Annotated in this window: 46 protein-coding genes and 1 riboswitch (1 of these 47 only partly in view); of the genes, 30 read left to right on the top strand and 16 right to left on the bottom strand. The window is 68.1% G+C overall.

Annotation, left to right across the window (positions count from 1 at the left end):
- The 6 genes from FS885_RS05630 to trxA all read right to left on the bottom strand — a co-directional run.
- Positions 1-248, bottom strand: the 5' portion of a protein-coding gene (locus FS885_RS05630) for a hypothetical protein (protein ID WP_144744106.1). The gene continues 1 nt to the left of window position 1, outside the view; only the first 248 of its 249 coding nucleotides appear in the window; its start codon is at positions 246-248; only part of the stop codon is in view: it crosses the left edge, with 2 bases visible at positions 1-2.
- A gap of 69 nt (positions 249-317) precedes the next feature.
- Positions 318-1,100, bottom strand: coding sequence for a DeoR/GlpR family DNA-binding transcription regulator (locus tag FS885_RS05625; RefSeq protein ID WP_186365793.1), 783 nt, complete (start codon positions 1,098-1,100; stop codon positions 318-320).
- Between the two features lie 11 nt (positions 1,101-1,111).
- Positions 1,112-2,083 (bottom strand): glycyl-radical enzyme activating protein, encoded by a 972-nt coding sequence (locus FS885_RS05620; RefSeq protein WP_186365792.1) that lies wholly within the window; start codon positions 2,081-2,083, stop codon positions 1,112-1,114.
- 73 nt (positions 2,084-2,156) lie between these two features.
- Positions 2,157-4,580, bottom strand: a complete 2,424-nt coding sequence (locus FS885_RS05615) for a glycyl radical protein (RefSeq protein WP_144744103.1) — start codon at positions 4,578-4,580, stop codon at positions 2,157-2,159.
- A 215-nt stretch (positions 4,581-4,795) separates the two neighbouring features.
- Positions 4,796-5,479, bottom strand: coding sequence for a fructose-6-phosphate aldolase (locus FS885_RS05610; protein WP_144744102.1), 684 nt, complete (start codon positions 5,477-5,479; stop codon positions 4,796-4,798).
- A 439-nt stretch (positions 5,480-5,918) separates the two neighbouring features.
- Complete coding sequence (trxA, locus tag FS885_RS05605) at positions 5,919-6,239, bottom strand: thioredoxin (RefSeq protein WP_144744101.1); 321 nt, start codon at positions 6,237-6,239, stop codon at positions 5,919-5,921.
- A gap of 211 nt (positions 6,240-6,450) precedes the next feature.
- On the opposite strand from trxA, the gene FS885_RS05600 reads away from it, so the two are divergent.
- Complete coding sequence (locus FS885_RS05600) at positions 6,451-7,038, top strand: hypothetical protein (RefSeq protein ID WP_144744100.1); 588 nt, start codon at positions 6,451-6,453, stop codon at positions 7,036-7,038.
- A 161-nt stretch (positions 7,039-7,199) separates the two neighbouring features.
- Here the strand turns inward: FS885_RS05600 and FS885_RS05595 are convergent, their stop codons facing one another.
- Positions 7,200-7,385 carry a DUF362 domain-containing protein gene (locus tag FS885_RS05595; RefSeq protein ID WP_144744099.1) on the bottom strand — a complete coding sequence of 62 codons (186 nt, stop codon included), beginning with the start codon at positions 7,383-7,385 and terminating at the stop codon, positions 7,200-7,202.
- 375 nt (positions 7,386-7,760) lie between these two features.
- Here FS885_RS05595 and dnaK point away from each other — a divergent pair, with 375 nt between their 5' ends.
- From dnaK to FS885_RS05565, 6 genes are all read left to right on the top strand, one after another.
- Entirely contained in the window at positions 7,761-9,665 is a 1,905-nt protein-coding gene (gene dnaK, locus FS885_RS05590) for a molecular chaperone DnaK (protein ID WP_144744098.1), read from the top strand.
- A 2-nt stretch (positions 9,666-9,667) separates the two neighbouring features.
- Entirely contained in the window at positions 9,668-10,504 is an 837-nt protein-coding gene (locus FS885_RS05585) for a nucleotide exchange factor GrpE (protein ID WP_144744097.1), read from the top strand.
- 135 nt (positions 10,505-10,639) lie between these two features.
- A complete protein-coding gene (locus FS885_RS05580) occupies positions 10,640-11,596 on the top strand; it encodes a DnaJ C-terminal domain-containing protein (protein WP_144744096.1) in 957 nt (318 codons plus the stop codon).
- A 46-nt stretch (positions 11,597-11,642) separates the two neighbouring features.
- Complete coding sequence (locus tag FS885_RS05575) at positions 11,643-12,053, top strand: heat shock protein transcriptional repressor HspR (RefSeq protein WP_144744095.1); 411 nt, start codon at positions 11,643-11,645, stop codon at positions 12,051-12,053.
- Positions 12,054-12,122: 69 nt separating this feature from the next.
- Positions 12,123-12,701: a xanthine phosphoribosyltransferase gene (locus FS885_RS05570; RefSeq protein WP_144744094.1), complete on the top strand. Its 579-nt coding sequence runs from the start codon at positions 12,123-12,125 to the stop codon at positions 12,699-12,701.
- A complete protein-coding gene (locus FS885_RS05565; RefSeq protein WP_144744093.1) occupies positions 12,701-14,029 on the top strand; it encodes a nucleobase:cation symporter-2 family protein in 1,329 nt (442 codons plus the stop codon). Before FS885_RS05570 ends, FS885_RS05565 begins: the two co-directional genes overlap by 1 nt.
- Here FS885_RS05565 and FS885_RS05560 read toward each other — a convergent pair.
- Genes FS885_RS05560 through FS885_RS05550 form a run of 3 tightly spaced genes read right to left on the bottom strand, consistent with a single transcriptional unit; the run spans position 14,026 to position 17,240 of the window.
- Complete coding sequence (locus FS885_RS05560; RefSeq protein WP_144744092.1) at positions 14,026-14,832, bottom strand: energy-coupling factor transporter transmembrane component T family protein; 807 nt, start codon at positions 14,830-14,832, stop codon at positions 14,026-14,028. The two genes, FS885_RS05565 and FS885_RS05560, sit on opposite strands and share 4 nt — an antisense overlap.
- Positions 14,816-16,618, bottom strand: a complete 1,803-nt coding sequence (locus tag FS885_RS05555) for an ABC transporter ATP-binding protein (protein ID WP_144744091.1) — start codon at positions 16,616-16,618, stop codon at positions 14,816-14,818. Before FS885_RS05555 ends, FS885_RS05560 begins: the two co-directional genes overlap by 17 nt.
- Positions 16,619-16,625: 7 nt before the next feature.
- Positions 16,626-17,240, bottom strand: coding sequence for an ECF transporter S component (locus tag FS885_RS05550; RefSeq protein ID WP_144744090.1), 615 nt, complete (start codon positions 17,238-17,240; stop codon positions 16,626-16,628).
- A gap of 5 nt (positions 17,241-17,245) precedes the next feature.
- A riboswitch (FMN riboswitch) is annotated at positions 17,246-17,395 on the bottom strand.
- A gap of 70 nt (positions 17,396-17,465) precedes the next feature.
- Between FS885_RS05550 and FS885_RS05545 the strand changes: the two genes are divergently transcribed.
- The 4 genes from FS885_RS05545 (at position 17,466) to proC (ending at position 21,796) form a co-directional block, all read left to right on the top strand.
- Positions 17,466-18,533 carry an NADH:flavin oxidoreductase gene (locus FS885_RS05545; RefSeq protein ID WP_144744089.1) on the top strand — a complete coding sequence of 356 codons (1,068 nt, stop codon included), beginning with the start codon at positions 17,466-17,468 and terminating at the stop codon, positions 18,531-18,533.
- 153 nt (positions 18,534-18,686) lie between these two features.
- On the top strand, positions 18,687-19,646 hold the full coding sequence (murB, locus tag FS885_RS05540) for a UDP-N-acetylmuramate dehydrogenase (RefSeq protein WP_144744088.1): 960 nt from the start codon (positions 18,687-18,689) through the stop codon (positions 19,644-19,646).
- A 62-nt stretch (positions 19,647-19,708) separates the two neighbouring features.
- On the top strand, positions 19,709-20,959 hold the full coding sequence (glyA, locus tag FS885_RS05535; protein ID WP_144744087.1) for a serine hydroxymethyltransferase: 1,251 nt from the start codon (positions 19,709-19,711) through the stop codon (positions 20,957-20,959).
- Between the two features lie 48 nt (positions 20,960-21,007).
- The gene (gene proC / locus FS885_RS05530; RefSeq protein WP_144744086.1) at positions 21,008-21,796 is read left to right on the top strand and encodes a pyrroline-5-carboxylate reductase; all 789 of its coding nucleotides are present in this window, start codon (positions 21,008-21,010) and stop codon (positions 21,794-21,796) included.
- A gap of 23 nt (positions 21,797-21,819) precedes the next feature.
- Here the strand turns inward: proC and FS885_RS05525 are convergent, their stop codons facing one another.
- Positions 21,820-22,617, bottom strand: coding sequence for an ABC transporter ATP-binding protein (locus FS885_RS05525; protein WP_144744085.1), 798 nt, complete (start codon positions 22,615-22,617; stop codon positions 21,820-21,822).
- Between the two features lie 136 nt (positions 22,618-22,753).
- Between FS885_RS05525 and ilvA the strand changes: the two genes are divergently transcribed.
- The 6 genes from ilvA to ilvC all read left to right on the top strand — a co-directional run bounded on the left by ilvA (position 22,754) and on the right by ilvC (position 31,240).
- Positions 22,754-23,974, top strand: a complete 1,221-nt coding sequence (ilvA, locus tag FS885_RS05520) for a threonine ammonia-lyase (protein ID WP_144744084.1) — start codon at positions 22,754-22,756, stop codon at positions 23,972-23,974.
- Between the two features lie 297 nt (positions 23,975-24,271).
- Positions 24,272-25,462 carry an Mbeg1-like protein gene (locus tag FS885_RS05515; RefSeq protein WP_144744083.1) on the top strand — a complete coding sequence of 397 codons (1,191 nt, stop codon included), beginning with the start codon at positions 24,272-24,274 and terminating at the stop codon, positions 25,460-25,462.
- A 435-nt stretch (positions 25,463-25,897) separates the two neighbouring features.
- The gene (gene ilvD, locus FS885_RS05510; protein ID WP_144744082.1) at positions 25,898-27,562 is read left to right on the top strand and encodes a dihydroxy-acid dehydratase; all 1,665 of its coding nucleotides are present in this window, start codon (positions 25,898-25,900) and stop codon (positions 27,560-27,562) included.
- Positions 27,559-29,634, top strand: coding sequence for a biosynthetic-type acetolactate synthase large subunit (gene ilvB, locus FS885_RS05505; protein WP_246060806.1), 2,076 nt, complete (start codon positions 27,559-27,561; stop codon positions 29,632-29,634). The genes ilvD and ilvB overlap by 4 nt, the downstream gene beginning before the upstream one ends.
- A gap of 2 nt (positions 29,635-29,636) precedes the next feature.
- A complete protein-coding gene (gene ilvN, locus FS885_RS05500) occupies positions 29,637-30,122 on the top strand; it encodes an acetolactate synthase small subunit (RefSeq protein ID WP_144744081.1) in 486 nt (161 codons plus the stop codon).
- A gap of 122 nt (positions 30,123-30,244) precedes the next feature.
- On the top strand, positions 30,245-31,240 hold the full coding sequence (gene ilvC / locus FS885_RS05495) for a ketol-acid reductoisomerase (RefSeq protein WP_144744080.1): 996 nt from the start codon (positions 30,245-30,247) through the stop codon (positions 31,238-31,240).
- A 210-nt stretch (positions 31,241-31,450) separates the two neighbouring features.
- Here ilvC and FS885_RS05490 read toward each other — a convergent pair whose 3' ends face one another.
- On the bottom strand, positions 31,451-31,924 hold the full coding sequence (locus tag FS885_RS05490) for a YbaK/EbsC family protein (RefSeq protein ID WP_144744078.1): 474 nt from the start codon (positions 31,922-31,924) through the stop codon (positions 31,451-31,453).
- A 421-nt stretch (positions 31,925-32,345) separates the two neighbouring features.
- On the opposite strand from FS885_RS05490, the gene FS885_RS05485 reads away from it, so the two are divergent.
- Positions 32,346-33,194 carry an HAD-IIB family hydrolase gene (locus FS885_RS05485; RefSeq protein WP_144744076.1) on the top strand — a complete coding sequence of 283 codons (849 nt, stop codon included), beginning with the start codon at positions 32,346-32,348 and terminating at the stop codon, positions 33,192-33,194.
- A 113-nt stretch (positions 33,195-33,307) separates the two neighbouring features.
- On the opposite strand, the gene FS885_RS05480 is transcribed toward FS885_RS05485, so the two are convergent.
- Positions 33,308-34,225: a LysR family transcriptional regulator gene (locus tag FS885_RS05480; RefSeq protein ID WP_144744074.1), complete on the bottom strand. Its 918-nt coding sequence runs from the start codon at positions 34,223-34,225 to the stop codon at positions 33,308-33,310.
- Positions 34,226-34,396: 171 nt separating this feature from the next.
- Between FS885_RS05480 and FS885_RS05475 the strand changes: the two genes are divergently transcribed.
- Entirely contained in the window at positions 34,397-35,833 is a 1,437-nt protein-coding gene (locus FS885_RS05475) for a pyridoxal phosphate-dependent decarboxylase family protein (protein WP_144744073.1), read from the top strand.
- Positions 35,834-35,842: 9 nt separating this feature from the next.
- Here the strand turns inward: FS885_RS05475 and FS885_RS05470 are convergent, their stop codons facing one another.
- The gene (locus FS885_RS05470; protein WP_144744072.1) at positions 35,843-37,735 is read right to left on the bottom strand and encodes a BglG family transcription antiterminator; all 1,893 of its coding nucleotides are present in this window, start codon (positions 37,733-37,735) and stop codon (positions 35,843-35,845) included.
- 225 nt (positions 37,736-37,960) lie between these two features.
- On the opposite strand from FS885_RS05470, the gene FS885_RS05465 reads away from it, so the two are divergent.
- The 6 genes from FS885_RS05465 to FS885_RS05440 all read left to right on the top strand — a co-directional run bounded on the left by FS885_RS05465 (position 37,961) and on the right by FS885_RS05440 (position 47,009).
- Entirely contained in the window at positions 37,961-38,293 is a 333-nt protein-coding gene (locus tag FS885_RS05465) for a PTS lactose/cellobiose transporter subunit IIA (RefSeq protein ID WP_144744071.1), read from the top strand.
- Positions 38,283-39,677: a glycoside hydrolase family 1 protein gene (locus FS885_RS05460; RefSeq protein ID WP_144744070.1), complete on the top strand. Its 1,395-nt coding sequence runs from the start codon at positions 38,283-38,285 to the stop codon at positions 39,675-39,677. Before FS885_RS05465 ends, FS885_RS05460 begins: the two co-directional genes overlap by 11 nt.
- 3 nt (positions 39,678-39,680) lie before the next feature.
- On the top strand, positions 39,681-40,997 hold the full coding sequence (locus FS885_RS05455) for a PTS sugar transporter subunit IIC (protein WP_144744069.1): 1,317 nt from the start codon (positions 39,681-39,683) through the stop codon (positions 40,995-40,997).
- Between the two features lie 74 nt (positions 40,998-41,071).
- Positions 41,072-41,374 carry a PTS sugar transporter subunit IIB gene (locus tag FS885_RS05450; protein WP_144744068.1) on the top strand — a complete coding sequence of 101 codons (303 nt, stop codon included), beginning with the start codon at positions 41,072-41,074 and terminating at the stop codon, positions 41,372-41,374.
- A 293-nt stretch (positions 41,375-41,667) separates the two neighbouring features.
- On the top strand, positions 41,668-42,372 hold the full coding sequence (locus FS885_RS05445; RefSeq protein WP_144744066.1) for a TetR/AcrR family transcriptional regulator: 705 nt from the start codon (positions 41,668-41,670) through the stop codon (positions 42,370-42,372).
- On the top strand, positions 42,369-47,009 hold the full coding sequence (locus tag FS885_RS05440; protein ID WP_144744064.1) for a 2-hydroxyacyl-CoA dehydratase: 4,641 nt from the start codon (positions 42,369-42,371) through the stop codon (positions 47,007-47,009). The genes FS885_RS05445 and FS885_RS05440 overlap by 4 nt, the downstream gene beginning before the upstream one ends.
- A 608-nt stretch (positions 47,010-47,617) precedes the next feature.
- Here FS885_RS05440 and FS885_RS05435 read toward each other — a convergent pair.
- Both FS885_RS05435 and FS885_RS05430 read right to left on the bottom strand, forming a co-directional pair.
- On the bottom strand, positions 47,618-48,796 hold the full coding sequence (locus FS885_RS05435; RefSeq protein WP_144744063.1) for an N-acetylglucosamine-6-phosphate deacetylase: 1,179 nt from the start codon (positions 48,794-48,796) through the stop codon (positions 47,618-47,620).
- A gap of 251 nt (positions 48,797-49,047) precedes the next feature.
- On the bottom strand, positions 49,048-49,833 hold the full coding sequence (locus FS885_RS05430; RefSeq protein ID WP_144744062.1) for a type III pantothenate kinase: 786 nt from the start codon (positions 49,831-49,833) through the stop codon (positions 49,048-49,050).
- A gap of 183 nt (positions 49,834-50,016) precedes the next feature.
- Between FS885_RS05430 and FS885_RS05425 the strand changes: the two genes are divergently transcribed.
- The 5 genes from FS885_RS05425 to glmM all read left to right on the top strand — a co-directional run bounded on the left by FS885_RS05425 (position 50,017) and on the right by glmM (position 56,930).
- Entirely contained in the window at positions 50,017-51,726 is a 1,710-nt protein-coding gene (locus FS885_RS05425; protein WP_144744061.1) for an OPT/YSL family transporter, read from the top strand.
- A gap of 118 nt (positions 51,727-51,844) precedes the next feature.
- Positions 51,845-54,091: a DUF6020 family protein gene (locus FS885_RS05420; RefSeq protein WP_186365791.1), complete on the top strand. Its 2,247-nt coding sequence runs from the start codon at positions 51,845-51,847 to the stop codon at positions 54,089-54,091.
- A gap of 267 nt (positions 54,092-54,358) precedes the next feature.
- Positions 54,359-54,643: a NifU family protein gene (locus tag FS885_RS05415; RefSeq protein WP_102372740.1), complete on the top strand. Its 285-nt coding sequence runs from the start codon at positions 54,359-54,361 to the stop codon at positions 54,641-54,643.
- 9 nt (positions 54,644-54,652) lie between these two features.
- Positions 54,653-55,474 carry a prolipoprotein diacylglyceryl transferase gene (gene lgt / locus FS885_RS05410; RefSeq protein ID WP_144744060.1) on the top strand — a complete coding sequence of 274 codons (822 nt, stop codon included), beginning with the start codon at positions 54,653-54,655 and terminating at the stop codon, positions 55,472-55,474.
- 115 nt (positions 55,475-55,589) lie between these two features.
- Positions 55,590-56,930, top strand: a complete 1,341-nt coding sequence (gene glmM / locus FS885_RS05405) for a phosphoglucosamine mutase (protein ID WP_144744059.1) — start codon at positions 55,590-55,592, stop codon at positions 56,928-56,930.
- The last annotated feature ends 457 nt before the right edge of the window (positions 56,931-57,387 follow it).

Here is a 57,387-nt window from a genome sequence, read left to right as displayed (position 1 = left end):
CACACCAGCTTGACGGTACCGACGGCGTTGTGGTCGGCCTCGATGGCGTCCTCGTAGCCCTGAAGCGCGTCGCGCGCCTCGTCGAGCGCGGCGAGCGCGGTCTCGAGCTTCCCGCCGATGCAGGGCATGTCGTAGGCCTCGGTGGCATGGAGCAGGCTATGGCTCCAGTCGCGCGCGAGCGCAATGGTGTCGTCGACCTGCTTCACGCTCATGGCCAGCTGGCCCATGTTCATTCCGACATCGTGCATGAGAGCCCCTTTCGCTTGAACGGCCGAATCGCGACGGGTGCCGGTGCCGGGCCCCGCCGCCGTGCGATGTCACTGCCGCGCGCCGCCCACCTGCGCGACCATGAGATCCGCCGAGGCCGCGCGCACCCGCTCGAGCTCCTCGGGATCCAGGAGGTCGTCGGTGACCACGTGGTCGTACTCGTCGAGGCGGGCGTTCTCCACGAGCGCGGTCTTGCCGAACTTCGCCGAGTCGACGAGCAGGAACGTCTCGGATGCCGCCGCCATGATGGCACGCTTGGTGGTCGCGTCCTCCACGGCGGGCTGCATGGCGCCGTCCTCGACCGTGCAGGCGTGCGCGCCCAGGAAGGCCTTGTCGACGTGGAGCGAGTGGTAGAACTCGCTGGCGAGGTCGCCCACCACGCCGGCGGAGACGCTCCGGTAGCGCCCCGGGGCGAAGAAGAGCTCGATGTCGTCGCGCTCGGTGACGAGGTTCGCTACGGGCAGCGAGCTCGTGAACACGGTGACGTTCTTGGCGGTGAGCGCGCGCAGGACCTGCAGCGGCGTGGTGCCGCAGTCGATGATGATGGACTCGCCGTCTCGGACCGTGGAGGCGGCCAGCTCGCCGATGGCCTGCTTCTGGGCGACCTGCTGGCTCGTCTTGGCGGCGAAGCTCGGCTCGCGCGTCGAGGCGGCGCGGTTCAGGTAGGCGCTGCCGTAGTTCATGGTGACAAGACCCTGGCGCTCGAAGAGCTGCAGGTCGCGACGGATCGTCATGGTCGAGACGCCAAAGTGCTCGGCGAGGCTCTTGATATCCGCGACGCCCTGTTCCTCGAGGATCGAGAATATGCTCATGCGCCGTTCGGTCACGCTCATCGAAGACTCCATCAGCCGTTCACGGTCATCATGAGGCCGAGCCCCCTCCCGTAGTCGAGCATCCACCGGATGTCGTCGTCGGTGGGTTCGCAGACGTCGGGAAGCGGGTACTCGAGCCCCAGATCGCGATATTTGCCAAGGCCGAGCCTATGATACTTCAAGATGCCGACCTGCCGTACCGCGCTACCCAACGACGAGATGAAATCCAGACGCCGCTCGACGTCCGCCCGGTCGTCGTTCCAGCCGGGCACGATGACGAGGCGCACGATGAGCTCGTGCCCCTCCGCGGCGAGCCGGCGCGCGTTCTCGAGGATGCGCACGTTGTCCTGGCCCGTGCAGCGGCGGTGGATCGCGGGGTCCCAGGCCTTGATGTCGAGGAGCACGAGGTCGGCGAGGTCGAGGACCGGCCGCACCCGCTCATAGTCCCAAAGGCCCGCCGTGTCGAGCGCCACGTGCACCCCCTCGGCGCGCAGGCGCGCGGCGACGGCGCGCACGAACTCCGGCTGCATCAGGCACTCGCCGCCCGAGAAGGTCACGCCGCCCCCGCTCGTCTCGTAGAACGCCTTGTCGCGCAGGAGCTTCGCGGCGACCTCGCTCGCGCGCATCTCGCGGCCCTTGATCTCGTAGGCGTCGTAGCTGCAGACGTCCGCGAGCTCGATGAGGTTCTCGCAGCGCGCGCGGTCGATGGCGATGCCTGCCTCGCCGAGCGCGACGGAGCCCGCGGGCCGCGCGTGGAGCGTGCACGCGCCGCAGCGGCGGCAGAGGTTCGCGTGGTGCATCACCTTCACGCCCGGGTACATGCTCTCGGGGTTCGAGCACCACAGGCAGCGCAGGTTGCAGCCGACCATGAACACCGTCGAGCGGATGCCCGGGCCGTCCTTGGTCGAGTAGCTCTGGATGTTCATGACAAGGCCCGTGGGGTCGTCGTCTCGTCCCGGGGCCGCGGCGGGGGCCGGTCGCATCTTCGTCGTCGCGTCTGCCATGGCGGTTCCTTTCAAGGGGAAGCGGCCCGCCGGGGGGAGGATGGCGGGCCGCTGCATGAGGGGAGGATGCGAACTAGAACGAGAGCTCGGTGCGCTCGATGATGGCGTCTTGCGTCTCGGGCATGAGCGTGTTGAACAGCGCGCAGTACCCGGCCACGCGCACCATGAGGTCCATGTGGTCCTCGGGGTGCTTCTGGGCGTCGCGCATGGTCTCGGTGTCGAGGACGTTGAACTGGTTGTGGAAGATGTTCTTGTAGCGCATCGTCTCGATGAAGTTGGTGAACTTCTCCAGGTTCTCCTCGCCGGCGAGCGAGCCGGGGGCGAAGCGCATGTTGAGCAGCTGGCCGCCGGCCATGCGCTTGTTGGGGAGCTTGGAGACCGAGTTGATCACCGCGGTGGGGCCGTTGTGGTCGGCGCCGAGGCACGGCGAGCAGCCCTCGTTGAGCGGCTTGCCGGCAAGGCGCCCGTCGGGCGTGGCACCCACGTCGAAGCCGTTGGGCACGTAGCTCGTGATGTTGCTCGTCGACATCGAGTAGCGGCAGCCGATGGGGCCCTCGCCGGCGCGGTCGGTCGAGTAGTTGGGGATGAGGGCGAGGTAGCTCTCGTACACGTCGGCCACGATGGGGTCGACGTAGTCGTCGTCGTTGCCGAACTTGGGGACGTTACGGCACATCTTGCGGATGCGCGCGCCCTCCGGGCCCTCGAAGTTCCCGTGCATGGCGCGGCGCAGCTCGTCGAGCGTGAGCTCCCTGTCCTCGAAGACGAGCTTCTTCACCGCGGCGAGCGAGTCGCCCACCACGCTCATGCCGATGTTCGACTGGCTCACGTAGTCGTACTCGGAGCCGCCGTTCTTGAGCGTTTTGCCGCGCTCGAGCGCGTAGTTGATGGTGCAGCTCGCGAAGGCGTCAGCGTCGTGGTACTTGAGCGAGCGGTCGCAGACCTTGTCGCAGTCGACGGCGAGCTTCATATAGAAGTCGAGCGCGCGGCACCACTCGTCCCAGAGCGCCTCGTAGCTCTCGTACTCGACCTCGCAGCCCTCCTCGCCGTTCACGCTGAAGAGCTGGATGCCGGTCTCGGGGTCCTGGCCGTTGTTGAGGATGATCTCCAGGATCTTGCCGAAGTTGATGTAGGTCATGCCCGTGGCGCGGTGGCCCCAGCGGCCGGGGATCGCGGTCTCGACGCAGCCCATCGAGGCGTAGTCGCGCGCGACCTCCTCATCGACGCCCTCGAGCGTGAGCATGGCCGGGATGACCACCTCGTCGCAGAACATCGACGGCATGCCGTAGCCCTTGCGGATGAGGCGCGCGGCGTCCTTGATGAGGGCGTGCGGGGTGTCCTGGGAGAAGCGCACCGAGAGGTTGGGCTCGGGCAGGCGGCTCTGGTTCATGGCCTCAAGGCAGAGGTAGCTCAGGTCGTTGGTGCCGTCGGTGCCGTCCGGCTTCATGCCGCCCACCATAAGGTTCGAGTAGAGCGGGTAGCCGCAGCTGTACTGGGTGTGGCCCCAGGGACGGACCTTGTTCAGGCTGTTGGTCATGATGAAGAAGTGCGTGATGATCTCGAGCGCCTTCTCGCGGGTGAGTTTCCCGGCCTCGATATCGGCCTGGTAGTAGGGCCAGATGTACTGGTCGAAGCGGCCGAAGCTGAAGGAGTGGCCGTTGGACTCGATCATCATGAGCGTGTGGGTGAGGTAGACGCACTCCACCGCCTCGTAGAAGTTGCGCGCGCCGCCCTCCATGAAGGTCGAGAACGTCTTACCGATGAACTCGAGCTCCCGCTTGCGCTTGGCGTCGCCCTCGCGCCCGGCCTCCTCCAAGGCGAGCTTGGAGAAGCGCTTGATGTAGGTGAGGGCGGCGTTGTTGGCGATGATGGCCGCCTCGTAGAAGTCGCGCTGGTCCTGCGTGAGATCGGGGTTCTGGAGCTTCTCCTGGGCGATCTTCACGAACCCGCCGTAGCCGTGCTCGAGCACGAAGTCGTGGTTGGGGATGATGTGGCCGTCGCCGGACATCGAGATGCCGCCGCGGTGCAGGACGCCCTGCTTCTCGGCCTTGAAGTTGATCTCGGGGAGGTTCCGCAGGACCTCGTCCTCGTGCGTGATGCCCTGCCAGTAGGGCGCAAGCGCGCGTAGGCGCTCCTTGGTGTCCTCGGTGATGTAGAACATGTCGCCGCGACGGTGCTCGAACTCGTCGAGCTCGTCGATGACCCAGTTGAACGAGTACTCCGGGAAGATGGGCGCGGCGAAGTTCCTGCTCGCCTGGTTGCCCACGATGAGCGAGTCGGGCTCGATGTAGATGGTCATGCTCGAGAGGATCGCGTCGAGCGCCTTGGCGCGGCGGATGACGATGGGCTCGCCCTCGGTCTCCTGGTAGCTCTTGGTGATGATCTCGGCGCGCTCGGGGCAGATGGTGGGCGTGCGGTGCTCCATGCGGTGCTGGAGCCGGTCGATGCGCTCGAAATCGCAGTCGTCGGTCTGGGGTTGGAAGCTGAGGAACGATTCCATGACGGTATCCCTTCCGGGTTGTGGGCTCTCGCTATGCTGATGGTACCATGAAGTAACAACTTAGATTGAAACAATATGTGAAATGTTGAGAATTCGAGTAACGGGTATGGCAATGCGCCCAGGATGTGGGGCACCTGCAATGGAAAACGGGGCCGCCCCATCTCCCTCGAGATGGAACGGCCCCGTGCGGGATGCCGACGCGGTGGCGACTGCGGCTAGGCGTCCAGCTCGCAGATGGTGCGCTCGCCGCGGATTGCCGCCCAGTCGCGGGCGAAGCCGTCGAGCGCCTCTTTGATGGAGCCCGCCGCGAAGGCGCCGTGTAGCAGGCTCGGCTGCACGGTGGCGGCGTGCGCCCCGGCGACGAGGGCGTCGTTCACCTGCTCGACGCTGTGGAAGCTCGCGGCGAGGATCTTGGTGGGCGCGTCGTTCTCGTCGATCACCTGGCGGAACGCGGCGATGCTCGCGCGGAAGTCGACGTCGATGTTGGCCATGCGGTTGCAGTACGGGGCGATGAAGTCGGCGCCGGCGGCGATGGCCATGAAGCCCTGGAGCTTGCTGTAGATGGCGGTCGCGGTGATGCCGGCGCCCTCGGCCTTGAGCACGCGGATGGCCTTCAGGCCGTCCTCGTTCACCGGCACCTTGATGTAGACGTCAGATCCTATCTTCTCGCGGATGCAACGGCCCTCAGCGACCATGCCGGCGGCGTCGGCGGCCGTGACCTGCACGTGCAGCGAGCGCTCGGTGCCGATGAGCTCGCGGATGGCGCGGAGCGTCTCGAAGAAGGGGACGTCCCCCTCGGCCTTGAGGATACTCGGGTTGCTGGTCACGCCCGTGATGGGGAAGATCTCCAGACAGTTCTCGAGTTCGGTGATGTTGGCGTTGTCGAGCATGAATTCCATGGCGTGTCTCCTATCCCTGCCATCGTTTGGAACCTATCTTATCAAGGGGTCCGGGCGCCCCGAGCGTCAGGCGACGCCCCCGAGGTCGATGCCCGCCGCCGCGGCGACGTACGCGCCCGCCTCCGGCTCAGTCGCTTTGACCGCAACGTCCATGTGCCTTCCTTCCAGATATGGCAATGGGAAAGCACACATAAGATAACATATTAACAAGTGAAAAGATGATGCGATTAAGGAAAGATGCGAGACGAGGAGCGAACCGAGCACCAGGTACACTCTGTTCTGTGAGATCCTGTGCCCGAAACGGTACGGAATGCGGCCGGGTGCCGCAGCTTCGCGTCTTTCGGTGCGAACGGGCCCATCGCCGATGAAAAACGAGCCGCCCACGGTGAGCGGCTCGCTAACGAAACATTGGGGTATCCGGCCCCTATCGGGCCGAGCGCTACAGGTAGTGCTCGATCTCGGCGCGGAGCTGCGGCTTGGGCATGGCGCCCACGGTGCGCCCGGCTTCGGCGCCGCCCTTGAGGACGATGAGGGTGGGAATCGACATGACGCGGTACCTCATGGCGATGTCCTGGTTCTCGTCCACGTTGCATTTCGCGACGACGAGACGGTCGGCGAGCTCGTCGGCGAGCTCGTCCACGATGGGCGACACCGTGCGGCACGGGCCGCACCACGGCGCCCAGAAATCGATGAGGACGGGCAGGGGCGATTGGAGCAGCGCGTCGAAGTTCTCGGCGCCGACGTTGATGATCTGTGCCATGGTTCCTCCTGACGGATGCGCACCTCTCCCGATGAGGTGCGGGAAATGCGATACGTTGGCGTTATACCCACTTGCCCGCCGGGGTTGCATACATGCCGTGGGCATTCGCATACGGATTGATGAAGGCGTCCGCACCGGCCGAGGCCCGCCGGCGCGCGCAGCCTCGGCGCCGTACAATGGGTCTCGGATGCCCATACGAGATCGGAGTGCCATGGCGATATCGATTGCGGAACGTACCGGCGCCCTCGCCGAAGCGCTGGAGCTCGAGCTCGCGGCGCTCACGCGGGACGGCGTGATGATCTGCGGCAACGCGCTCTCGCCGGTCGTGCTGGTGAAGGGGTCTCTGAACGAGGCGGAGCGCGCCGGTGGCGAGCTGCTCGCCGGTGAGGACGGGAGCGCCCTGCGCGCCGCGCTCGAGCGGCTGGGCTACGCGCCCGAGGACTTCTGCGCCCTCGCCGCGGTGGCGGGGGAGGGCGAGCCGGGCGTCGAGGCGACGGTTGCGGTCGGGGATGCGCTTCCTGCCGCCCGCTTCAGGGAGGCGCTCGAGGCGCTCGATCCCGAGGCGGTCATCCTGCTCGATGATGTGGCGGCTCAGGCCATGCGCGATGCCTATGCGCGGGAGCTCGCGGACATCGAGCAGTTCGACGTCGCGATGCTCGAGCCGGGGCTCGTCGCCCATGTGCTCGGCCGGCGGGTCCTCGCGCTCGGTGGCTTCGAGGCGGCGCTTTCCGACGCACGCGAGAAGCAGCGTATGTGGGCCTACCTCAAGCAGCTCCCACCGGCCGGCGCGCCGTACTGACGCCGGCGACCGGGCCGGCTCCATCGGGCAGCGGGCCATCGTGCGATAGCCTTGCAGCGCCCCGGCTCCACTAATATTAGATGCGCCATGTTGGCAACAAGAAAAAGGCTCCCCGGAGGGAGCCTTATCCGTGCCGTGATGGCGCTCAGCTGGGTGAGGTGCTAGTCCTCGGCGATCTCGGTGATCGCGCCGGCCGGGCAGCTGTCCTGGCAGACGCCGCAGGCGATGCAGGAATCCTCATCGACCACGGTGGCGACGTCCTGGAGCTCCAGAACGCCCTGGGGGCAGTCGTCAACGCAGACGCCGCAGGCGATGCACTCGTCGGCATCAATAACGGGATGGGCCATAGTGTTCCTCCTCTGATCACGCTCGATGCATTCGGCGAACAGCACATCGAGACTTTGATGGGGTAAACATACCACGCGTCGAAATCATTGCAACCCCTCGCAGGGACCTTTTCCTGCCGTTCGCCGAGTTAGCCGGGGTGAATCACATATCACCGCAGGTAGGTGGTACCGCGGGTCGAGACGGTCGGGGCTGCTGCAACCAAGCGGTGCCGTCCGAGCGATGTGCATGTGCTCGGAATAAAAAATCTTATATGGATTGACTTAGATTTTGTATATCTTGCGGCTCAAGGGGATATCATAGAGAGCGAACAAGCAAGAGGGCCGTCCCGGACGGGCGCCGCGCGTCCGGGAAGCCCACAAGGAAGGGATTATTCCATGAGCAAGATTCTAGGTATCGACCTGGGTACCACCAACTCCGCCATGGCTGTGTTCGAGGGCGGCAACCCCACCATCATCGTCAACGCCGAGGGCGACCGCACGACCCCGTCCGTGGTCGGCTTCCGCGCCGACGGCGACCGCATCGTGGGCAAGGCCGCCAAGAACCAGGCCGTGACCAACCCCAAGAACACCGTGTTCTCCATCAAGCGCTTCATGGGCCGTCGCTTCTCCGAGGTCAGCTCCGAGATCAAGACCGTCCCGTATGAGGTGCACGAGGGCCAGGGCGGCCGTGCCGTCGCCCGCATCGACGGCGAGGACTTCACGCCCGAGCAGGTCAGCGCCATGATCCTGCAGAAGATGAAGACCGACGCCGAGAAGTACCTCGGCGAGACCGTCACCGACGCCGTCATCACCGTGCCCGCCTACTTCAACGACGCCCAGCGCCAGGCCACCAAGGACGCCGGCAAGATCGCCGGCCTCAACGTCAAGCGCATCGTGAACGAGCCCACCGCGGCCGCGCTCGCCTACGGCTTCGACAAGGGCGGCACCGACCAGCGCATCCTCGTCTTCGACCTGGGCGGCGGCACCTTCGACGTCTCGATCCTCGATCTGGCCGACGGCGTGTTCGAGGTCCTCTCCACCGCCGGCGACAACCACCTGGGCGGTGACGACTGGGACCAGCGCGTCATCGACTGGCTCGCCGACAAGTTCCAGGCCGACAACGGCATCGACCTGCGTCAGGACCCCATGGCCCAGCAGCGCCTGAAGGAGGCCGCCGAGAACGCCAAGAAGGAGCTCTCCGCCGCCGCGCAGGCCACCATCAACCTGCCCTTCATCACCGCCGACGCCACCGGCCCGAAGCACCTCGACTACACCCTCACCCGCACGGAGTTCGAGCGCATCACGCATGACCTGCTCGAGCGCTGCAAGGCGCCGGTCACCAACGCCCTGCGCGACGCCGGCCTCAAGCTCTCCGACCTCACCGAGGTCATCCTCGTGGGCGGCTCGACCCGTATGCCGGCCGTCCAGGAGCTCGTGAAGAACATGACCGGCAAGCAGCCCAACATGTCCGTGAACCCGGACGAGGTCGTGGCCTGCGGCGCCTCCATCCAGGGCGCCATCCTGGGCGGCGACTCCACGGTGGGCGGCGACATCCTGCTGCTCGACGTCACCCCGCTGTCGCTCGGCGTCGAGACCATGGGCGGCATCATGACCAAGATGATCGACCGCAACACCACGATCCCGACCTCCAAGACCGAGATCTACTCCACGGCGGCCGACAACCAGACCTCCGTCGAGATCAACGTCCTCCAGGGCGAGCGCGAGCTGGCGCGCGACAACAAGTCGCTCGGCAAGTTCCAGCTCACCGGCATCCCGGCCGCCCGCCGCGGCGTGCCGCAGATCGAGGTCACCTTCGATATCGACGCCAACGGCATCGTGACCGTGTCCGCCAAGGACAAGGGCACCGGCAAGGAGCAGCAGATCACCATCTCCGGCTCCACCGCGCTCTCCGACGAGGAAGTCGACCGCATGGTCAAGGACGCCGAGGCCCACGCCGAGGAGGACAAGCGCCAGAAGGAGGAGGTCGAGGTCCGCAACCAGACCGACAGCCTGGCCTACTCCACCGAGCAGACCCTCGCCGAGCTGGGCGACAAGGTTCCCGCCGACGTGAAGGGCGAGGCCGAGTCCGCCATCGCCGATGCCAAGAAGGCCCTCGAGGGCACCGACGTCGACGCCATCAAGAGTGCCGGCGACAAGCTCCAGGAGGTCGCCTACAAGCTGGCCCAGATGGTGTACGCCGACGCCCAGCAGGCCGCGGGCGACAACGGTGCCGCTGGCTCCGCCGCTGACGACGTGGTCGACGCCGAGTACGAGGTCGTCGACGACGACCAGGACAAGTAACCATGTCCGCTGAGAACACTCGAACGGAGGCGGCCGCTACCGCCGCCTCCGCTGACTCCAAGGAGAAGGACGTGAAGATCCCCGTAGAGGCAGCCGAGGAGACGACTCCCGACGAGGCGGCCGAGTTCGCGGAGGAGACGCCCGAGCGCGCCGCCCACGAGCAGGAGCTCAGCGAGGAGGAACTGGTCGAGGCGGCCATCCGCGCCGGCGAGGAAGCGGCCGAGAACGACTTCAAGCTCAAGTACGAGCAGGCCGCCGAGGAGCTCGCCGAGGTGCGCCGCCAGCTCGCCGAGGCCGAGGACGCGCAGGGCGCGGCCGACGCCAAGGTCAAGGAGGCCCAGGACCGCGCGACCCGCCTGCAGGCGGATTGGGAGAACTTCCGCCGCCGCACGGCGAGCGAGCGCCTGGCCGAGAAGGAGCGCGCGACCGAGAAGCTCGTCACCGCGCTGCTCCCGGTGCTCGACGACATGGAGCGCGCCATCGACCATGCCCGCACGCAGGAGATGGATGAGGCGTTCTCGCAGTTCGTCGATGGCGTCGAGGCGGTGCACGCCAAGATGCTCGACGTGTTCGCGCACGAGGGCGTCGAGCCGATCGACCCCAAGGGCGAGGCGTTCGACCCGCTCGAGCACCAGGCGGTCGGTCGCGTCGAGGATGCGGGATCGTATGACGAGACCGTGCACGACGTGTACCAGAAGGGCTACCGCATGGCGGACCGCGTGCTGCGAGCCGCCATGGTCACGGTGACCTACGGCGGGGAGAAGCGCCCCGAGCCCGAGCCGGAGGCGCAGCCCGAGGAGGCGTCCGGCGAGACGGCCCCCGAGGACGGTCAGGAGTAAGACGGGAGGGCTCCGGGGCGCAGGCTTCGGGGCCCTTTTCGATGAAGGATATGAGACGGCGGGGACGGGGCCAGCTGTCCCGGCGCAGGGGCAGGCGACCCCGCTCCCGCGGCCCCGGAGGGAAGGAGGCAGGCGATGCCACAGGCAACGAAGACGTTCTACGACGTGCTCGGTGTGAAACGCGACGCCTCCCAGAAAGAGATCAAGACCGCGTTTCGCAAGCTCGCGCAGAAGTACCACCCCGACGCGGGCGGCGACGAGCAGAAGTTCAAGGAGATCAGCGAGGCGTACGAGACCCTCTCCGACGAGAAGAAGCGCAAGGAGTACGACCAGCTGCTCATGTTCGGCGGCATGCCGGGCGCGGGGGGAGCGGGCGGCTACGCCTATACCGGAGGCGCCGGTGCCGGCGGCTGGAGCGACATCTTCAGTAGCATCTTCAACGGCGACGGGGGCTTCGGCGGCGACTGGGCGTCGGGCTTCGGCGGCATGGGCGGCGCCCGTGCGGCGACGCGCCCGCGCAAGGGCAGCGACGTCTCGCTCACCATCGACGTCTCGGCCGAGGACGCGTTCCGCGGCACCACGCGCAAGGTGAGCTACCGCATCCCCTCGACCGGCGAGCAGCAGACGATCTCGGTCACGGTGCCCGCCGGCGCCGTCGACGGCGGCAAGATGCGCTACAAGCGCCTGGGCGAGTACGGTACCGCGGGCGGCGAGCGCGGCGACCTCGTGGTGATCACGCACGTGGCGGAGCACCCGCTGTTCAAGCGCAAGGGCGCCGACGTGACCATGACGCTGCCCATCTCGATCTTCGAGGCGGCGCTCGGCTGCACGGTCGACGTACCCACGCCGGGCGGCAAGACCGTGCGGCTCAAGGTGCCCGCCGGCACGCAGACGGGCAAGACCTTCCGCTTCAAGGAGATGGGCGCGCCGGACGTGAAGCACCGCGGGCGCACGGGTGCGCTGCTGGTCACCGTCGAGGTGCGCACGCCCGCGCGGCTCAGCGACGAGGAGCGCGCCGCGCTCGAGAAGCTCAAGGCCGCCGACCAGCGCGACTACCGCAGCGGGGTCGACCGCTACCGCGCGACGTTCTAGCATGATGGGGGCGGCGCGCAGCCGCCGATGAGGTTTGGGGACCGATATGGCAGACGATTCGAGGAACAAGCCGCTGTACATGATCAGCGTCGCCGCCGAGCTCACGGGCATGCACCCGCAGACCCTGCGCGTGTACGAGTCCAAGGGCCTGGTGAACCCCAAGCGCTCCGGCGGCAACACGCGCCTCTACTCGCGTGCCGACATCGAGCGCCTGGAACTCATCAACCAGCTCACCGACGAGGGCATCAACCTCGCCGGCGTGGTGCGCATCCTCGACATGAAGGAGCGCGCGGAGGAGCGCGAGCGCGAGCTCGAGAAGCTCCGCGGCCGCGTGCGCGAGCTCGAGGACCAGGTCCACGAGTACCAGATGCAGAAGAAGATCACCGCGCTCGTCCCGCGCGGCGGTTCCGCCGACCCCGAGCAGGTGCTTAAGGGCCTGCTTTCGAACGGCCTGTAGGGGCGCCGTCCGCGTATAATCTCATCATCGTCGGCGCCCGCGGGGCGGGCATGAGCGGGATGGGATGCCATGAAAGAGCTTGAGGACTACATCTGCCGGTACGGAACGGTGAAGGAGGGCGGTGTCCTCAAGGTCGACGCGTTCCTCAACCACCAGTGCGATGTCGAGCTGTTCGACCGCATGGGCGCCGAGTGGGCGCGCCTGTTCTCGGGCAAGCGCATCGACAAGATCCTGACCATCGAGGCGTCGGGCATCGGCATCGCGTGCGTCGCGGCGAAAAGCTTCGGCAACGTGCCCGTGGTCTTCGCCAAGAAGTACCAGTCCATCAACCTCGATGGCGAGCAGTACGTCACGAGCATCCACTCCTTTACCAAGCAGCGCGACTACCATGTGATCGTCGCCAAGAAGTTCCTCACGCGCGGCGAGCACGTCCTGCTCATCGACGACTTCCTGGCCAACGGCTGCGCGCTCAACGGCCTCATCGAGCTCTGCGAGGAGGCCGGGGCCGTGGTCGAGGGCATCGGCATCGCCATCGAGAAGGGCTTCCAGGGGGGCGGCGACAGCCTGCGCGAGCGCGGCTACGACCTTCAGTCGCTCGCCGTCATCGACGAGATGGACCCCGCCGCCGGCGAGATCAGGTTCCGCTGATGGCGGCGCGCGACACGCGGCCCGAGCGCCCGGACACGGCCCGCGCGCTCGGCGACTTCTACGCCGACATCTCGATCGCCCAGGGCTTCCCCTACGGGCTCCAGCACGTGCTCGCCATGTTCGTGGCGAACCTCGCGCCGATCTCCATCGTCGCGGCCGCCGCTGGCATGGACGCGCTCCAGTCGGCCGCGCTCATCCAGAACGCCCTGCTCATGGCCGGCCTGGGGACGATAATCCAGCTCTTCCCGCTCTGGCGCGTGGGCGGGGCGCTCCCCATCGTCACGGGTATCAGCTTCACGTACGTCTCGGCGGTCGTCGCGATCGTCGCCGCGCAGGGGTACGGTGCGGCCGTGGGCGCCATCATCGTGGGAGGCCTCATCGAGGGCGCGCTCGGTCTCACGGTGCGCTACTGGCGGCGCGCGGTGCCGCCCATCGTGTCGGCGGTCGTGGTCACCTCCATCGGCTTCTCGCTGCTCTCCGTGGGCGCCGAGTCGTTCGGCGGCGGCTCGGGCGCCGAGGATTTCGGCAGCTGGCAGAACCTGCTCCTGGGCTTGGTCTCGCTGGTCGCCTGCCTTGCGTTCCAGAGCCTCGCCAAGGGGACGAAAAAGCAGCTCTCGGTGCTCTTCGGGCTCGCGGTGGGGTATGCGCTCGCGCTCGGCAAGGTGGACCTCAGCGCCTTCCAGGGGCTCGCGCCGATATCGATCCCGCAGGTGCTCCCGGTGGCGCCCGAGTTCGACCTCGGCGCCATCATCTCGATCGGCCTGCTCTACCTCGTGAGCTCGGTGGAGGTCATGGGCAACACCACGGCGCTCGCCAAGGTGGGCTTCGACCGCGAGCCCACGGACCGCGAGATGGCGGGCGCCATCACGGCGGACGGCGTGGTCTCGTCGGTCGCGGGCGCCTTCGGCTGTTTGCCCATCACGTCGTTCTCGCAGAACGTTGGCCTCGTCGCCATGACGCGCGTCGTGAACCGGCGGGTCATCGCCTGCGGCGGGGCGATCCTCATCCTCTCGGCCTTCGTGCCGGCCATCGCCGCCGTCTTCAACTCGCTGCCCGAAGCGGTGCTCGGCGGGTGCACGGTCATGATGTTCGGTAACATCGTCCTCTCGGGTGCCCAGATGATCGCCGACGCGGGCTTCACGCAGCGCAACATCCAGATCGCCGCCCTCGCGCTCGCCGCCGGCATCGGGTTCACGCAGGTGCAGGGCATCTTCGCGGCGTTCCCGCCCATCGTGCAGTCCATCTTCGGGAGCAACTGCATCGCGGTGGCCTTCGTGGTCGCCGTGGTGGCGAACCTCCTGCTGCCGCGCACGGCGGACGAGGACTAGAAGAGGATCTTGAGCGCCACGAGCGCTATCAGGTAGAGGACGGTTGCCGCCACCGCGGCGCCGTCGTGGCGCGCATCGAAGCGGAGCGCATGGTAGTGCGTGCGCCCCGCCCCGCCCGTGTAGCAGCGCGCGTCCATCGCGCGGGCGAGGTGCTCGGCATGGCGCAGCGCGCTCGCGAAGAGCGGGACCACGAGCGGGATGCACTCCCGCGCGTAGGCGACGGCGCCCTTGCCCTCGAGCGCGGCGCCGCGCGCGGTCTGCGCCACGGCGATGTGCCGGGCCTCGCGCGCGAGCGTGGGCACGAAGCGCAGGGCGATGGAGAGCACCAGGCAGAGCTCGCCCACCGGCACCCCGATCCGCTCGAGGGGAGCGAGCAGGCGCTCGGCCGCGTCGGTGAGCGCCATCGCCTGCGTGGTGAGCATGAGGAGCGCCCCCATGAGCAGCAGCAAGAGGAACCGCAGGGTGTAGAGGGCCGCTGCGGCGATGCCGCCGGCATGGAGCTCGATCGGGCCCAGGGCGAACACGAGCTCGCCGGTGTGCACGAAGACGAGGTTCAGGACCGAGGTCAGGACGAGGAACGCGATCACGGGCCTGATCTGGACGAGCAGCCTGCCCAAGGGCACGTGCGCCGCGAGGACGGCGCCGATGCAGAAGGCGCCGGCCACGGCAAGGGTCGCGATGTCGTCGACGGCAAGGCAGCTCACCATGAAGGCGACGGCGACGGTGAGCTTCACGCGCGGGTCGAGCGCGTGGATGGGGGAGGCGACCGAGTAGTAGCTCCCCGCGCTAACGCGAACGCCCATGGAGCACCTCCTCAACCAGGTCGTCGAGGGTGATGGGCAACGTGTCGAGGTGCGCGCCCGCGGTCTCGAGCGCCCGCGCGAACGTGAGGGCCGCCGGTACGCCCGGCAGGCGGCGCACATCGCCCGAGAAGAGCTCGCGCGGCGTCCCGACGCCCGCGACCTCGCCGTGGTCCAGCGCGACCGCGAGCTCGGCGAGCTCGGCGACGTCCTCCATGGAATGGGTGACGAGCAGGATGGTCACGCCGCGGCCCTTGAGGTCGCGGATGAGCCGGCGCATGCGGGAGCGCCCCCTGGGGTCGAGCCCGGCCATGGGCTCGTCGAGGACGAGAAGCGGCGTCTCCATGGCGAGCACGCCGGCGAACGCGACGCAGCGCTGCTGGCCACCCGAGAGCGCGAACGGCGACCGCGCGAGGAGCTCGCCTGTGGGCTCGATGCCCACCGCGGCGAGCGCGGTGCGCACCCGGCGATCCACCTCGGCCTCGGTAAGGCCGAGGTTGCGCGGGCCGAACGCGACATCCTCGAAGACCGTCTCGGCGAAGAGCTGGCGCTCGGGAAACTGGCCCACGTAGCCTATGGCGGAACGGATGGACGCGCGCCGGTCGAGGTCCGCCGTGTCGACGCCGCGCACCCGGACGTCGCCCGCGTTGGGCACCTTGAGGGCGCAGGCGAGCTCGACCGTGGTGGACTTGCCCGAGCCGGTGCGCCCGATGAGGGCGGTGAGCTCGCCTTGGGGCAGGCGGAAGCTGACGTCGCGCAGCGCGAGCGGGCCGCGGGGTGCCGTGCCGGCCTGCGCGCGGCGCCGCAGGCGCGCGAGCGGGCCCGGGCGCCGGCGCGCCTCGCGCTCCTCGGCATACGAGAAGGACACGTGCTCGAAGGCGACGGCTGCCGGGGCGCTTGCGAACGCCGCGAGCTCTGTCTGCGGGGCGGCTTCCGACCGCTCGGCGCCGCGCTCCAGCCGCGGCGCGAGCGCGCGGGCGAGCTCGTCGGCGTCCGCGGTGGCCGGCAGGCCGGGGAAGGCCCCTCCGAGGCGCTCGGCGAGCTGCATGGTGAAGGGGAGCTCGAGGCCGAGCGCGCGGATGGTCTCGCGATGCGAGAAGACGTCGCGGGGCGTGCCGTCGAGCGCGATGCGGCCGCCCTCGAGCACGATGACGCGGTCGGCGCGCAGGGCGTCGTCCATGAAATGGGTCACGTGCACGACGGTGATGCCACGCGCGACCTGCTCGGCGACGATGCGCTGGATGGCGGCGCGGCCGGAGGCGTCGAGCATCGCGGCGGGCTCGTCGAGCAGAAGCACACGCGGCCGCATGGCGAGCGCGCCGGCGATGGCCACGCGCTGGCGCTGCCCGCCGGAGAGGTCCGCCGGGTCGGACTGCGCGAGCGCGGTCATGTCTACGGCGGCGAGCGCCGCGTCGACGCGCCGGACGATCTCGGGCTGGGGCACGCCCAGGTTCTCCGGGCCGAAGGCGACGTCGTCGGCGACGATGCTCGTGACCATCTGGTCGTCCACGTGCTGGAACACCATCGACGCCTGGCGCCGGATCTCGATGAGGCGCTCCGGCTCGGTCACCGGGTCGATCCCGAAGATGCGCGCCCGGCCCCGCGTGGGGGCGATGAGCGCGTTCATGATCTGGGCGAGGGTCGACTTGCCGGAGCCGTTGCCGCCGAGGATGCACACGTGGGAGCCGGCCTCGATCGCGAGCGTGATGCCGCGCAGGGCCTCGTCGCCCGCCCGGCCGCTGTAGGAGAAGTCGACGTCCTCGAGCTCGATGACAGGTTCGCGGGACATGGGAGCCTTAGGAGCGGATGGCCTCGTCGGCGCGCGCGTCCGCCGGGGCGCCCGTCGCGCCATCGGCCGCGGGGCGCGCGCCGGCGCCCTTGAGCACGTTCATGCAGGGAGCGAGCAGCGCCTGCCCGGCCACGACGTTGATCGCCATCTTGAGCGCGTTGAACGGCAGCAGGATGGGGGCGATCATGAGGGCGACGTCGCTTATGGTCACGCCGGCGTAGAGCGGCGTCACGTAGAGGTTCGCGAGGCAGATGATGGCGATGGACATGATGGCGCCCAGGACCATGCCCACGAGCGAGCCGGCGCGCGTGCGGTCGCGCACGTACACGATGGCGGCGGGGACCACGAAGGCGCAGGTCGAGAGCATGCCCATCGGGGCGCCGAAGGGATCGAGGAACACGCGCGGGATCCACGAGATGATGGCGACCGCGGCGCCCATCTTGGGCCCGAAGGCGAGCGCCGCGATGAGGCAGACGATGCCCGAGGGGTCGTACATGAGCCACGGCGCCGCCGGGAAGATGGGGATCTGGATGAAGCTCAGGATGAGCGACGCGGCGGTGAAGAGCGCCGCGAGCGCGATCGAGCGGGTGGAGATCTTAGCTGTGGTGAGTGCGCTGCCCATAGGGGCCTCCGTTTCTTCCATCCGGACTGTACCGTCGGCCCCGGACTCCCACCGGGTCAGCCGCTTGCGCGGGTCGCGGGCTTCCGATGCGGTGCGGCGCGCGCCGCCCATCGGTTACCGCCGGTAGGGAATTTCACCCAACCCTGAAACTATGCGTGACCACTATACTCCTTTTGTGAGAGGGTCACGTGACGATTTCTGGAGGATCGCGCCATGGATGCCGAAATGTCCGAAAGAACGCTCTTCGATAGGTTGCGTATCGGTTCGCTCGAGGCGCGCAACCGCTTCGTGCGCGCGGCGACCTACGAGGGCGCGGCCGACCCCCGAGGCCATGTGACGCCCGAGGTCATGCGTCTGTACCGCGACCTCGCCCGCGGCGGCGCGGGCACGATCATCACGAGTTTCGCCTACGTGCGCGACGACGGCTACCGCCGGCCGCGCATGCTCACCCTCTGCCGCGACGAGCTCGTACCGGAGTACCGCGCGCTGGTCGATGCGGTGCACGCCGAGGGCGCGCGCATCGTGGCGCAGCTCGTGCAGTGCGGTGGCAACGCGGGCGAGGGCCCGTACGCCGAGCCCGCCTGGGCGCCCTCGGACGGCCGCTCGCTCAAGGGGGACCGGCCCCTGCGCGCGATGGACGGCCCGGCGATGCGCGCCGTCGCGGCGGACTTCGCGGCGAGCGCCCGGCGCGCCCTCGACGCCGGCTTCGACGGCGTCGAGATCCATGCCGCCCATGGGTACCTGCTGAGCCAGTTCCTGAACCCGCTCTGGAACCGCCGCGAGGATCGCTACGGCGGTGCGATCGAGAACCGTCTGCGCTACCCGCTCGAGGTCATGCGCGCGGTGCGCGACGCGGTGGGCGCCGCGTTCCCGCTGCTCGTGAAGATCAACAGCTCCGACGGCGTCGCCGGGGGCATGACGGAGGACGAGAGCCTCGTGGCCGCCTCCGCTTTCGCCGAGGTCGTCGATGCGATCGAGGTGAGCGGCACCACCTACAACACCGCGCGCATCGCCGGCCCTGACGGCGAGCACGGGCTCTACGCGCCCTATGCGGCATGGCTCGCCGAGCGCATCGACGCGCCGGTGATCCTCACCGGGGGCAATCGTCTCTGCGCCGAGATGCAGGAGCTCCTGGACACGACCGGCATCGCGGGCTTCGGCATCGCCCGCCCGCTCATCTGCGAGCCCGACCTCATCGCCACCTGGGAGAGCGACCCGGACTACCTGCCGCGCTGCCGGTCCTGCGGGAGGTGCTTCCCCAAGCCGAGGACGGACTGCATCCTCAACGCCTAGCTGTCGCCGGGGCCGGTTGCGTGTGGGCGCCGTAGAGCTTGCGGCGCGCCCGCGCCGGGCGCCGCGGCGGCGGGCGCAAGTCGGGTATAGTGGAGCGAGACACGATGCCATGCCGGCCGGGACATGTCCGCGCCGCCCCTGAAGGTGGTACCCATGCACGATTACGACAGCTTCAACGAGGACGTCATCTGCGCGCTCGCGGGCGCGGTGGGCGAGGAGAACGTCCGCATGGTCGAGCCCATGCGCGACCACACCACGTTCAAGATCGGCGGCCCCGCCGACGTCATGCTCACCCCGCGCACGCCCGAGGCGGCGGTGCGCGCGCTCGACCTCCTCGCGCTCGCCGGGACCCCGGTGACGGTCGTGGGCAACGGCTCCGACCTGCTCGTGGGCGACCGGGGCATCCGCGGCGCGGTCCTGCTCATGCGCGACAACCTCGCCGAGGTGCGCGTCGAGGGCTTCCGCGTGCACGCGCAGGCGGGCGCGCTGCTGCGCGACGTGGCGATTGCCGCCGCAGAGGCCGGGCTCACGGGCCTGGAGCCGCTCTGGGGCATCCCGGCGGCGGTGGGCGGCGCCTGCCACCAGAACGCCGGCGCCTACGACGGCTGCATCGCCGACGTGCTCGAGTCGCTGACCGCCTACGTGCCGGGTGCGCCCCTGCCGGACGGCTCGCGCGCGAAGGGCGCGGTCCGCACGTTCGCCGCGGGCGAGCTCGGCTTCGGCTACCGCAGAAGCCGCGTCGCCGCAGACGGCCTTATCGTGCTCGAGGCGACCTTCTCGCTCATGCCGGGCAACAAGGTGCAGATCGAGACGCAGATGGACGACTACCGCCGCCGCCGCGAGGAGAAGCAGCCGCTCGAGCTGCCCTCGGCCGGCTCGACGTTCAAGCGGCCCCAAGGCTACTTCGCCGGCAAGCTCATCATGGACGCGGGCCTGCGCGGCTGCCGCGTGGGCGGCGCCCAGGTGTCAGAGAAGCACTGCGGCTTCGTGGTGAACGTCGACCATGCGACGGCGGCCGACGTGAGCGCCCTCATCGAGCACGTCCGCGACGAGGTGCGCCGCCAGTTCGGGGTGGAGCTCGAGCCCGAGGTCCACCGCATCGGCGAGTTCTAGCGCCGGCGCGCCCGCGCGGGCGCCCGGCGCGACAGGGTACGCGGCCCACAAGGAGGGTGAGCATGACCTACGACCACATCTCACAGACCGACCCGGCGGTGTTCTCCGCCATCGAGCAGGAGCTCGCCCGCCAGCGCGGCACGATCGAGCTCATCGCCTCCGAGAACATCACCTCGCCCTCCGTCATGGAGGCGATGGGGAGCGTGCTCACCAACAAGTACGCCGAGGGCTATCCGGGCCGTCGCTACTACGGCGGGTGCGAGAAGGTCGATATGGTCGAGGACCTCGCCCGCGAGCGCGCCCGCGAGCTCTTCGGGTGCCGCCACGCCAATGTGCAGCCGCATTCGGGCGCGAGCGCGAACCTCGCCGCCTACATGGCGCTCATCGAGCCGGGCGACACGGTCATCGGCATGAGCCTCGACCAGGGCGGTCACCTTACGCACGGCTCGCCGGTCAACTTCTCCGGCAGGCTCTACCGCTTCCTCTCCTACGGCCTCGACCCCGCGACCGAGACCATAGGCTACGATGCGCTCGAGCGCCTCGCCCGCGAGGAGCGCCCGAAGCTCATCGTCGGCGGGGCCTCGGCGTACCCGCGCACGATCGATTTCGAGCGCATGGCGGACATCGCCCACGGCGTGGGCGCGCGCCTCATGGTCGACATGGCGCACATCGCCGGGCTCGTCGCCGCCGGCGCGCACCCCTCGCCGGTGCCCTTCGCGGACGTGGTGACGTCCACAAGCCACAAGACCCTGCGCGGCCCGCGCGGCGGCTTCATCCTCACGAACGACGACGAGCTCACCCGCGCCATCGACAAGGCGGTCTTCCCCGGCACGCAGGGAGGCCCGCTCATGCACGTCATCGCCGGCAAGGCGGTCGCCTTCGGCGAGGCGCTGCAGCCCGAGTTTCGCACCTACATCGAGCAGGTGGTCGAGAACGCCGCCGCGCTGGGCGCGGGCCTCGTCGAGGGCGGGCTGCGCCTGGTCTCCGGCGGCACGGACAACCACCTGTGCCTCGTCGACCTCACCGCCTCGGGCGTCACGGGCCGCGATGCCGAGCGCCTGCTCGATAGCGTGGGCCTCACGGTGAACAAGAACGCGATCCCCGGCGAGCCCCGCTCGCCCTTCGTCACGAGCGGCATCCGGGTGGGCTCTGCGGCGGGCACCACGCGCGGGTTCACGGCGGGGGAGTTCCGCGAGATCGGCGGGCTCATCGCGCGGGCCGTCTTCCATGCGGACGACGCCGGCGAGCTCGCCGCCATCCGCGCGCGCACCTCTGAGCTGCTCGCCGCGCACCCGCTCTACCCGGAGCTCTAGGACCAGGTCGGCAGCGCCGCGCTGCCCATGACGCAAAGGAGTCACACGATGGATATCTCCCAGGTGAAGATCGGCTTCATCGGTTTCGGTAACATGGCGGGCGCCATGGCGGACGGCTGGATCGCGTCGGACAGGGTCCCCGCGGGCAACCTCTGCGCCTGCGCCGGGCATTTCGACGCGCTCGCCGATCGCGCCTCCCGCCGAGGCATGCACCCCTGCCGCGATGCGGCCGAGGTCGCGGCGTGGAGCGACGTGGTCGTCGTCGCGGTGAAGCCCTACCTCATCGAGTCGGTGCTCGCGCCCATCGCCGACGCCCTCGCCGGGAAGGCCATCCTCTCCGTGGCGGCGGGCTGGAAGAGCGAGGACTACGAGCGCGTGGTGCCCGGCACGCATCACCTCTCGACCGTGCCCAACACGCCGGTCGCCATCTGCGAGGGCGTGATCGCCTGCGAGGCCGCGCACACGCTCGATGCGGAGGAGCACGCCTGCCTCCATGAGCTGCTGGGGCTTCTGGGGACCGTCGTGGAGGTCGAGAGCCGCCTGCTCTCGGTGGCGGGCACGGTGGGCGGATGCTCGCCGGCGTTCATCGCCATGGTGATCGAGGCTCTGGGCGATGCCGCGGTCAAGCACGGCATCCCGCGCGCCAAGGCCTACACGATGGTGAGCCAGATGGTCGCCGGCACGGCCAAGCTGCAGCTCGCCACCGGCCAGCACCCGGGCGCGATGAAGGACGCCGTGTGCTCGCCGGGCGGGACCACCATTCGCGGCGTCGCGGCGCTCGAGGAGGCCGGCCTGCGTTCGGCCTTCATCAAGGCGATCGATGCCATCGAGGGCTAGCCGCGCGATGCGGCGGGCGGTCGCTAGTACCTGCCCTGCAGCGAGTACCAGCCGCCGCGTTCCTCCACGACGAGCGGCACGCCGAAGAGGTCCGACATCGTCTCGCTCGTGAGCAACTCGCGCTTGGGCCCGTCGGCGAAGACCGCGGCGTCCTTGATGAGCAGCACGCGGTCGATGGCGGGGATGATGTCCTCGGGATAGTGCGTGACGAGCACCACCGAGCGCCCCTCGGCGGCGAGCAGGCTCATGGTGCGGCGCACGTGGTACATGCCCTCGGGGTCGAGTCCCGTGCAGGGCTCGTCGAAGATGAGGATCTTGGGGTCGCTCATGAGCTCGCGCGCCACGAGCACGCGGCGCACCTGGCCGGTCGAGAGCGTGAGGACGTCGCGCTCGGCGAGCTCGGCGATGCCCAGGCGCTCGAGCGCGTCCAGGGCCAGCGCCCGCTGGGCGGCGGTCGCCTCGACGTGGTTGGGCAGGCCGAGCGTGCCGAAGATGCCGCCGCAGACGATGTCGCTCACCGGCAGGTGCACGCGCACCTGGTCGTGCATGGTCGCCGAGACGATGCCGAGCGCCTGCTTGATGTCGGTGAGCAACGGCCGCGCCTGCCCCCTGAACCGCACCGGGGGCTCCTCGCGGTAGAGGGGGAAGATCTCGCGCGTGAGCAGCTGGATGAACGTCGACTTGCCGGCGCCGTTGGGGCCCAAGAGCGCCACGTGCTCGCCTTCCGCGAGGTCGAACCGGTCGACGGAGAGGATCGTCCTGCCGGCGCGCACCACCTGCGCGTCGCGGAGCGAGAAGAGGGGCGGTATTGTTTCGGCCATGTGCTGCCTCGTTTCCCGTGGCGTCTCGATGGTATGCTACTTTACTACACGAAAGCGCGCTGTGCCGTCGCGACGGCCCTGCGTCCGCGCAGCTACCGGTGCCGCCGAGGCCCGGCGACGCTAAGGAGAGACCCACATGCTCGAGATGCTCACGCTCGACGCCTTCGAGGCGGCGTCCGAGAAGGTCAAGGAAGTCACGCAGAAGACGGAGCTCGTCGAGAGCCCCTACTTCAGCCAGATGAGCGGCAACCGCGTCTTCCTCAAGCCCGAGAACATGCAGCGCACCGGCGCCTACAAGGTGCGCGGCGCCTACTTCAAGATCTCGACGCTCACGGAGGAGGAGCTCGGCCGCGGGCTCATCACGGCGAGCGCCGGCAACCATGCCCAGGGCGTCGCCTACGCCGCGGCGCGCGCCGGCGCCCGCGCCATCGTGGTCATGCCCACCACGACCCCGCTCATCAAGGTCGAGCGCACCAAGGGTTACGGTGCCGAGGTCGTGCTTTACGGCGATGTGTACGACGAGGCGTGCGACCACGCCATCGAGCTCGCGGAGGAGCACGGCTACACCTTCGTGCACCCGTTCAACGACCCGGTGCTCGCCACGGGGCAGGGCACCATCGCCATGGAGATCGTGCAGGAGCTCCCGCTCGTGGACACGATCCTCGTGCCGGTGGGCGGTGGCGGCCTCTCGTGCGGCGTCTCCACCTTCGCCAAGCTCTACAACCCCAAGATCCGCGTCATCGGCGTCGAGCCGGCGGGCGCGCCGTCGCTCACCGCTGCGCTCGAGGCAGGCCGTCCCGTGCGCCTGCCCCAGGCGAACACCATCGCCGACGGCACGGCGGTGCTCGAGGTGGGCGACAAGGTCTTCCCGTATCTCAAGGAGAACCTCGACGACGTCATCACCGTGCCCGATGACGAGCTCATCGTGGCCTTCCTCGACATGGTCGAGAACCACAAGATGATCGTCGAGAACTCGGGGCTGCTCACCGTGGCGGCGCTCAGGCATCTCCCGGCGGAGAACCGCCGCGTCGCCGCGATCCTCTCCGGCGGCAACATGGACGTCATCACGATGTCGTCGGTGGTGCAGCACGGCCTCATCGCGCGCGACCGCATCTTCACGGTGAGCGTGCTTTTGCCGGACCGCCCGGGCATGCTCGTCAAGGTGGCGCAGGCGATCGCCGAGGTGAACGGCAACGTGATCAAGCTCGAGCACAACCAGTTCGTGAGCACCAACCGCAACGCCGCGGTCGAGCTCCGCGTGACCATCGAGGCGTTCGGGACCGAGCACAAGGGCCGGATCCTGGAGGCGCTGCGCGCCGCGGGGTTCGACCCCGTGGTCGGGCAGACGATGCTCTAGCGTTGGCGGCCGCGCGTTTGGCGGCGGGTCGGCCGCTCGCGGCGTCTGTCGGGCCGGGTTTTGCCCCGCGGCGGCGCTGCTGGTGCACGCTCATTGCGGTATTCGGTGTGAGTTTTCCCGGGGCCTGCGAAAGCAAGGCAGGCCCGCGATTGTGACCTGCGGTTTTTCTAGCGGGCACGGAACCTTCGCGCTGACTTTGAGAAATCTCACACCGAATACCGCAACGAGTGTTCCCGATGCGCCGTCGAGCCGCCGGGCCGGGCATGGGTATAACCCATGAAACAGCGAAAGGATCCCATGCCGTACCTGCTTGACTATGTGGAACACGAGCTCGCGCCCATCGATGAGCGCCCGTTCGGGCCGGTCGACGCGGCAGTGCTCACGCAGGCGAGCATGCTCGACGGCATGGGCATCGTGCCGGGGCCGTCGGGCGCCCCCGCACTGCTCGATCGCATGAGGTGCGCGCTCGCGCCCGACCGGGCGGGCGTGCGCTTCGAGGACCTTCTTCGTGCCGAGCGCTTCGACCGCATGTTCACCGGTCTTGTCGCCGACGACCTGAAGCGCCTCCTCTATGCGCTCGCCGCGAGCCCCCGCTTCCGCGGCGTGCGCCTGTGCGGGTACCGCTCGGTGTTCGACGAGGCGTCGCACACGCAGTTCGCCGCGACGAGCTTCAGGTGGGGGAGCGGTCTTTCGTTCATCGGGTTCCGCGGCACGGACGCCTCGGTGACCGGATGGCGCGAGAACTTCGACATGACCTACCGCCCCGAGGTCCGAGCCCAGGCGCTCGCGCGGGAGTATCTCGAGCTCATGGCGCCGCGCCTGCCGGGCGAGCTCCATGTGGGCGGCCACTCCAAGGGAGGGAACCTCGCGCTCTACGCGGCGCTCACCTGCACCGACCGCGCCCGCATCGGGCGCATCTGGTGCCTCGACGCGCCCGGGTTCAAGCCGGGGCGCTTCGCCGAGGTGGACTACGCGCGCATACAGGACCGCCTCTTCCGAGCGGGCCCGCAGGACTCCATCGTGGGCGCCCTGCTCGAGTGCCCGGTCGACACCCGCACGGTGAGGAGCTCCGCCGAGGGACTCTTCCAGCACTCCGTGTTCACCTGGGAGGTCGCGGACGCCGCCGCAGGCGGGGAGGGGGCGAGCTCGGCGGCGGGCGGGCGCGCCGCGGCGGACTTCGTGTACCTCGACGGCCCGAGCGACTTCTCGCGGATGCTGCACGAGGTCCTGCTCGAGTGGCTCGCCGGCATGGACGACGCGCGAAGGGAGCGGGTCGTCGACGCCCTGTTCGCGGCGTTCGCCGCGGCGGGCGCACGGGATGCCGGCGACGTGCTGCTCGGCGGGGTGAACCCCATCCAGCTCGCTATCGATGCGGCGCGCAACCTCGACGATGCGTCGGCGACCGTGCTGCGCGAGGCGCTGGGCGAGCTCGCGTCGATCGTCACGCGCCGCGCCGGCGAGGATATCGCCCGCACGCTGTTCGGCTGAGGGCGCGCCCGCGGGAGCCCGCCTGTGGGGCCGCCGCGCCGCCGGCATCGGACGGTTTCGAGCGCGCGGCCCATGCCGCTCGCAAGGCGAGAGGGCGCTTTAGCCGAATAACGTGTTTCCAGCATGTTTCGCTCAAGATTTCGCGGGGGGACCTGCGGGCGCACCCGGCATACTCAAGCAACTCAGCAAATGCGATGACAGGGCGAGTACCGGACGGGTCGTCCCACAGCGAGCGGGGAAGCGTGAGAACCCGCGGCGGACGGTCGGGAACATACCCTCGAGCAGCTCGGCTGAACGCGCTTTCGCGCGCGGGCGACCCCCGCGACGCGGCAGCCGCCAGTACGCCGCGCCGGAGCCTCCGTCACAGGCATCGAGAGCGCCCGCCCTCGCATTTCCGAGTACCGTGGTACCGCCTAGGGAAACGAGGGCCGTGATATGCAGATGCGCAGCGATGCCGTGAAGAAGGGGTTGGCGCGAGCGCCCCACCGGAGCCTGCTCAAGGCCGACGGGCTCACTGACGAGGAACTCGAGCGCCCGCTCGTCGCCGTGGTCTCGGCGCAAAACGAGGTCATCCCGGGACACCTCCACCTCCAGCAGATCGCCGACGCCGTGAAGGCGGGCGTGCGCATGGCGGGCGGCACGCCGCTGCAGGTCAACACCATCGGCGTGTGCGACGGCATCGCCATGAACCATGAGGGCATGCACTACAGCCTGGTGTCGCGCGAGGTCATCGCCGACTCCGTGGAGTGCGCAATCCAGGGGCACCAATTCGACGCGATGGTGCTCATTCCCAGCTGCGACAAGATCGTGCCCGGCATGCTCATCGCCGCGGCGCGCCTGAACATCCCCACCATGCTCGTCTCGGGCGGCCCCATGCTCGCCGGGCGCGACAAGTGCGGGCGCCAGACGGACCTGAACACGCTCTTCGACGCGGTGGGCCAGGTCACGGCCGGCACCATGACCGAGGAGGAGTGCGCCTGGCTGGAGAACACGGCCTGCCCCACCTGCGGCAGCTGCTCGGGCATGTTCACCGCGAACTCGATCTGCTGCCTCGCCGAGGCGCTCGGCCTGGCGCTGCCCGGCAACGGCACGGTGCCTGCGGTGTACGCCGAGCGCATCCGGCTCGCCAAGCAGACGGGCATGAAGGTCATGGACCTCGTCCGCGAGGGCACCCGCGCGCTTGACATCCTGGACGAGAGGGCCATCCACAACGGCATGGTGCTCGACATGGCCTTCGGCGGCTCCACGAACACCATGCTCCACCTGACGGCGATCGCGCAGGCGGCGGGCTGCCCCGTCACCATGGACGACTGGGACCGCATCTCGGACGCGACACCCAACATCGTGCGCATCGCGCCGGCGGGCCCCCTGCATATCGAGGACCTCAACGCCGTGGGCGGCATCCCCGCCATCTTGGGCGTGCTCGGCCGCGCCGGCCTGCTCGACGCGGAGGCGCTCACCTGCCATGGCACGGTGGGCGCGTGGGTCGCGGCATGCCCGCCAGCGGACGGCGAGATCGTGCGCGAGGTGGATAACGCCTACAGCGCGTGCGGCGGCCTCAAGGTCATGCGCGGCAGCCTCGCCCCCGATTGCGGCGTGGTGAAGCGCAGCGCCTGCTCGCCCGAGATGTACCGGCATTCCGGCCCGGCGCGCGTCTTCGATAGCGAGGAGGCGGCGTGCGCGGCGATCTTCGGCGGCGAGATCCGCCCCGGCGACGTCGTGGTCATTCGCTACGAGGGCCCGGCGGGCGGCCCGGGCATGCGCGAGATGCTCACGCCCACCTCGGCCATCTGCGGCATGGGGCTCGACCGCTCCGTGGCGCTCATCACCGACGGGCGCTTCTCCGGCGCGAGCAAGGGCCCGTGCATCGGCCACGTCTCGCCCGAGGCCGCGGCCGGCGGCCCCATCGCGCTCGTGCAGGAGGGCGACATCATCGACATCGACATCGAGGCGGGCACGCTCGACCTGCGCGTAGGCGACGACGAGCTCGCGCGGCGCCGCGCGGCCTGGCAGCCGCCGGCACCCAAGTACACCACGGGCGTGCTCTCGCGCTACGCGAAGCTCGTCACGAGCGCAGACAAGGGGGCGTATCTCTCATGACGGACACCAAGCAGACGGCCTCGCCGCTCGCCGGCAGCCCGCGCACGCCCGATATGCCCGACGACATCCGCCAGCACGCCTGCGTGAGCGCGGCGGGCCCGCGGACGGCGACCGACATGAGCCGCGAGGCGCGGCTCGAGCGCAAGCGGCGCGCGGTCTCGGGCGAGCCCTTCGGCCCCGGTAGCCATACCGAGAAGGAGGGCCAGGTCATGACCGGGGCGCAGGCGGTCATCGCCAGCCTCGAGGCCGAGGGCGTCGACACGGTCTTCGGCTACCCGGGCGGCCAGGCCATCAAGATGTACGACGCGCTGTACGACTCGACCAAGATCCGGCACATCCTCGCCCGGCACGAGCAGGGCGCGGTGCACGAGGCCGACGGCTACGCGCGCGCCACGGGCAAGGTGGGCGTCGTCCTCGTGACGAGCGGCCCGGGCGCGACCAACACCGTGACCGGCATCGCCACGGCCTACATGGACTCCGTGCCGCTCGTGGTCATCTCGGGCCAGGTGACGCGCGGCGTCATCGGCACCGACGCGTTCCAGGAGGCCGACATCGTGGGCATCACCATGCCCGTGGTGAAGCACAGCTTCCTCCTGCAGACGAACGACGACCTCACCCGGACCTTCCGCGAGGCCTTCTACATCGCCTCGACCGGGCGCCCGGGTCCCGTGCTCATCGACGTGCCCTCCGACCTCGCCGGCGAGCAGATGGTGTTCCACTACCCCGACAGGGTCGATATCCCCAGCTACCGCCCCACCTACAAGGGCAACGCCAAGCAGGTGCGCCAGGCGGTCGAGCTCATCGGTGCGAGCGAGCGCCCCGTGCTTCTGGTGGGCGGCGGCTGCGTGACGAGCCATGCCTGCGAGGAGGTCGTGGAGCTCGCCGAGACCATGCAGATCCCGGTCGTGACCACGCTCATCGGCAAGGCGGCGGTGCCCTGCTCGAACCCGCTCAACCTGGGGCCCGTCGGCATGCACGGCTCCAAGTACGCCAACATGGCCATGACCGAGTGCGACCTCATCATCGCCGTGGGCGCGCGGTTCTCGGACCGCGTGACGGGCAAGCTCTCCGAGTTCGCCCCGCATGCGAAGGTCATCCACATCGACATCGACCCGGCCGAGATCGGCAAGGTGCGCGACCCGCAGGTGCCCATCGTGGGCGACGCGCGCACGGTCGTCGCCGCCATCAACGAGCGCATCGCCAAGCTGGGGCTCGCGCCCGCGAGCGCCGAGTGGGTGAGGACCTGCTTCGCCTGGCGCGAGCGCTGGCCGTTCTACACCGAGGACTTCATCGACTACCCCGACCGCATCGCCCCCGAGGAGGTGCTCGAGGCGCTCTCGGCCAAGCTCGACCCGCATGCGAGCGTGGTCACCACCGAGGTGGGCCAGCACCAGATGTGGGCGCACCAGCACGTGCACCGCGAGGAGTCGCGCACGTTCATCTCGAGCGGCGGCCTGGGCACCATGGGCTTCGGCTTCCCCGCGGCCATCGGCGCCAAGATCGGCCGGCCCGACTGCCAGGTGGTCTGTGTGGCCGGCGACGGCAGCATCCAGATGAACATCCAGGAGATGGCCACCGCCATCGGCAACGGCGCGGCCGTGAAGGTGCTGCTCATCGACAACAACGCGCTCGGCATGGTGCACCAGTGGCAGCGCCTGTTCTACCACGAGCGCTACTCCTGCACCGAGTTCACGGCGAACCCCGACTTCGTGAAGCTCGCCGAGGCCTACGGGTGGGGCGCGGAGCGCATCTCGCATCCCGACCAGATCGACGCGGCGCTCGACCGCATGCTCGCCTCCGAGCAGCCCTATCTGCTCGACGTGGTGATCCCCACCAACCAGACCGTCTACCCCATGGTCGCCCCCGGCGCCGCGATCGACGACATCATCGGCGCCATCGACGTGACCTTGGGCGGCGTCCGCGTGACCGAGAAGGGCATGAGCCCCGCCGGCGAGCATGCCGGCGCGATCGCGGAGCCCCTGCCGCTTTCAGACGACGATGCCGACACGCGCGTCGCCGGCGCGACCGCCGACGTCGTCGCAGACGAGTCCGCCCAGAAGGGAGGCGAGTGAGCATGAAGCACATCCTCTCCGTCCTGGTCGAGAACAAGCCGGGCGTGCTGTCCCGCGTGACGGGCCTCGTGTCGCGGCGCGGGTTCAACATCGACTCGCTCACCGTGGCGCCCACCGAGGACACCACGATGAGCCGCATGACCATCATCGTCGACGCCGACGAGGTGGGCTACGAGCAGATCACCAAGCAGCTCCACAAGCTCGTGTCGGTGTACAAGATCTCCGACTACACCGACACCGACGCCATCGAGCGCGAGCTCGTCCTGTTCAAGGTCATCGCCACGCCCGACCGCCGGCACGAGATCATCGAGATCGCCAACATCTTCCGCGCGAACATCGTCGACGTGGGCAAGAACTCGCTCACCGTCGAGGCGACCGGCACGGCGAGCAAGCTCGACGCCATGGAGGACCTCTTCCGCGGCTACGGCATCCGGCAGCTCACGCGCACCGGCAAGATCGCGATGTCGCGCGGGTCGAGCGACAAGTAGCCCGCGGCGGCGCTCGGCGGCTCGACGGCCGGCCGGGGCGCCCGCGCCGGGGTCGCGCCCGATCCGGCCCCGCCGCGCCCGCATCCAGGTAACACCAGCCACGTCAGGTAAGGAGAAAGAACATGGCTGTTACGATCTACTACGAGAGCGACTGCAAGCCCGAGGTCATCCAGGGGATGAAGGTCGCCGTCATCGGCTACGGCTCGCAGGGCCACGCCCACGCGCTCAACCTGCTCGACTCGGGCTGCGACGTGCGCGTCGGCCTGCGCGAGGGCTCCAGCAGCTGGGCCAAGGCCGAGGAGGCCGGCCTCAAGGTCTGCTCCATGGACGAGGCCGCCGAGGAAGCCGACCTCATCATGATCCTCGTGCCCGACGAGAACCAGCCCAAGGTCTACGAGGAGCACATCAAGGACCATCTCAAGCCCGGCAACACGCTCGCCTTCGCCCACGGCTTCAACATCCACTTCGGCTTCATCGTGCCGCCCGAGGACGTGAACGTAATCATGTGCGCCCCCAAGGGCCCGGGCCACATCGTGCGCCGCCAGTACACCGAGGGCTCCGGCGTGCCCGACCTGGCCTGCGTGGCGCAGGACGCCACCGGCAACGCCTGGGACATCGCGCTCGCGTACTGCTGGGGCGTGGGCGGCGCGCGCTCGGGCATCATCAAGTGCACCTTCAAGGAGGAGACCGAGGAGGACCTCTTCGGTGAGCAGGCCGTGCTCTGCGGCGGTCTGGTCGAGCTCGTGAAGGCCGGCTTCGAGACGCTCGTCGACGCCGGGTACCCGCCTGAGCTCGCGTACTTCGAGTGCTACCACGAGATGAAGATGATCGTCGACCTCATGTACGAGAGCGGTATCCACTTCATGAACTACTCGATCTCCAACACCGCCGAGTACGGCGAGTACTACGCCGGCCCCAAGATCATCAACGACGAGAGCCGTGCGGCCATGAAGGAGCTGCTCGCCCGCATCCAGGACGGCAGCTTCGCGCAGGAGTTCGTCGACGACTGCGCGAACGGCCACAAGTGGCTCCTCGAGCAGCGCGAGAAGATCAACGAGCACGAGATCGAGAAGACCGGCGAGAAGATCCGCTCCATGTTCAGCTGGATCAAGAAGTAGCGGGCACGGTAATCAGCCTGCTTTCGCAATGAGCGCTGGCCTTGGTGGCCATGCGTCTCGGGCCCGGCGCCGTGGCGTCGGGCCCGCTGCGTTGCGGGGCTGTCGCCGTGGACTTTACCCCGGTTCGATCTCTGGGCAGGATTTAGCAGGACCGGCCTCGTTCAGAGGCGCTTTCCTGCTAAATCCTGCCCGCAGTTTGCAGGCGACCCCTTACGCCTCCGGGAGCTTGCAGACGTCGATCCAGGTGCAGGGCGCGCAGAGCTCCTCGAGCTCGGCGGGCGTGAGCTCGATGGCGCTGTTGGCGCTGCCGCAGGCGGGGAAGACCGTCTCGAAGCGCTTGAGCGAGGCGTCGAGGTAGATGTCGCAGTCGTCGTTGACGGCGAAGGGGCACACGCCGCCCACGGCGTGCCCGATGAGCGGCTCGGCCTCGTCGGCCTTGAGCATCTTGGCCTTGCCGTGGAACTGCGCCTTGTACTTGGGGTTGTCGATGCGGGCGTCGCCCGCGGCGACGATGAGCGCCACGCGGTCGCCCACGTGGAACGAGAGCGTCTTCGCGATGCGCGCGGGCTCGCAGCCCACGGCCGCCGCGGCGAGCTCGACCGTGGCGCTCGACACGTCGAACTCCATCACGCGGCCGGCCATGCCGCGCTCCTCCATGAACGCCTTTACCTGGTCGATTGCCATAGTTCCTCCTTGCCCGCGAAACGTCGCATATGAGCTGCTGCTATCGGATGACAGTATAGCCCCTGGCCGGCTTTCCGCTGCCCTCGTTCGGCCCATCTCCTATGGGGTGGGGACGTGCGCCCAAATCCGGTAATACGGAAAACATGTATTTCAGATACACAAAAATCTAGAAGAATGTGTATCCGAACGCGACTTCGGCCGGAGCGTGGACGACGAGGGACGCGAGATCCGCGAGCTCCCCCTCTATGCGGCGTTCTGCCTGGGCGAGGGCTGTCGGAAGGCTTCGCTGTAGAGAGATACCCTGGCGGGGCCCATGCTGCTGGTATCTAGATCCGGCGCGTCCCGACGGCGGCACGGCGCGGGCGCAAGGACTATCATGGGCAGCGGTGTGCACGTGCGACGACCCGGCGGGGAGGAGCCTATGATCAAGCTGTTCGCGAGCGATCTGGACGGGACGCTGCTCAACGCCTTCCATTCAACGGACCGCACCATCCTCTCCGCGATCCGCCGCGTCATCGACGCAGGTGCCCACTTCGCGATCGCGACGGGCCGGACCATGCGCTCGACCCGGGATTTCGGGTTCGAGGGGATCCCCGTCGATATCGTGAGCTCGAACGGCTCGATCGTCCGCGACGGGCGAAACCGCGTCGTGAAGACCTTCCCCCTGGACCCGGCTGCGCTCGAGGAGCTGCTCTGTGCCTTTCCCGACGTCTGCTTCGAATGCGTGACGCCCGAGGCGACCTACATCACCGGCACGCGCGAGGAGCGGCAGGCGACGTTCAGCCGCGACGGCGTCCTGCGCCGCATCGCGATGCGCGGGATGCGCTCACGCGAGCGCGAGGACCCGACCCTGCGCTACGGGCAGCGGCCGAGCGAGATCCTCGCGCACGGGATATGCAAGATCAACTGCCGCGTCCCCGATGCAGGCCTCAAGCGCGAGCTCGGGGCGTACCTCGCCGAGCGCCGGGACGTCTTCGTGAACGCGCCGTTCAACCCGGTGATGTTCGAGATCACATCGACGGGCGTCGACAAGGGGTCGAGCCTCGCATGGCTTGCCGCGAGCCGGGGCATCGCCGAGGACGAGGTGGCCGTCTACGGGGATGGCGGCAACGACATCGTGATGCTCGAGCGCTTCGGGCACGCGTACGCGACGTCGAACGGCACGGACGACGCCAAGCGGGCGGCCGGAACGGTCATCGGGTCGTGCCTTTTCCATGCGGTGCCCCGCCATATGGTGCGCACCGTGCGGGCGGAGCGCGGCGGGGCGTGAGCTGCGGGCTGTCCGGCGCGGTAGCAGGCGGACCGGCGCGAGAGCGGGCGGCCCGGCGCGGTAGCGGGGCGGGTGCCGTTTCCCCGCGGACGATGTCGCGACCGGGTGCGGCCTCAGCGCTGCGGCGCGCCGTCGCCTGCGAGCATGCGCACGGCGAGCTCCGTGAACGCCGCCATCGCGGGCGTCACCCATTTCTCGCGGTGCCGAAAGAGCTGCACCCACATGCGCACCGGCTCGAGCGCCGCCGGGACGGGCGCGAGCCTGCCGGCGGCGATGGATGCCTCCACGGCGTAGCGGGGCAGGAAGGCGACGCCCACGCCGCGCTCGGCCAGGTGCACGAGGGTCTCGGTGTTGCCCGCCTCGATGACGGGCTCGATGCCGCAGTCGTGCTCGGCAAGCGCCCGGTCGAGCTCCGACCGGTAGCTCTCGCCGCGCTCGGTGAGCACGAAGGGGAGCCGCGCGAGCTCGGCGGGGGAGAGCGGGCGCCCGGTGGGGAAGGTCCCCGGGACGCCGGCGAACACGATCTCCTCGGCACGGACGAGGGTGCGCTCGAACCCGCTGAGCGCGAGCTTGCGGTCGAGGGTGAAGAAGAGGTCGATCTCGTTGGCGCGCGCGTACTCGGCGAGGTAGTCGCCGCGCGTCGCGCGGACCTCCAGCCGCACATGGGGGTGCTCGCGCGCGAAGGCGGCGAGCACGTCGGGCAGGAGCGCCGTCGAGATGGACTCGACGCTGCCGATGCGCAGCGTCCCCGTGAGCTCGGCTCCCTCCTCCGCTCCGCCTGCACGCACGGCATCGAGGGCCTGGTCGGCCGCGGCGAGCACCTCGTTGGCGTGAAAGCTCAGGCGCCTGCCCTCGTCGGTGAGGCGCACCCCGTGCGGCACGCGGTCGAAGAGCCTGACGCCGAGCTCGCGTTCAAGCTGCTTCACCTGCATGGTGACCGCGGGTTGGGAGTAGCCGAGCTTCTCGGCCGCCTTCGAGAAGCTGCCGCATTCGACGATCCTGAGGAAGGTCTCGAGCGTTCTGATCTCCATGGCCGCACCTCACGTTTCCGCGACGGCATGCTGCCGTCCTGCTTGCTATAAGCAACGCTTATCCGGTTATGAGCACTATCAATTATACAAATAGCGCGCACCGTGGCAGCATTACCGGTGGATGGATCCAAAGGCCGCGCGAGCGGTCTGCCCCGGGGGAGAGGACGCTGCATGTACACCCGCAGGAACGATATGGAGCAGGACGTCGAGCGCGCGGCCGTGCGCTTCGTGTGCGACCTGTTCGAGCGCAACCGCAAGCTCTCCGAGGGCCCGGTGATCGACGAGGTCGATGACGAGGCGCTGTGCGAGGTCGAGGCGATGGGCATCCCCGCCGAGGGACGCCCGCTCGAGGACGTGGTCCTCGACATGGAGCACGACGTCATCGGCTACGGCTACAACTGCGACCACGCCCGTTTCATGGGCATGGTGCCCGGGCCCACCTCGGCGGTCTCGTGGCTCGGCGACATGATCGCGGCGGGCTACAACCGCCATGCCGGCGGCGTGGCCAACTACCCGGCCGGCTGCCGCGCCGAGCAGGTGCTCCTGCGCTGGCTCTGCGACCGCGCGGGCTTCCCCGAGACGGCGACGGGCGTGTTCACCTCGGGCGGCTCCATGGCCAACATGACCGCCTCGATCGCCGCGCGCGACGCCAAGCTCCCGCAGGACCGCTGGGGCGACGGCGTGGCCTACATCTCCGAGCAGACGCACAGCTCGGCGGCCAAGGGGCTCCACATGATCGGCGTGCCGGACGCCCGCATCCGCAAGATCGCCGTCGACGCCGACCTGCGCATGCGCACCGACGAGCTCGAGCGCGCCATCGTCGAGGACGAGCGGGCCGGCCTGCGTCCCTTCCTCGTGATCGCGACGGCGGGCACCACCAACACCGGTGCCGTGGACCCGCTCCGCGCCATCGCGGGCATCGCCCGTGCGCACGACATGTGGATGCACGTCGACGGCGCCTTCGGCGCATCGGTACTGCTCACGCGCTACCGCGACCTGCTCGACGGCGTGGAGCTCGCGGACTCGCTCACGTGGGACGCCCACAAGTGGCTCTTCCAGACCTACTCGTGCGGCATGGTGCTCGTGCGCGATGCCCGCGACCTGCTGCGCAGCTTCGCCACGCACCCCGAGTACCTGAAGGACCTCGAGGAGTCGGCGGACGCGGACGCCCTCATCAACCCCTGGGAGCTGAGCCCGGAGCTCACACGGCCCGCGCGCGGCATCAAGCTCTGGTTCACCCTGCAGGTCATGGGCGCCGACGGCATGGCCCGCTCCATCGAGCACGGCTTCGACCTCGCGCGCTGGGCCGAGGACGAGCTGCGCCGCACGCCCGCGGCCGAGGTCGTCACGCCGGCGCAGATGGCCATGTGCACGTTCCGCTTCCGCCCGGAGGGCGTCGACGACGCCAGGCTCGACGAGCTCAACCAGCGCGTGTCGCAGCGCATGCTCGCGAGCGGGTACGCGGGCATCTTCACGACGGAGATCGGCGGCAAGAAGGTACTGCGCATCTGCGCGATCCACCCGCGCACGTCCGAGCAGGAGATGCGCGAGGTCATCCGGCGCCTCGCCGCGCTCGCCGAGGACGAGGCGGCCTCACTGCGCGGCTAGCGCCACGCGTCAGTCGTAGACGAGCCGCTCGAGGAACTCGCCGAGCGTCTGCGCTCCGGCGAGCCGGTGGGCGCGCTGCTTGTCGCAGAGCGCCCGCACCACGGTGTTGTAGATCTCCATGAAGCGCTTGCGGTCCTCGTGGCACACGGCGATCATGAGCACGATGTGCACCGTCTCGCCGCCCCAGGCGACGCCCTCCTCGCTCAGCAGCACCGCCACCATCGTGCGCTCCGCGCTCATCTCGAGCGCGTGGGGGATCGCGAACAGCCCGAAGAACGAGGTCGGCGACATCTCCTCACGCATGAACACCGAGGCGATGAAGGTCTCGTCGACGATGCCCATATCGATGAGCTGCTTGCCGAGGAAGCGGATCGCCTCGTCCTGCGAGACGATGTCGCGCCGCGTGAAGAGCCGCTCGTCGAAGAACGGCTCGAGCAGCGCCTTGGTGCGCTCGGCGTTGCGCTCGCGCAGGCGGATGCCCACGGCGTTCTCGATCTTCAAGTAGTCGGACGGCGTGAAGAAGGGCGAGACGAACACCACGTTGTGCAGGGGCAGCGGCTTGTTGCGGGTGGTCACCACGATGTCGGCGTCCGCGATGACGTCGCGGTCGGGGTGCACGGGGTCGTAGTCGAGCACGGTCGCCACGTCGGCGAACCGGCGCTCGATCTCCTCGCGGATGCGCTCCGCGACGCCCTGGTAGCGGTCGCAGACGAGCGCGATCCGCACCTTCTTCTCGGCGGTCATGTTCTCGATGAGCAGGCCCACGTGGATGCAGATGAACCCCGTCTCGCCGTCGGTGATCTCGATGCCGAAGGCGTCGGCGAGGCGCTTCGAGATGAGCAGCGAGAGCTCGTAGACGAACGGGCAGTTCATCTTGACGTTCTCGAGGATCTCGGTATCGGTGATCGGGATGGCCTCGGTGCGCTCGATGAGCGCCTTGATGTGCATCGAGAAGTTGTAGAGCGACTGCGAGAAGCCGATGTGGAGCTGGAAGGCGTCGAACACCTCGTTGACGATGCGCTCGACGGTGGTCACGAGCTCCGAGACCTCGAGGTCGCGGGCCGGCGCGGCGGGGTGCTCCTTGGGCTCGATCTGGCCGGTGAGCAGCGACGCGAGGTAATCGATGTCGCCGGTGTCGGGGGCGATGCGCTGGCGCTCGGAGCACGCGCGGCAGATCTCGCATGCGATGGCGTGCTCGACGCCCTCGCGGCGGTCGCTTGCGGGCTGCTCGGTGATGTAGGAGTCCGAGCGCATGCGGTAGAGGGCGACCGCCATGTTGGCGATGAGGTTCTGGGTGTAGCCGGTCTTGATGCGGAAGCCCTGGCCGTCGACGGCGTCGAGGACGATCTGCTTCAGGGCCTCGATATCCAGGCCGTCAAAGTACGCGGCGAGCCGGTCCCATGACGAGAACGAGGTGGTCGCCTCGTCCACGAGCAGGCGCCCGATGAGCGCGCGCTTGTCGGTCTCGCGCCCCTCGATGCGAAGCTTGTTGCGATGGCGCGTGAGCTTGAGGCGGTAGCGCTCGAGCTCGGGTCGGAGCCGCCGCACGCTCCGCTCGAGCACCGGCGTGCTCACGTAGAGCGCCTCGGAGAGGTCGTCGATGTCCATGGGGTCGTCGCTTTGGGTGAGGGCCTTGAGGAGCGCGTGGTCGACCGGCGTGCTCTCGGGCTCCGACTGGGCGAGCCTCGCCTCCTCGAGCCAGGGGCCGTCAAGCGAGGAGGGCTTGATGCGGTAGCCGCGATACGAGCTCTCCACTTCGATGCCCAGCCGGTTGATCTGGGCGATCTCGCGCTGGACGGTGCGCGTCGAGCTGCCGAGCTCAAGCGCGATGTCGGCGCCGGTCACGGGGCCGTTCGCGGCGAGGATGACGGAGAGGATCTGCCTCTGTCTGTCGCTCAGCATCCGGCCCCTCCTTTTCCAATCGGTTAATTATGCATAAGAATGCATGATACGCCCTCGATATGAACGGCCATGGAACGATAATCACCTAGTTTGTAAACCGTCGCAACGCGGATTTGGCGGGACTCCCCGCCACGGGCGATTAGGCGCAAGCCGCCCCGGTGGCATACATTCCAACCATCGAGAGCTCGATGACGGACAGGATTCGGTAACGAAAGGAGGTGGCCCATGGACAAGGAGGCAGTGCAGATGATGTCGTTCGAGCTCGTGGCTCACGCGGGCGAGGCGACGGCGCACTTCACCGACGCGATCAAGTACGCGCGCGAGGGCGACTTCGAGGCGGTGGACCGCGAGATCAAGGCCGGCGACGCCGAGATCCTCGAGGCCCATCACTCCCAGACCGATCTTCTGCGGTGCGAGGTCACCGGCGAGGACATCGACTTCAGCCTGCTGCTCGTGCATGCGCAGGACCACCTGATGACCACCATCGTGTTCGAGCGCGTGGCCAAGGAGCTGATCGAGGTGTATCGGGAGCTTAGGGAGTTGCGCCATGCCGAGTAAGTTTCTCTGGGGCAGCGCGACCGCTGCCTACCAATGCGAGGGAGCCTGGCAGGAGGGCGGCAAGGGCCTCTCCAACTGGGACGCCTTCTGCCATAGCGACAAGAACGTCGTGAACCCCGTCACGGCCGACGTCACGTGCGACCACTACCACCGCTATGAGGAGGACATCCGCATGATGGCGGAGGGCGGGCAGAACGCCTACCGCTTCTCCATCGCGTGGACGCGCATCATCCCCGACGGCGTGGGCGAGGTCAGCGAGGAGGGTGTCGCGTTCTACAACCGCCTCATCGACTGCTGCCTCGAGCACGGCATCGAGCCTTTGGTGACGCTCTACCACTACGACCTGCCGCAGACGCTCTTCGAGCGCGGCGGGTGGGAGAACCGCGAGACCTGCGAGGCGTACGCCGCCTACGCGAAGGTCTGCTTCGACCGCTTCGGCGACCGCGTCAAGCTGTGGGCGACCATCAACGAGCCCAACTACGAGACGCAGTGCTGCTACGCGGTGGGCAACTACCCGCCCAACGTCCAGGACCTCGGCCGCCGCTGGTGTGCCATGTACCATCTGCTGCTCGCGAGCGCCATGGGCGTGCGGGTGTTCCGCGAGGGCGGCTACCAGGGCAAGATCGGTCTGGTGAGCGACTCGTACTCCATCGAGATCCTGAAGGACACGCCCGAGTACCGCGCCGCGCAGGAGAACGCCGAGTACTTCTACAACCGCTGTGTGAACGATACCTGCGTCCTCGGCGTCATGCCGCAGGGCTTCATCGACCGCATCGTGGCCGATGGCTGCGACCGCAGCTACGCCCTTCCCGGCGACGAGGAGATTTTCCGTGCCGGCACCGTCGACTACCTCGGCGTGAACGCCTACTCGCGCTACCTCGTGAAGCCCTACACCTCCGGCGAGACCTGCCTCAAGGCGAGCAACACCGGCAAGAAGGGCGACCGCTCCACCGCGGTGGTGAAGAACTGGTTCGAGCTCGACCGCGACGACTCCGTCCCCAAGAACGACTGGGACATGGAGCTCTACCCCAAGTCGCTCTACAACCTGCTCAAGCGACTCGAGGAGCTCTACCCGGGCACGACCTTCTACATCACCGAGAACGGTATGGGCTACAAGGACGTCCTCGAGGAGGACGGTACCGTGCACGACCCGTACCGCATCGAGTTCCTTCAGGGGTTCGTCGACTGGATGCTCAAGGCGCGCGACGAGGGCGTGGACGTCCGCGGCTACTTCGTCTGGTCGACGATGGACGTGTACAGCTGGATCAACGGGTACGCCAAGCGCTACGGCCTGGTCTACATCGACTACGATCACGGCAACACGCGCATCCCTAAGGATAGTTACTACTGGTACCAGAAGCTCATCAAGGAAAAGGAGGAGTAGAGGATGGAGAAATTCACCGCTTGGGTCGAGAAGACCGTCGCCCCGGTTGCCGGCCGTCTTGGCGCCAACCGCTACATCCAGGCGATTCAGAGCACGTTTCTGACGCTGATCCCGTTCATGACGATCGGCTCGATGGTCCTCGTCATCATCTCGCCGCCCATGGACTACACCACCATGGATCCCGGTTTCGCCCAGTCGTTCATGCAGGGGTGGGCGGCGCTCGCGCAGTTCCTGTACCTGCCCTTCACCATCATCAACATGGTGACGACGGGCTGCTTGGCCATCTGGGTCTCCGCGGGTCTCGCGTTCTTCCTGTCGCGCCACTACAAGATGAACTCGTACCTGCCGATTGCGGTGTCGGTCGCGAGCTTCTTCGCGACGGCGATCATCGACGTCGAGGGCGCCTTCTCGACTGGTTATTTCGGCGGTACGGGTCTGTTCTGTGCCATTGTGGTCTCGATTCTTTCGCTAGAGCTGTTCCGCTGGCTTTGCGACAACAAGGTTGGTCGCATCAACCTGCCCGGTATGGTCCCTCCTGCGCTGAGCGATTCCATGGCGCACCTGGCGCCCGTCGCCATCGTCCTGCTCGTTGTCGGTGTCGGTGGCGCCGTGACACTGCAGCTCACCGCCGCGCCGCTTGCTAACCTCATCGCGACGATCGTCTCGCCGCTTGTCGGCGCTGTCGACAGCCCGTGGGGCGTCATGCTCATCGGTTTCCTCATGCCGTTCTTCTTCTGGTTCGGCATCCACGATTCCGTGCTCACGAGCCCGCTCGATCCGTTCGTCTACGCGAATCTCTACGCCAACATGGACGCCTATGCTGCCGGCGTTGCCGCCACCGCGTTGCCGCACGTGGTCGCTCCGCCGTTCCTGTGGTACTTCATGACCATCGGCGGCAACGGCGCCACGCTCGCTCTTGCGCTGCTGTGCTTGGCGAGTCGTTCGAAGCAGGTCAGCGCCATTGGCAAGCTCGGCATCGTGCCCGTGTGCTTCGGCGTGAACGAGCCGATCATCTTCGGCTTGCCCGTGATGTACAACCCGCTCATGTTCATCCCGTCGATTCTGAACATGGTGCTCAACGCCGGCATCACCTACTTTGCGATGGACTTTGGTCTGGTAAACAAGGTGTTCGCCTATCCCGGCTGGAACGTTCCCGCGCCTATCGGTGCGTTCCTTTCCACGATGGATATTCGTGCGGTAGTGCTCATCGTGGTGCTGATCCTCGTCAACCTGCTCGTATACTATCCGTTCTTCCGGGCATACGAAAAGAAGAAGCTTGCCGAGGAAGCCGAGACGGCTCCAGAGCCTGCTGAGGCATAATGACAAGTCAAGGCTGGTAAGCGCATTCCGCGGCGTAAGCCGCGGAATGGTCTAAGACAAGGGAGGATTACGCTATGAAGTGGATGCTTTGCTGCTATGCTGGCATGACTACGAGCCTGCTCGCGGTCAAGCTCGAGGAGGAGACCGCTGCGCGCGAGCTGGATGTCCAGATCACGGCGACGGCGATTGCCGAAGCAGAATCGAGCCTTGATGGCGTCTCTGCTGTATTGCTCGGGCCGCATGTTCGGTTCTCAGAAGATACCATCCGCAAGGCTGCCGGTCCGGATTTACCAATCTACGTGATCAAGCCACAGGATTTCGGCACGATGAACGTCAAGGCGATCGTTGACGACGTGTTGGCACTGCTTCCCGCGTAGCCTTCCCCAAGCCCCCGCCCGGGCAGGGGCGGGTACTCCCCACCCGTCGCGCGGGCGATGATAGCCCCTTCTAACGCAAGGCCGGTGCACCTCCATGCACCGGCCTTTTCGTGTGGACGGCACCTGGGGCGGCGCTTCCCGGCGTCGTTTCGGCCGCGGGTGGGCGCGCCCTCCGTAAGGGATCCCTGACAGTTGTGGATACCCTGCGGTGGTGCGCCTCTATTACACGCGGCGTGCAATAATACACACCGAGTGAAGGAATGGGCCTTCACCGGATGCGAAACGGATAGCCTATGCCCACAGGGAACGGCACCGCCCCGGCCAAGAGCGACCGGCGGAGCCTCCGCAGCCAGCACCTGTTGCGCCAGGCGCTCGCCGCCGAGCTCAACGCGGGCGAGGACCTCACGCGGGTCACGGTCGCGGCGCTCGCCGAGCGCGCCGGACTCACGCGCCGGACGTTCTACAGCCACTACCGCGACATCCCGGATTTCATCGAGCAGGTCGAGGCGTGCATCCTCGACACGATCCGCGAGCGCATCGCGGGCGTGACGGCGCGCGACTTAGCGTCGCTCTACCGCAGCATCGACGAGCTCGAGCCCGCGCCGGGCACGGTGGAGCTGCTCGACTACCTCAGGCGCGACGCCGACATCATCGGGGCGCTTCTGGGCCCGGGCGGCGACCCGGCGTTCGTGCAGCGCCTCATGGACATCGCGCGCGAGACGGTCGCCGAGCGCATGAAGACCGGCATCTTCCCGGGCGCCCTGGGCACCTTCTTCGATTACTACCTCACCTACGTGGTCGCCGCCGAGGTCGGCGTCGTGCAGCGCTGGTTCGCCAGCGGCCTCAAGGAGAGCCCCGAGACGATGGCGCGCATCATGACCGTCATCGCCTTCGTGCGCCCCGGCGACCTCTACGGCATGCCCATCGACATCAACGTGCCGGAATACGGCATGAAGCTGCTCAGCCTGCAACTCGAGAACGAGGGGAACCGACTATGAACGAAGAGATCAAGCAGGGCGCCGTCCCCGAGGGCGCGATCTGGAATCCCGAGAACGCGACCGGTGGGCTGCACCTCGGCATCGACGTGGGCTCGACCACCGTCAAGCTCGCGGTGCTGAACGACGACAACAAGATCGTCTACGCCAAGTACCAGCGCCACCATACCGACGTGCGCGCCTGCGCGCGCGACCTCTTCGTCGGCGCGGCGGGCGTGCTGCCCGAGGCGCAGATGACCTGCGCCATCACCGGCTCGGGCGGCCTTCTGCTCTCGCAGTGGCTGGGGCTCGAGTTCGTGCAGGAGGTCATCGCGAGCAAGCGCGCCGTGGAGACCCTCATCCCCGCCACCGACGTCGCCATCGAGCTCGGCGGCGAGGACGCGAAGATCATCTACTTCGACCAGGGCATCGAGCAGCGCATGAACGGCACGTGCGCCGGCGGCACGGGCGCCTTCATCGACCAGATGGCGACCCTTCTGCACACGGACGCGAGCGGCCTGAACGAGCTCGCGAAGGGCGCCAACACCATCTACCCCATCGCGAGCCGCTGCGGCGTGTTCGCCAAGTCCGACGTCCAGCCGCTCCTCAACGAGGGCGCGCGCCAGGAGGACGTGGCGGCCTCGATCTTCCAGGCCGTGGTGACCCAGACGATCTCGGGCCTCGCCTGCGGCCGCCCCATCCGCGGCAACGTCGCCTTCCTGGGCGGCCCGCTCCAGTACCTCTCGGAGCTGCGCCGCCGCTTCTACCTCACCCTCGAGCTCGACGAGGAGCACCGCATCGTGCCCGACAACGCGCACCTCTTCGTGGCGTCGGGTGCCGCCATGGCGCACGAGTCGATGAAGCTCTCGACCTTCCCCGAGCTCATCGCCGCCATCGACGCGCTCGGCGACACGCAGGGCTCCGAGGTCGCGCGCCTGGATCCGCTCTTCGCCGATGACGAGGCCTACCGTGCGTTCAAGGAGCGCCACGACCGCGAGGTCGTGCCGCGCGGCGACCTCGAGCACTACCGCGGCCGCGTGTTCATCGGCCTCGACGCCGGGTCCACGACCATGAAGGCCGCGATGGTGGGCGAGGACGGGCAGCTGCTCTACACCTGGTACGGCAGCAACAACGGCGACATCCTGGGCACCGCCAAGGGCATCATGGCCGATTTCTACGCGCACATCCCGGAGGGCTGCACCATCGGGCACGTGACCACGACGGGCTACGGCGAGGCCCTGCTCATCGAGGCGCTCAAGGCCGACTCGGGCGAGATCGAGACCGTGGCGCACCTGCGCGGCGCCCGCGCGTTTCTGCCCGGGGTCCAGTTCATCCTGGACATCGGCGGCCAGGACATGAAGTGCCTGCGCGTCGCCGACGGCGTTATCGAGCACATCATGCTCAACGAGGCCTGCTCCTCGGGCTGCGGCAGCTTCATCGAGAGCTTCGCCGTGTCCATGGACATGGGCGTCGAGCGGTTCGCGCAGGAGGCGATCCGCGCCAAGAGCCCGGTCGATCTGGGCAGCCGCTGCACGGTCTTCATGAACTCCCGCGTGAAGCAGGCGCAGAAGGAGGGCGCCACGGTGGGCGACATCGCGGCGGGCCTCTCGTACTCCGTCATCAAGAACGCGCTCTTCAAGGTCATCAAGCTGCGCGACCCCAAGGAGATCGGCGACCAGGTGATCGTCCAGGGCGGCACGTTCATGAGCGACGCGACGCTGCGCGCCTTCGAGCTCCTCACCGGTGTGGACGCCGTGCGCCCCGACATCGCGGGCTGCATGGGCGCCTACGGCGCGGCGCTCCTCGCGCGCGACCGCGCCGGTAAGGACGGCACCTCGGCGATCCTCTCGGCCGACGAGATCGCCGCGCTCACGGTGACCCAGCGCCACGCGCGCTGCGGCCGCTGCTCCAACAACTGCCAACTCACCATCAACGACTTCGGCGGCGGCCGTCGCTTCATCACCGGCAACCGCTGCGAGAAGGGCGCGGGCAACCACGGCAAGAAGCAGCAGGTCCCCAACCTCTTCGCCGCGAAGAACGAGCTGCTCTTCGACCGCCCGGTGCTCGCTGAGGAGGACGCGCCCCGCGGCACCGTGGGCATCCCGCGCGCCCTCAACATGTACGAGAACTACCCGTTCTGGCACGCGTTCTTCACCAAGCTCGGCTTCCGCGTGGTGCTCTCGGACGATTCGAGCAAGAAGACCTACGAGGCGGGCATCGAGTCCATGCCGAGCGAGAGCGTCTGCTACCCGGCGAAGCTCTCCCACGGGCACGTGATGAACCTCATCGACAAGGACGTCGACTTCATCTGGATGCCCTGCATCCGCTGGGAGCGCAAGGAGGACCCGGCGGCGGGCAACTGCTACAACTGCCCGATCGTCATGAGCTACCCCACGGCGCTGGGACTCAACATCGACGAGATCGCGAGCGAGGACGTCGAGTTCATGTACCCGTTCGTGCCCTACCACGACAAGATCGAGCTCAAGCGGCGCCTCTACGAGCTCATCGCCGTCGAGCGCGTGAAGGACGCCGAGGAGGGCCGCGGCCGCGTGCGCGGGCCCAAGATCACCCGCGGCGAGATCGACGCCGCCGTGAACGCCGCCTACGAGGAGGATGCCCGGTTCCACGAGCGCATCCAGACCATGGGCGAGGAGACGCTCCGCTGGATCGAGAAGCACGGCGGGCACGGCATCGTGCTCGCGGGGCGCCCCTACCACAACGACCCCGAGATCAACCACGCCCTGCCCGAGCTCATCACGAGCTTCGGCTTCGCGGTGCTCACGGAGGACTCCGTGGCGCACCTCGTCCGCCCCGACCGCCCCATCCGCGTCGTCGACCAGTGGATGTTCCACAGCCGCCTCTACCGCGCGGCGAAGCTCGTGACGCTACGCAACGACCTCGATCTCATCCAGCTGAACTCCTTCGGCTGCGGCCTCGATGCGCTCACCACCGACCAGGTGCAGGAGATCCTCGAGGGCTCCGGCAAGATCTACACGGTGCTCAAGATCGACGAGGTCTCGAACCTCGGCGCGGCACGCATCCGCATCCGCTCGCTCATGGCGGCGCTCAAGGACCAGGCCGCCGAGCGCGCCGCCGAGGCGGCTGCCGCGGGCGAGGCCTTCAAGCAGGGCGACGCCGCCCCCGTCGGGCCGAGCGAGGACGCGCCAGCGTTCTCCACGCACAAGTACGCGCTCGCCGCCCAGCGCCGCGCCAACTCGGCGGCGTTTCCCAAGGTGCCGTTCACCGAGGAGATGCGCGAGGCGGGCTACACCATCCTCTGCCCGCAGATGGCCCCCATCCACTTCGACCTGGTCAAGGAGGTCATGAAGGCCGCCGGCTACAACTTCGTGCTGCTGCCCTCCACCGACCGCGGCGCCGTCGAGGCGGGCCTGCGCTACGTCAACAACGACATCTGCTACCCGTCGATCCTCGTGACCGGCCAGATCATGGAGGCTATCGAGAGCGGGAGGTACGACCTTAACAAGACCGCCGTCATCATCTCCCAGACCGGCGGCGGCTGCCGCGCCACCAACTACATCGCGCTCATCCGCAAGGCGCTGCGCGAGAGCGGCAACCCCCAGATCCCCGTCATCAGCCTCTCGGCGGTGAAGCTCGACGAGCAGAACCCGGGCTTCAAGCTGTCGCCGGGCCTGCTCAAGGCCGCCGTGTACTGCGTGCTCTTCGGCGACGTGATGATGCAGATGCTCTACCGCTGCCGTCCCTACGAGGCCGAGCCCGGCGCCGCCAACGCGCTCTTCGAGGAATACATGGACCGAGCCCGCAAGCTCGCGCCATCCTTCACGCGCCGGAGCTTCACTAAGCTCTCGCGCGAGGCGATCCGCGCCTTCGACACGATGCCGCTCGTGGGCGACGGCACCAAGCCGCGCGTCGGCGTGGTGGGCGAGATCCTCGTGAAGTTCCACCCCACGGCGAACAACCACGTGGTCGATGTCATCGAGCACGAGGGCTGCGAGGCCGTGGTGCCGGGCCTGCTCGACTTCTTCCTCTACTCCATGAGCAACGCCAAGGTGCAGAAGGACGAGCTCGGCAGCTCCGCCGCGTCGCGCGCCACCATGGACGCCGCGATCGGGCTCATCGACTGGATGCGCAAGCCCGTGGACGACCTGCTCGAGCGGAGCGCGCGCTTCGAGCGCCCCGAGCCCATCTCGGTCATGGCCGAGAAGGCAACCCAGGTGCTGTCGCTGTGCAACAACATGGGCGAGGGCTGGCTGCTCACCGCCGAGATGCTCGACCTCATCGACCACGGCGCGCCGAACATCATCTGCACGCAGCCGTTCGCCTGCCTGCCGAACCACGTGGTCGGCAAGTCCGTGATCAAGGAGCTCCGCCGCCTGCACCCCGAGAGCAACATCGTCGCCGTGGACTACGACCCCGGCGCCTCCGAGGTGAACCAGCTCAACCGCATCAAGCTCATGATCTCCGTGGCCAAGGAGAACATGCGCGCCGGCAAGGGCTTCGTCATGGAGAGCGTGAAGCCGCTCGCGATGGACGAGGTCGACCAGAAGTTCCGTCCGCATCACGATGACGACGCCGGGCACCCTGCCGCCTCCGGCACCTGCTCGACCTGCGGCGCCGTGGCCGACGATGCCGTCGCCGCCGTGGCGGAGCGCCTGGGCGAGGGCGTGGGTCCGCGCGAGTAGGTTCGCGACGGGCGCGGCGCGTGCACCGGGCGCGGCGCGCCGGACGCACGGCGCGCTCTAGGCTGGATTTGGAACACGGGGCATCCCACGGGGCGCCCCGTTTTCTCTAGGTGCCCGATACGGCTGCCCGGATAGGGTGGACCCCTCTGCCATTCGGTGAAAAAGTGTGCGCATGAGGCGCCGAAAAACCATCCGATTGAAAAATGAACGGCACAATTGGGCCGATGGGGGGTCCAGGCGGCTTTCTGAGATTGCTTTCGCAACATCATCGCAGGTAAAAGGCTCGGCCTTCGATGCGGCGGCCGTAGCGCCCCGAGCTATTTTATTCATTTTTCAATCGAATGGTTTTCCGTGACACTCGTCGTTCAATTGAACGTCGAATTGCGCAAAACGTGCCACTCGCCCTTCAAATGAAGAGCGAATGGCACAGGGCCTCGGCATCGGTAGCCTGGGGCATCGGGACCTGGGCATCGGGAATCTCAGTTGCAGCCGAGAGGTATGGAAGGGGTCGGGCGGCGGTGCGCCAAGGCATCCCGCCCCGAGCGTCCCGCCCCGTACCCGACCGCCCGTCGCCCTTGGTGCGCTGCTGCCGCCGGCAAGCACGCGCCCTATTTCGCCTCGTACACCGTCTCGCCCTTGATGATCGTGCGCAGCACGTGGAAGTCGCGGTCCATGAGGACGAGGTCGGCGAGGCGCCCGACCTCGATCTTGCCGCGGTCGGTTATCCCCAGGCACTTCGCGGGGCTCTCGAAGTACAGGCTCGCGGTGTCCTCGTGCGAGAGGCCCACTCCGTCGCGGCAGAGCTTCAGGATCTTGTCCCAGGTGTTGTCGCCGCCGCAGATGGTCCCGTCCTCGGCGGTGACGGTACCGTCCTTCACCACGATCGAGCCGTAGTAGGGCATGGTGTGGCGCCCCTCGCTCAGGCCGGACATGCAGGTCATGTCGGTGATGCCATAGCAGTGGCCGATGCCCTTGAGGCGGATGGCGAGCTTGATCCAATCCGAGGCGACGTGGTGGTTGTCGCAGGTGAGCTGCACGTCGATGCGGTCGTCGAGCAGGGCGCCGATGACCGGCCCGTTGATGCGATGGTGCATAGGCTGGAAGCAGTTGTAGAGGTGCGAGGTCTGGTCGAGGCCGTTATCCGCCGCCTCGCGCACCTGGTCGCTCGTGCAGTGCGTGTAGCAGACCTCGGCGTGCACGCCCTCGCCCGTGACCCAGCGGATCCATTCCATGGCTCCCGGCGCCTCGGGGGCGACGTTGATGAGCGCCACGTCCGAGAGGTCGCCGTCGGTCATGACGAGCGTGTTCTCGCGGGTGGGGAGCTGCGTGAACTCGGGGTTGTAGCAGGTGTGCTGGTCGGGGTTGGTGAACGGTCCCTCATAGTGCAAGAGGAACGGGTCGGCGCCCGTGACGGCACCCTCCTCGATCTCGCGGCGGACGGCGCGGATGCAGCGCGTGGAATAGCCGAGGTTCTCGAGCGTGGTGTCCGCCCCGAGCGTGGCGATGACGGAGGTCACGCCGGTGCGCGGCAGGCGCTCGCAGATCTCGCGGACCTGTTCCTCGCCGTGGCCGAGGTATTCCACGAGGCCGTTCTCGTAGAACGAGCGCCCGAAGCCGCCGTGGATGTGCGCATCGATGCCGCCCGGGTAGAGGTAGGCGCCTTGGGCGTCGATGGCATCGGGGTCGTCGATGTGCTCGGCGACGGCGGCGATGAGGCCGTCTTGGATCTGGACCTCCAGCGGGTGGAACGTCCCGTCGATGAACACCTGCGCGTTCGAGATCTTCATGCCGTGCCTCCTCGATGTCGTGCGGAGCCGTCTCGGCTCCGGTCAGCTCGATTCTAGGAAGGGCCGCGAGCAGCGGTCAAGCGAGTTGTATGGGGTTGTATTGCGCTCCGGCGAGCGGTGCAAGGCAGGACGCGAGTGGCGCGAGGCGGGACGCGAGCGGCTGCTCTGCATCGGCGGGCGGCGCGGTGCGGCGAAGGCCGGTGACGGCCGGTGCTCCAGGGCCCCGCGGAGCCCGCGCGTCGAGGGGCGCCTCAGCGCTTCTTGCGGTTGAGCTGCCAGATAAGGGCGAGCCCGCGCAGGGTGAGGGTCTCGTCCACCGCGGCGTCGTGCCTGAGCAACGCGGCGATCTCGCTCGCCCCGTTGCCGGTGATCACGATGGGCGGCTCGGCGCCGAGCTCGCCTGCGATGGCGTCGATGAGGCCGTCGATGCGCGCCGCCTCGCCGAGCACCACGCCCGACTGCATGGCCGTCTGCGTGCTGCGGCCGATGACCCGATCGGGCGCTTGCAGCTCGATCATGGGCAGGCGTGCCGCCGCCTGAGCGAGCGAGCGCGCACCGAGCGCGACGCCGGGGGCGATGATGCCGCCCGCGAAGGCTCCGCCGGCATCGATGACCTCGAAGTTCGTCGTCGTTCCCAGATCGATGGCGATCGCCGGCGAGCCGAAGGCGGCGCGCGTTGCCACTACGTCGGCGATGCGGTCGGGCCCGACCTCCGCGGGGTCGTCGTAGCGCATGCGCACACCGGTCTTGAGGCCCGGCCCCACGACAAGCGGCCGTGCGCCGCAGAGCTCGGCGAGCGCCCGGCGCCAGGCGTCGGTGAGCGCGGGGACCACGCACGAGAGGATGGCATCCGGGACGGGCACGGCGCCCATGGCCGCAAGTGCTTGCCCGGCTTGGATGCGCGCCTCGTCGGCCGTGATGCGCCCGGGTGTGGTGAGCTCGCAGGTGCCTAAGAGCTCGGGGTCGCCTGCCTCGAGGGCGAACAGGCCGAATCGCGTGGTCGTGTTGCCGATGTCGACGGTGAGTACGCGGGACATGATGCTCCTTTTCGTCTGCGTGCAAGGAAAATGTACCACGGTGTCGGCGCGGGTCGCACCCTGTGCCCCCGCATGTTGCTTTTTCACGTACGGCTCCTTCGGCATCCGCGCTATAATCTGCCGCGTCCATGCCGTAACCCGACTCCCCGTCCGAGGGGGAGCGGATATACGAAGGAGCTTCATATGGCTATCTCGAGTGCCCGCGCGGGTCTGCGCGGGCAGCTGAGTGCAGCCGGTATCCTGATCGGTGCCGTCGGCTGCGTCATCATCACGGCCTCATCGGTCTACACCGCCCTCAAGATGGGCGCCCTGCCGTGGCCGACGATCTTCACCTCCATCACCGCCCTCGTGCTTTTGCGCGCCGTGGGCAAGACGAGCCTCAACGAGGCCAACATCACGCAGGTCATCATGTCCGCCGGCTCCATGGTGGCGGGCGGCATCGCGTTCACCGTCCCCGGCATCTGGATCTTGGGCCTCGCGGACGAGGTGAGCTGGCAGGAGATGCTCAGCGTCGCACTCGCGGGAACGCTTCTGGGGCTCGTGTGCACGGCGCTCATCCGCAAGCGCTTCGTGGACGAGAGCGACCTGGAGTACCCCATCGGCACAGCGGCGGCCGAGACCCTGCTCGCGAGCACCGCGGGCGGCAAGACGGGCAGGAGGCTCTTCGGCTCCATGGCGTTCGCCGGCGCGTGGTGCGTCGCGCGCGACGTGCTCGGACTCATCCCGGCGCTCGTCGCCACCCTGCCCGTACCCGGCGTGAGCTTCGGCATCCAGGCGTCGCCGATGCGCCTTTCCGTGGGCTTCCTCGTGGGCGGCAGGTCGGTCGCCTGGTGGATGGTCGGCGCTGTTCTGGGGAGCTTCGGCATCGTCATGGGCGGTACCGCGGCGGGCCTGTGGGATACCGCCGGCGCCCAGGGCATCGTGAGCAGCCTCGGCATGGGGCTCATGATGGGCTCCGGCTTCGGCGTGGTGATAAAGGACATCGCGCTGCCGCTCGCGCGCAGGCGCCGCATGCGCGGGGAGAAGGAGGCGCGCGGCTCGGCGCCGGAGCCGGCTCCGGGCGCGTCCCGCCCGGAGCCCGTCCGCCTCACCGACGCCTTCTCGCGCCTGGACGCGGGGCTGCTCGCCCTCTTCGTCGCCGCGGCGGCGCTCATCTGCTGCATCGCGCTCGGCCTCGAGCCGCTGGTCGCCGTCGCGATCGTCGCGCTCTCCTTCGTGACCGCGGTCATGAGCGCGCAGTCCGTGGGCCAGTCGGGCATCGACCCCATGGAGATCTTCGGCCTCATCGTGCTGCTCTTCGTGGCGGCGTTCTCGCGCACCTCGCAGGTGCAGCTCTTCTTCGTGGCGGGGATCATCGCCGTCGCGTGCGGGCTCGCCGGCGACGTGATGAGCGACTTCAAGACTGGCCAGATCATCGGGACGGACCCGCGTACGCTCTGGGTCGGCCAGGTCATCGGCGCGCTCATCGGCGCCGTCGTCGCGGTCGCGGTCATGGTCGCGCTCGCCGCCGCCTACGGGACGGATGCGTTCGGGCCCGAGGGCACGTTCATCGCGGCCCAGGCGAACGTCGTCGCGACGATGGTCGCCGGCATCCCGAGCGTCCCGGCGTTCGCGGCGGCGCGCGCGGGCGGTGCTGCGCTCTACTGCGCGGGCATCCCGGCGATGATGCTCGGCCTCGGGGTGTACCTGCCGTTCTACATGTCGCTCACCACGGGTGTCGGCGCGCTTGTCCGCGTGGCGTTCGACCGGGTGCGCGCGGAACGCGGCGGCGACGCGGCGGCGAAGGACCTCGACGAGACCGGTGCGGTCGTCGCCTCGGGTGTGCTCGGCGGTGAGTCGATCGTCGGCGTCATCATCGCGTTCGCGAGCGTGGCGAACGGGCTCATGGGGTAACGGCGTCGTAGCGCCGTGTTATGATCTTTCGGGCGTCCCGATGCTAGCGGGGCCTGTTGGTTTGGCTTGATTCCGTTCTGGCGATCCCTCCTATCGGGGGAGGATCGACCGGGGGGTTATGTCTGAGAAGGACCCTGCGCGTCTCGGGCAGCGCTGCGTTGCCGCGCTGCTCGCTATCTGGTGCTCGTTGGGTGTCTCCATCGACCTTGCGGGCGCGCCATACGAGGAGGTTCGCGCGCTGTTCGGCGATGTTCACGGCGCGGCGTATATCGCGGCGGAGGTGCTCTGCTCGCTGCCCGAACGGGACGAGTCGATCCTCGTTCTGCTCGTCGCCATCCTCCTGTACCGCCCGTTTCTCGCGCTGTCGGGCGGCTTGAGGCGCGCCGCGGCGGGCGGCGCCGCGGCTTGGCTGGTCGGTGCGCTCTTCGCGGCGGCGCTGCTCTTCGGGCGCAGCTTCGATGAGGCGGGGACCGCTGCCTATGTGACCGGCGGGATCTCCGAGGCTGTCCGGTCCACGATGTTCTTCACGAGTTGGCTGTTGCTTGCCCGCGGTGGTGTCTGTCTGCTGTTCTCGTGGGTCGATGGGGTACTGGGGCGTGGGCGCGACGGTTGTTTTTTTGATCGCGCGTTCGATGGTGTCGGCGCTTGCACGAGGCACCTCTCTCCCTTGATCGCTCGGGGGTGCGCGCTCTTCGACCGGCATCCGTTCGCCGGCCCCGCGGTCGTGCTCACCATCGCATGGTTGCCGGTGCTTATCGGTTATGCGCCGGCCCTCTTCATGTGGGATACGGATACGCAGATCCTCCAGTGGTTCGGCCTTCCCAACCACATCAGCTCCTCGGTGCACCTGATCGACCCCGACGTGCTGCTCACCCAGCATCATCCGCCGTTGCACACAGCGATCGTCGGCCTGTGCGTGCAGGCGGGCCTCGCGCTCGCGGGCAGCGAGAACGTGGGGATCTTCCTGTATGCGCTCGTCCAATGGACGGTCGACATCGGTGCCTTGGCTTGGGCGATCCGCATGGCCGGTCTCATGGGTTCGCCGCGTTGCATGCGCTTCACGGTGCTCGCGTACTTGGTGGCCGTTCCCGCGTTCTCGAACTACAGCGTTCTCGTCACCAAGGACGTGCTGTTCGCGGCGTCCCTCCTCGTGTTCGTTATGGAGCTCGCATTCGTTATCCGTGCGGGCGTCTCGACGGGGCGGGGAGGAGCGCGGTGCGGTGCCGACCGGCATCGCGTCAGGCCCGTCGGAAGCGGTGCGTGGGCGGCAGGGGGCGGCAGCGCGGACCCGGTGCTCGATACTGCGGTTCCCGCGCGCCACGCCGTGATCCTGGCGGTGTCGGCCTTGGCGACGGCTCTTTTGCGGAATGGCGCTATAGCGGTGGTGGCTGTCGCCTGCGCGGCTGCGCTCGCGATTGTGCTCAGGTCCCCCGCTGCACGCCGGGCCGTCCTCGCGGCGTTCGGGCTCGCCGCCGGAGTGATGCTCGCGCTTGCGTGCGTTGTCTACCCGGCGCTCTCGATTGCGCCTGCCAGCGAGCGCGAGATGCTTTCCATTCCGGCGCAGCAGGTGGCCCGCTTCATGCGCGACCATCCGGCCCGGGTCTCGCGCGATGAGTTCGACGTCGTTGACGCCGTGTTCGACGCGAGCGGGCTGGCTGCAATCTATGAACCAGGCAGATCCGATCCGGTTAAGGCGACGTTTCGCGAAACGGCGAGCGAGGATGACCTGCACCGCTTCTGGGAGCTGTGGGAGCGATGGCTTGTCGAGGACCCCGGGTGCTTCGCTGAGGCGACGGCGGCGAACTATTACGGCTATTTCTACGCGGGCCATGCCATGAGCTGGAGCTATACCTCGTATTCCAGCGGTGTCGCCATGGCGAACACGGTGACGGACTGGTTCAAGTCGGGTATCGCTCGGTATTTCTCGTTCGAGCCGGCGGATAACCCCGTCTCCCGCGCGCTCGATGCCGCCTGCTCGGGATATAGGCTGCTGTTCCAGCGGCTTCCGCCGCTCACGCTCACCATGCGGGCTGCGCTCTACGACTGGGCGCTCGTGGCGGCGTCGGCATATGCCGTTTCGCGCCACAGGTCCGATCTCGCTCCGCTGCTGATCGCTGCTTGGGCGGTGCTCGCCATCTCGCTCGTGGGGCCCTGCAACGCGACCACCTATTTTCGCTACGTCTATCCTGTCGCCCTGATCGTCCCGTTCGTCTGCGCGATGTTGTTCGCCGGTCTCGATCGTACGGATGGCTCCGATTATCGCGCGTCCCTGCGTCGGGCGCGCGATCGGGTGGCCCTCGTGCGCTCCCGACAGCGCGTTCGGTGCACCCGATTTCACGTTAGGTGCAAAGTTCCAGCGAAATAATACTCGGGCGGCGGCTATTCTCCAGCCGTTTTGCACCTAACGGGTTTTCGGCTGCACCTAACGGGATCGAGGCCGGGCCCAACGGGATCGAGGCCGGGCCCAACGGGCTTCCGGCTGCGCTCGCCAGCCCCTCCCCGCCTTCGATGCCCCCCTTCGGTTGCGGATAGTGGGTGCGCGGCGCGTAAAATGCGGGTATACTGCGTGCAGTTATCGCGACGAATGCGCGGCCTGCGGTCTCACTGCGGCGCGGCGCTGAAAGGAACCACCATGGCAGTGAATGAAGAGCTGCTCAAGCAGGTGCTCGAGCAGATCCGCCCCAACCTCCAGGGCGACGGCGGCGATATGGAGTTCGTGGGCGTCGACGAGGACGGCGTGGTCTCGCTGGAGCTCCAGGGCGCCTGCGCCGGCTGCCCCATGAGCCAGCTGACCCTCTCGATGGGCATCGAGCGCGTGCTCAAGGAGCACGTCCCCGGCGTGACCCGCGTCGTCGCGGTGAACGACCTGGGCCAGGGCGGCTTCGGCGACCTCTACGACGAGTACGCCCCGTTCTAGCGGCCTGCCGTGCTTACCGAGATCTATCAGAGCATCGACCCGGTGGCGCTCGCCATCGGGCCGATCACCATCTACTGGTACGGCCTCGCCTACGTGGTGGGGGCCATCCTCACCGGCATCGTGATGTGGCGCACCCAGCGGCGCTGGGGGTTCAAGATCTCCGCCGACGACCTCATGACGGTCGTCTTCGGTGTGATGATAGGGCTCGTGATCGGCGCGCGCCTGTTCTACGTCGTGTTCTACGGCGACGGCTACTACTGGACGCACCCGGCCGAGATCCTCATGACCAACCACGGGGGCATGAGCTTCCACGGTGGCCTGGTGGGCGGCATCATAGGCGGCGTCGTGGCGTGCCGCGTGTGCAGGCTCTCCGCCTGGACCGTCGCCGACCTCGCCGCCATCGGCGTGCCCGTGGCGCTCTGCCTCGGGCGCTGCGCGAACTTCGTGAACGGCGAGCTCTGGGGCAAGCCGACCGACCTGCCCTGGGGCGTGGTCTTCGGCGGGGCGGCGGGCGATATGCCGCGCCATCCCTCCCAGCTCTACGAGGCCTTCCTCGAGGGCGTCGTCCTCTTCGTAATCCTGCAGGCCATGAGCCGCCGCAAGCCGCCGCTCCCGCAGGGCACGTACATGGGCGCGTTCATCTTGGGTTACGGCATCGTGCGCTTCCTCATCGAGTTTGTGCGCGTCCCCGACGCTCAGCTCGGCTACATCCTGGGCGGCGTCATCACCATGGGGCAGCTGCTCTCGCTGCCGCTCGTCCTCGCGGGTGCGGGCCTTATCGCCTACGCCCTGCGCGCCAAGCGGCCGCAGCGCGACTACCTCGGAGCGTGATGCGCTTCCGTATCTGGTGAGGTATGGTGAATTCTTCTTCCCGTTCGCATGACTGGTACTGAAAATAGGTACCATGTCCGCGTGGCACCTGCTACCGATTGGGAAGGTTCAAACGATGAAGTACTTCGGCACCGATGGTTTCCGCGGCCGCGCCAACGAGGGGCTCACGGTCGACCATGCATTCAAGATCGGTAAGTTCGTCGGCTGGTACTACGGGCTGCGCCAGGGGCGCAAGGCCAAGGCCGTCATCGGCAAGGACACGCGCCGCTCGAGCTACATGTTCGAGAACGCGCTCGTGGCGGGCCTCGTCGCCGCCGGCGCAGACGCCTACGTGCTCCGCGTGACCACCACGCCGTCGGTGAGCTACGTGGTGCGCCACGGCGACTTCGACTGCGGCATCATGATCACCGCGAGCCACAACCCCTACCACGACAACGGCATCAAGCTCATCGACTCCGGCGGCTACAAGATGGCGCCCGAGGTCCTGGAGCAGGTCGAGGCCTACATCGACGGCGAGATCGACGTGCCGCTCGCCACGGGCGAGCACATCGGCCGCGCGGTCGACTACGTCGAGGGCCGCAACCGCTACATCGCCTCGCTCATCGCGTCGGCCAAGTTCACGCTCCAGGGCTATCGCATCGCGCTCGACTGCGCGAACGGCGCCTCCACGCCCATCGCCCCGGGCGTGTTCCGCGCGCTCGGCGCCGACGTGCACGTCATCTCCGACGAGCCCGACGGCTTCAATATCAACGTGGGCTGCGGCTCCACGCACATCGAGCGCCTCCAGGCGTTCGTCCGCGAGGAGGGCCTCGACGTGGGCTTCGCCTACGACGGCGACGCCGACCGATGCATCGCGGTCGACGAGTACGGCAACGTCTGCGACGGCGACACGATCATGTACGTGTGCGGCGCGCACATGGCGTCCAAGGGCGAGCTCGCCGGCAACACCGTCGTCGCCACGGTCATGAGCAACATCGGCCTGTTCAAGGCCCTCGACAAGCTCGGCATCTCCTACGAGAAGACCAACGTGGGCGACAAGTACGTCGCCGCCTGCATGCAGGAGCACGGCTACTCGCTCGGCGGCGAGCAGAGCGGCCACATGATCTTCTCGGCCTACAGCGCCACGGGCGACGGCGTGAACACGAGCCTGCGCGTCATGCAGACCATGATCGAGACGGGCAAGACCCTAGGCGAGCTCGCCGAGCCGCTCACCATCTACCCGCAGCTGCTCAAGAACGTGCCGGTTTCCGACAAGAACGCCGTCATGGAGAACGAGGCCGTGAAGGCCGCGACCGCATCGGTCGAGACCGCGCTCGAGGGCGAGGGTCGCGCGCTCGTGCGCGCGAGCGGCACCGAGCCTCTGGTTCGCGTGATGGTTGAGGCGCCGACGATCGAGGTCTGCGAGCGCTACGTCGACGAGGTCGTGCGCGTCATCGAGTCGGTCGACAAGGCGTAAGGCCGCATCGCTCGAGACGAGGGCAATAGGGTGGCCCCCCCTTACGGAATGGGGTCTTGTACGCGGGTTGCCGCGCCACTAGACGACAACTCGGCGGGAAACCGGTGTTTCCCGTCGAGTTTTCCGTATAATGGGGATGTAACATGCAGCGGTAACCATTACCGTTGCACGTGTTACCCGCTTACCTTAGATGCTCCCGAGAGGAGATCGTTGAGAAGATGCCCGGCCCGCTAGACGATTCATCCACAGCCCCGTACTACATCCAGATTGTAGGCAACATCCGCTACGACATCGACTCCGGTAAGCTCCGCGAAGGCGACAAGCTGCCGAGCCTTGATTATCAACTTTATCCGAACACCTCCCACATTCATCCGCACATGTGCGGATGAATGTGGGAACCCGATACCCTGAGGGCCGGATCGGCCGGCCCCGGGAGATCGGAGGACGGCATGTCCGG

It is taken from the genome of Enorma burkinafasonensis, from assembly GCF_902150035.1.
Lineage (GTDB): Bacteria > Actinomycetota > Coriobacteriia > Coriobacteriales > Coriobacteriaceae > Enorma > Enorma burkinafasonensis.
Note: the sequence above shows the minus strand (reverse complement) of the source record. Positions and strands in the feature narration are given on the sequence as shown.

What these genes read in the sequence shown, in the direction of transcription:
- ilvN (WP_144744081.1), top strand. Translation starts at nt 29,637, where the DNA reads ATGAAGCACATCCTCTCCGTCCTGGTCGAGAACAAGCCGGGCGTGCTG.
- trxA (WP_144744101.1), bottom strand. Translation starts at nt 6,239, where the DNA reads ATGGCACAGATCATCAACGTCGGCGCCGAGAACTTCGACGCGCTGCTC.
- FS885_RS05585 (WP_144744097.1), top strand. Translation starts at nt 9,668, where the DNA reads ATGTCCGCTGAGAACACTCGAACGGAGGCGGCCGCTACCGCCGCCTCC.
- FS885_RS05580 (WP_144744096.1), top strand. Translation starts at nt 10,640, where the DNA reads ATGCCACAGGCAACGAAGACGTTCTACGACGTGCTCGGTGTGAAACGC.
- FS885_RS05485 (WP_144744076.1), top strand. Translation starts at nt 32,346, where the DNA reads ATGATCAAGCTGTTCGCGAGCGATCTGGACGGGACGCTGCTCAACGCC.
- FS885_RS05570 (WP_144744094.1), top strand. Translation starts at nt 12,123, where the DNA reads ATGAAAGAGCTTGAGGACTACATCTGCCGGTACGGAACGGTGAAGGAG.
- FS885_RS05450 (WP_144744068.1), top strand. Translation starts at nt 41,072, where the DNA reads ATGAAGTGGATGCTTTGCTGCTATGCTGGCATGACTACGAGCCTGCTC.
- FS885_RS05425 (WP_144744061.1), top strand. Translation starts at nt 50,017, where the DNA reads ATGGCTATCTCGAGTGCCCGCGCGGGTCTGCGCGGGCAGCTGAGTGCA.
- glyA (WP_144744087.1), top strand. Translation starts at nt 19,709, where the DNA reads ATGACCTACGACCACATCTCACAGACCGACCCGGCGGTGTTCTCCGCC.
- FS885_RS05625 (WP_186365793.1), bottom strand. Translation starts at nt 1,100, where the DNA reads ATGAGCGTGACCGAACGGCGCATGAGCATATTCTCGATCCTCGAGGAA.
- FS885_RS05455 (WP_144744069.1), top strand. Translation starts at nt 39,681, where the DNA reads ATGGAGAAATTCACCGCTTGGGTCGAGAAGACCGTCGCCCCGGTTGCC.
- glmM (WP_144744059.1), top strand. Translation starts at nt 55,590, where the DNA reads ATGAAGTACTTCGGCACCGATGGTTTCCGCGGCCGCGCCAACGAGGGG.
- FS885_RS05445 (WP_144744066.1), top strand. Translation starts at nt 41,668, where the DNA reads ATGCCCACAGGGAACGGCACCGCCCCGGCCAAGAGCGACCGGCGGAGC.
- FS885_RS05555 (WP_144744091.1), bottom strand. Translation starts at nt 16,618, where the DNA reads ATGTCCCGCGAACCTGTCATCGAGCTCGAGGACGTCGACTTCTCCTAC.
- dnaK (WP_144744098.1), top strand. Translation starts at nt 7,761, where the DNA reads ATGAGCAAGATTCTAGGTATCGACCTGGGTACCACCAACTCCGCCATG.
- FS885_RS05515 (WP_144744083.1), top strand. Translation starts at nt 24,272, where the DNA reads ATGCCGTACCTGCTTGACTATGTGGAACACGAGCTCGCGCCCATCGAT.
- FS885_RS05475 (WP_144744073.1), top strand. Translation starts at nt 34,397, where the DNA reads ATGTACACCCGCAGGAACGATATGGAGCAGGACGTCGAGCGCGCGGCC.
- FS885_RS05600 (WP_144744100.1), top strand. Translation starts at nt 6,451, where the DNA reads ATGGCGATATCGATTGCGGAACGTACCGGCGCCCTCGCCGAAGCGCTG.
- FS885_RS05595 (WP_144744099.1), bottom strand. Translation starts at nt 7,385, where the DNA reads ATGGCCCATCCCGTTATTGATGCCGACGAGTGCATCGCCTGCGGCGTC.
- ilvC (WP_144744080.1), top strand. Translation starts at nt 30,245, where the DNA reads ATGGCTGTTACGATCTACTACGAGAGCGACTGCAAGCCCGAGGTCATC.
- FS885_RS05550 (WP_144744090.1), bottom strand. Translation starts at nt 17,240, where the DNA reads ATGGGCAGCGCACTCACCACAGCTAAGATCTCCACCCGCTCGATCGCG.
- FS885_RS05465 (WP_144744071.1), top strand. Translation starts at nt 37,961, where the DNA reads ATGGACAAGGAGGCAGTGCAGATGATGTCGTTCGAGCTCGTGGCTCAC.
- murB (WP_144744088.1), top strand. Translation starts at nt 18,687, where the DNA reads ATGCACGATTACGACAGCTTCAACGAGGACGTCATCTGCGCGCTCGCG.
- FS885_RS05565 (WP_144744093.1), top strand. Translation starts at nt 12,701, where the DNA reads ATGGCGGCGCGCGACACGCGGCCCGAGCGCCCGGACACGGCCCGCGCG.
- ilvB (WP_246060806.1), top strand. Translation starts at nt 27,559, where the DNA reads ATGACGGACACCAAGCAGACGGCCTCGCCGCTCGCCGGCAGCCCGCGC.
- FS885_RS05560 (WP_144744092.1), bottom strand. Translation starts at nt 14,832, where the DNA reads ATGGGCGTTCGCGTTAGCGCGGGGAGCTACTACTCGGTCGCCTCCCCC.
- FS885_RS05430 (WP_144744062.1), bottom strand. Translation starts at nt 49,833, where the DNA reads ATGTCCCGCGTACTCACCGTCGACATCGGCAACACGACCACGCGATTC.
- FS885_RS05435 (WP_144744063.1), bottom strand. Translation starts at nt 48,796, where the DNA reads ATGAAGATCTCGAACGCGCAGGTGTTCATCGACGGGACGTTCCACCCG.
- FS885_RS05460 (WP_144744070.1), top strand. Translation starts at nt 38,283, where the DNA reads ATGCCGAGTAAGTTTCTCTGGGGCAGCGCGACCGCTGCCTACCAATGC.
- ilvA (WP_144744084.1), top strand. Translation starts at nt 22,754, where the DNA reads ATGCTCGAGATGCTCACGCTCGACGCCTTCGAGGCGGCGTCCGAGAAG.
- FS885_RS05490 (WP_144744078.1), bottom strand. Translation starts at nt 31,924, where the DNA reads ATGGCAATCGACCAGGTAAAGGCGTTCATGGAGGAGCGCGGCATGGCC.
- FS885_RS05470 (WP_144744072.1), bottom strand. Translation starts at nt 37,735, where the DNA reads ATGCTGAGCGACAGACAGAGGCAGATCCTCTCCGTCATCCTCGCCGCG.
- FS885_RS05610 (WP_144744102.1), bottom strand. Translation starts at nt 5,479, where the DNA reads ATGGAATTCATGCTCGACAACGCCAACATCACCGAACTCGAGAACTGT.
- FS885_RS05415 (WP_102372740.1), top strand. Translation starts at nt 54,359, where the DNA reads ATGGCAGTGAATGAAGAGCTGCTCAAGCAGGTGCTCGAGCAGATCCGC.
- FS885_RS05525 (WP_144744085.1), bottom strand. Translation starts at nt 22,617, where the DNA reads ATGGCCGAAACAATACCGCCCCTCTTCTCGCTCCGCGACGCGCAGGTG.
- FS885_RS05545 (WP_144744089.1), top strand. Translation starts at nt 17,466, where the DNA reads ATGTCCGAAAGAACGCTCTTCGATAGGTTGCGTATCGGTTCGCTCGAG.
- FS885_RS05440 (WP_144744064.1), top strand. Translation starts at nt 42,369, where the DNA reads ATGAACGAAGAGATCAAGCAGGGCGCCGTCCCCGAGGGCGCGATCTGG.
- FS885_RS05615 (WP_144744103.1), bottom strand. Translation starts at nt 4,580, where the DNA reads ATGGAATCGTTCCTCAGCTTCCAACCCCAGACCGACGACTGCGATTTC.
- FS885_RS05575 (WP_144744095.1), top strand. Translation starts at nt 11,643, where the DNA reads ATGGCAGACGATTCGAGGAACAAGCCGCTGTACATGATCAGCGTCGCC.
- FS885_RS05480 (WP_144744074.1), bottom strand. Translation starts at nt 34,225, where the DNA reads ATGGAGATCAGAACGCTCGAGACCTTCCTCAGGATCGTCGAATGCGGC.
- ilvD (WP_144744082.1), top strand. Translation starts at nt 25,898, where the DNA reads ATGCAGATGCGCAGCGATGCCGTGAAGAAGGGGTTGGCGCGAGCGCCC.
- proC (WP_144744086.1), top strand. Translation starts at nt 21,008, where the DNA reads ATGGATATCTCCCAGGTGAAGATCGGCTTCATCGGTTTCGGTAACATG.
- FS885_RS05620 (WP_186365792.1), bottom strand. Translation starts at nt 2,083, where the DNA reads ATGGCAGACGCGACGACGAAGATGCGACCGGCCCCCGCCGCGGCCCCG.
- FS885_RS05420 (WP_186365791.1), top strand. Translation starts at nt 51,845, where the DNA reads ATGTCTGAGAAGGACCCTGCGCGTCTCGGGCAGCGCTGCGTTGCCGCG.